This window comes from Pseudoalteromonas haloplanktis ATCC 14393 (assembly GCF_000238355.1).
Classification (GTDB): Bacteria; Pseudomonadota; Gammaproteobacteria; order Enterobacterales; family Alteromonadaceae; genus Pseudoalteromonas; species Pseudoalteromonas haloplanktis.
Genome location: NZ_AHCA01000009.1, coordinates 57,105 through 114,775, shown reverse-complemented (window position 1 = coordinate 114,775; position 57,671 = coordinate 57,105). Strand labels below are relative to the sequence as shown.

Genomic DNA, 57,671 nt, shown 5'->3' with positions numbered 1-57,671 from the left:
ATGGCGTAATAGGTAATTTTATTTTCAGTCCATGGACAAATATAACTTTTTCTTTAAGCCCAAAAATTAAATTATCGTCATGCTTAGCTATGGTAATGGCGTCATCAAGGTTATCGCTCTGTGAGAATGCAATATCGAGCCAAAAAAGTTGTTCGCTGTCTAAGAGCCTAAAATTATTATGTTTAATGCAATTAAGCAGAGCACTTGTTTGCCATTGCTTTTTTGTTATATGCGTCTCTAGCCATTGGTATTGAGGGGAGGTTAGAGCATCGATAAATTTATTAAATTCAATTTGTTGGGATCTGTTCAGTGTATTTGATGTTTGTAGTAGCCATTGTTGTTGTCTATGGCTATAGGGAGTAGGCCAAAAAGAAAAAACGAGTAAGCTTAACGTGCTGCAAAGTATAAAAAAAATAAACCAGTTTAGTAAATTATAGTGGCAGTCTAGCTCGAATAACAATTGGTGTTGCAGCGCCCCTTCTTTCCATGTGACTGTGGTAGCGCTAATTGAAGATATGGGTAATTCTTGATTCACTTTCCAGTCAATAATTTGCATTGAACAAGACTTTATAATTGGCAATACAGATTCAGTTTCAATACGTTGGTATGTGGTTTCTAGCTGATCAGTTAAATAAGAAAAGATATCGGTATCATTAAAACCAGATTCTAAAGATTGGTTGATAATAGTACTTAAGTTGTTATTAGCGAATTGCTCAAAGCTAAGTTGTGAAGATACACGAGGAAGTACCGCTGTAACGGCTAAAATAAGGCTTAGCAAACATATTATAAAAGCGGGACGTTGAGTCAATTTAACGAGTTTAGCATTCATAAGAGCTTTGTAACCTAAGGTTATTTTTTGTGGAAAAAAAAGGCTCATATACACTGAATTTTTCTATGAACTCGCAAATTAACTCTTTATTCTCGAGGCTTTTTTGTGACGCGTACCAGTCTAACCCTTTAATTCTCCATACTTTTTTGGAATGATTTATTTGAATGTCGGGCGTTGGCTTTAAATTGCTCAGTAACTGCTTATCCCACATTATTAAATCTACATCGCCATTTAAAAAGCCTTGTTGAAGTGACCCAGGAGTGGGAAAGTACTTTAATTGTGCAGGCTGCAGCGTGATATTTGCATTTGCTAAAGACCTTAATGGTGTTAAGTAGCTAAAATGACTATTCGTATTATTAGTAACCCCTACCGTTTTATTGGCAAAAAACTCCTGAGTCATTACTGGCTCTTTACCCTTATGCCACCAAACAATTCTAAACCCAGATACACTCAATATGGGCTGGTAAAAACTATCGACCTCATCAGAGAGGCCTTTTAGGTAATGATGGCGACTAAACACAAAATTATACTCTTGATTAATAAGAAGTTGTGCAGTGAGTTGCTCTGATGAAGGCCAAGAGATTTCAACTTTTTCTATACCTGCTTTATAAATTTTGTCTGATTGACAAAGTTGATCAGCAAATTGAATCGAAAAGTTCGACATGACATTTCTTATTTTTAACGTGCTCCCAGCCGCCGCGTTGTGAACATTACACGTATATGTATATAGATTTTGCGGTAAAGTGGGGGTTGTTGAGTGCCATGATAAAGCACTAAGCGCGGCACTAAATATTATAATGAGTAACGTGCCTGCAACGCGATTCCCCCAAGGAGTATAAATAAAATTCATTTTTGTCAGTTTTTTGCCTCTATGGGCAACAAATTACGTCAATCATATTACAAATGTATGACTGTTCAGGTTGGAAACTGATGCTGCAAAGGAGAGGTTTTTTTGTAAGTTATTAATAAATATATTTTTATGTTTAAATCTGGTTTTTAGCCATTAGATCAATATGCGCAAGTGAATCAAGTTATCGAACAAATCCTCAGATGGACTCGATGGTTAAGTTATAAAGCGATTTAAGCGTACCTTCGATTATAAGCAGGCAACCACTAATTACATGCAATTTAACTAAATTCGTAACAGTGATACAAATAGAATTTGACTTCAAGGTCTGCGTATGTAAAATTGTATATATTCGTTTTTTCATATATATTTAAAATTGAAAGGTTAGCGCTAATGACAGCAAAAATTGCATTACCCAATCTCGATCAAAGCCAATGCCATGTACCAACAAGTGGTGATTTTAATTTAAATTTCTCTGCGCATAAGCCAAAAATTTTATTGTTATATGGCTCTTTAAGAGAGCGTTCATACAGTAAGCTGGTTATTGAAGAAAACGCGCGATTATTAACGCATTTTGGCGCTGAAGTGAAAATTTTTGACCCGCAAGGTTTACCGCAAACCGACAGTGAAGATGAGTCACACCCTAAAGTACAAGAATTACGAGATTTAATGCTGTGGTCAGAAGGGCAAGTGTGGTGCTCGCCTGAACGCCATGGCGCTATGACCAGTATATTTAAAAATCAAATTGATTGGGTACCATTGAGTTTAGGTGGCGTGCGACCTACGCAAGGTAAAACCTTGGCTGTGATGCAAGTTTGTGGTGGCTCTCAATCTTTTAATGTCGTGAATCAGTTACGTGTTCTAGGTCGCTGGATGCGCATGGTTACAATCCCTAACCAATCATCTGTAGCAAAAGCCTACTTAGAATTTGACGAAGATGGTCGTATGAAACCGTCGGCTTTTTATAATCGTATTGTGGATGTGATGGAAGAGCTCATTAAATTTACTTTGTTATTACGCGATCAAAAAGACTACTTTGTCGATAGATACTCGGAGCGAGTTGAATCAGCTGAGCAGTTAAGTGAACGTGTAAACCAACGGTCTATTTAATCAGTAAATATATAGTCGAGGAGCTTGTTATGGTTGTAATTCATCATAATCCAGATTGTGGTACATCAAGAAATGTATTAAGGCTAATTAAGGCGTCAGGTTATGAACCTGTGGTAATTGAATATTTAAAATCAGGCTGGACTAAACCGCAACTCCTTGCTTTGTTTGCTGCGGCAGATTTAACCCCGAAAACAGCGCTTAGAGTCACTAAATCACCGGCTAAAGAATTAGGCTTATTAGATGACAACGTGTCTGATGAGCAAATTCTAGATGCAATGCTCGTGCATCCGATTTTAGTGAATCGCCCCGTCGTTTGCACTGCAAAAGGAGTGAAATTAGCACGCCCGAGCGAAGCGGTATTAAGCTTACTTGATAATTGGCCACAGGGCTCATTTTACAAAGAAGATGGTGAAATGATTATTGACCAATACGGCAAACTTATCTCTGGGTGTTAAGCAAAGCACCTTCACTTAATTATAAGTACAGGCTGATTGTTGCCAAGGCATGAAATTTACCCTAAGGCTTAGTAATTAAAATTACGAAAGTTTTTTATTTTAAATGCTGGGTAACATTTTAAGTCCGCTCTCAGCCTTGTGTTTATAAGGATCTTGAACAACACTTTAGCTATTAGTACAAACAGCGTAACAGCCATGGTGACTCAATTTAACAATGCACAAGTACGGATGCTAAGTATTTATGTGATTGCTTTTATGCTTTTACTAACCGTATTTAATCTCTTACTTGGAGAGATATTACATCAAAAAGTACATCTCGAAGGCAGCCAATTAGCCAAGCAAGTGTATAATTTAAAGCTGGAGCAAACCGCAGATAGGGAGATAATTGCAGCTCTTGCAGATGATCATGGTTTCATGCTTGAACCAGGGAGTATGCCGTTTCATTTTTCAGCTTTTATGGCGGAAGATAGTGAGATTTTTAATTATAAAACGGTTAGTTTAAAGCTTTACCATTGGCCTTTTTGGGTTGTAGAAAGCCACTTATTTATTTTACTTAACTTAGTTATGATAGGTGCGGCGATCTGGGGCTACCGCTGGTGGCGAGTGCTTTTTAGGCGCCATGATAGTGCTGATGAGGTTTCGCCACAAATCGGCAATACGCAATTTACAAGTGCCAAAAGCACTCAACAAACCACCGTTAAGGTATCACATCATGATATGGCAGTTGGTAGCACAAAAGCACTGATACCTAAACAACAAGCGACAACAGGGGAAAACCCAGCAATCACGGGCATGTATGGGATTCAAAGTAACCATCAGCATCTTTTTGCGTTACTTTACTGCGCGCAACCATTTCCTGACAACGTTGATTTAGAACGTCATTTCAAACTTATAATGGTTAAAGGTTTTAAAGAGCTATCTCGGGTATCTGTAAAGTTATTGTCTTCTGGAGGCTTGGCAATTACCCTAGAAAATATACCTCAAGCCGAAATTGATACTTACACAAAGCGATTACATCAAACTATTTACCAAGCATCTTTGCCTTATCGTGGTGATTTATCCCGTAAAGAAATAAAAATAGGCGTATGTAATTACCGTGATGGTGCTGACCAAACCATAGTGTATCAATTAACAAAATCGGCACTTACACTCGCAAAGCAAAGTGCGTGGCAACATATTCATCGTGTGCCATTTAACTACACGCGATCAACAGTATTAGCAAATAGTTTTGAAAACCTTGCTGACTACATTGGAAAAAAGAAGTTTATGTTGTTTTTTCAACCACTGTTTGAGTTTGCCAGTGGTGATATATTACAGCATGAAGCTTTAATTCGTGTACGTCATAAATCACTTGGTATGTTGTCGGCTAAGCAGTTTATCCCACAGTTGAAAAGTGATGACGCAATTACCTTGTTAGATAAAACAGTATTAGATCAGGTTATTAAGTTATTAAAGAGTGAACCAAGCCCTTTAACCGTAAGTATTAATCTGCATGCTTTAAATTGGTTTGATGATGATTACTGGCATTGGTTTGGTAAGCGAATGGGTAATATTAAGGCTGCAAACAAGTTGCAGTTTGAAATATCTGAAGTGGACTTTTATCAACACCTGCAGCTGTTGAAGTTTGCCTTTAGCAGGATCGAATTAGTTGGTAGCTCGGTGTTAATTGATAATGTTTCATCGAGCAGTAAAGTCACTTTATTAGATAAGTATAAAGTGATTAAAGGCTTAAAGTTGAGCTACGACTTAATTCATAATATTGATAAAAATATAACGCAGCAAAAGCAGGTGCGCCAAATAGTTACCAAAGCGGAACGAGTCAACTTACCTGTATACGGGGTTGGTGTTGAGACTCAACAAGAACTTAATATGCTGAAAAAGCTCGGCGTTGTTGGCGCGCAAGGATTTTATTTTACAGAGCCTTTGCAAGAGTTTACCAATGTAACGGTAAATTGATTTTTTATATAAGCTGGCGATAGCGCAGTCCATCTAATCCCTGTAATCCTCCAGTGTGAATGGCAATGATCCGGCTACCTTCAGGAAAATAATCTTGTTCTATTAATTGCCATAAAGCGTACATCATTTTACCTGAGTAAATTGGCTCTAAAGGTAATTGATGTTGGCTTTGCATCATTAAACAAAATTGCCAAAGTTCAGAGCTAAATTTACCATAGCCACCATCATGAAACTGGGTGAGTAATTGCCAGTTCTGCTGTTGTGCTGCAATTGGACTTAGCGATTTTATTTCATTAATTAAATACTCAGCTTGCTTTAATACCGCAACTCCTAAAATCTGCGTGCTGTTATCGCAGCCTTCAGTTAACCCTGCCAGCGTGCCGCCACTACCCGTTGGGCATATTACGAAGTCAGCTTGTGGTAATGACTTAGCAAGTTCACTGCATCCTTGTAGTGCAGCCTTGTTCGTCCCGCCTTCTGGCAATATATAAGCATTGGGGAAGCGTGCTTGTAATTGCGCAAAATAATCAGGGTTTTGGCGCTCACGATACTCTAGTCGAGTAACTGGATGTAATTGCATCCCGCATTGTTTGGCAAATTGTAAGGTCGGGTTTTGCCAGTCAAGTTCAGGTCCACGAATGATGCCATGGGTTTTAATATTAAAGTGTTTTCCGGCTGCTGCACAGGCATGGATATGATTTGAAAAAGCACCACCAAAAGTAACGAGCTCGGTTTTTCCTTGCGCTTGCATAGCCATGAGGTTGTATTTAAGTTTACGCCATTTATTACCACTTATAAGTGGGTGTAGTTGATCGTCTCGTTTTACTGATAATGATATTTTTTTTTCACTCAGCAATGGGCAAGTGATTTTTTGTAATGCAGACTCAGCTAGTAAATTCACAGTGGTAACTTAAAGTAAATGGGAAGATAAGATTAACAAATTAGGCAAGAACAGGAAAATGATTCAGAAAATAAGCTGTTTTCAGGCAATGAATCGGTTATTTACTGGCAAGACTAGTGTGAATAGTTGTAAACTCAGATAATTTTTGAACAAAGCTTGTGTTTTGCCTTGCAAGTACATAGCATAAGAGTTTAATTATAAAAAATAAATAATGACCAAATAATTGCCGCTTTTTGGGAATGGAATATATGCGAATTGCTCCTTTATCTCTATTAATTTCAGCTAGCTTGTTTGCATCAAGTGCATTTGCACAAGATACAGCCACGGTTACTGGAATTGAATCTGAGATTAGTATTAAACAAGCTGAATACGATAACGCTACACAGATACTTGAAAAACACTTAAAAGAAGAAAGTCAGTTACAAAGCCAACTAGATTTATTACGAACTCGTTCAACTGAGTTAGATAAAGAAAAAAATCAAGCGCTTGATGCCATGAATGAAATGTATCGTCGTTTAATTGACGATCCCACTATTGATATCAGTGCTGCACAAGCGCGTTATCAGCAGGCTGTGGTTGATCATAAGCAAAATAAAGATGATATCGCGATGCAGTTGGCGGCAATTGCATCCCACCGCAAAGACATTGAACAAATTCGCGTAGCAAAACATACCCAGTTAAATACACTCGAAAGCTTAAAAGAGCAATTAACAACGGCTCGAGTTGAGCGCTTACGCAACGAATTTACTCGTGAAGGTACATTGGAAGTTAACCATACTATCAACTGTAAACGTACCGAAACGTTAGCAGCGTGTGAGCAACGCGGCCAGCAAATGGGCCTACAAAAAGCAACCAAACGCTTTGTTGACCAAATATTTGCTAACTTAACAGAGGAGCGCTTAGTAGAGCCTAAACGCAATATGGCGGGTGCTCAGGTACAAGTGTTAAGTAGTCATGTGGTTAATAGTGCCTTTAGTGGCCAAGGTAATTACAACGTAAACTTAAGTGTTACTATGCGTGGTGATGTAAACAGCAGCCGTTTATGCAGTTTATTAAGTGTTGATAATCGTTACTGTTCAGAGTACGGCACACCACTTAGCACTGGTTATCAAACAAGTTACGATACGACTTTTACAGATAGTCAGTTAACATTCAGTGATAGCAAGGATAATGCGAATGTTTCGGTGTCGCGTATGAGTGAGCAACCGATACGCGATTATTCAGTTAAGCCTATGCCAATGCCAACGGTTAAGCCGCAGGCAGATGCCAATAAAATGATTGAATTTACACTGCGTTCAAATGTTTATGACGATGAAGTGTTTATTGATGGCGTGAGCTTTGGTTCAACACGGTTGGTAACGACTTTACCAAGTGGTATTCATGATGTTGAAGTGCGTAAACAAGGGTATCAGCCTTATCGCGTTCGAGTTGATTTACGAAAGCCGCAGACAATTCACGCTAAGCTGGTAAAAAAGCCTGAGTCGATTGCTGCACCGACATACACTAGCGAGCAACGTAATACGACACCGGTGGCCAGTACTGCATTAGGTGATAATGCCGCTGCTGCGATGGTTGTAATTCCAGCTGGTAAGTTTGAAATGGGTGATATCAACGGTAATGGGCTTGCTAATGAGCGCCCAGTTGTTGAGAAAGTAATAGCAAACTCATTCGCTATGCAAAATAAAGAAGTGACTGTGGGTGCTTATCAGCAGTTTGTTTCTAATACGAATTATAAAACCGAAGCTGAGCGTAATCGTGGTTGTGCTTATTACTTAAATGGCGAACCCGTTTGGGAAGTTAATTTAAATTGGCGTAATCCAGGTTTTGAGCAAAGCAGTGACTTTCCTGCAGTGTGCTTAACTTACAATGATGCCAAAGCGTACGCTGAGTGGTTGTCTGGTCAAACAGGTCAACAATATCGTTTACCAAATGAAGTTGAGTGGGAGTATGCAGCACGCGCTGGTACGAAAACTGAATACCCATGGGGTAACGAAATAGGTAAGAATTTAGCCAATTGTGGTTGGTGTGGTAGTGAATGGTCAAATAAAAGTGCAGCGCCAACAGGCTCGTTTGCACCTAATGCATTTGGCCTCTATGACACGGTAGGAAATGTATGGGAATGGACTCATAAGTCAGCTGAACAATCGGATGTAACTGTTCGTGGTGGGGCGTGGAATTTTGCGCCAAGTTTAGCTCGTGCCTCAACGCGTTTGATTTTGGCGCCGGACTTTCGTGCAAACTATATCGGTTTTCGTCTAGTACGCGAACGATAAAAAATAATTTAAAAAGGAAGCAATGCTTCCTTTTTTAACTAATTAACAAAGGTAGCTACGCTTTTTATTGCTGAACTGGTTCAGCATGTTAAAGTGCATTAGCTAACATAAGAACGTTTTTCAAAGGTCATCCAGCCTCATGTTTAAAAAACTCCGTGGTATTTTTTCAAACGATCTATCGATCGACTTGGGTACAGCCAACACCCTCATTTATGTCAAAGACGAAGGCATTGTCCTTAATGAACCATCTGTCGTTGCGATCCGTCAAGAACGCGCTGGTGGTCCTAAAAGTGTAGCCTCTGTAGGCACTGAAGCGAAGCAAATGCTTGGCCGAACACCTGGTAATATTAAAGCTATTCGCCCGATGAAAGATGGTGTAATTGCTGACTTTTATGTAACTGAAAAAATGTTACAACACTTTATCAAGCAAGTGCATAACAATAACTTTATGCGTCCAAGCCCACGGGTTCTTATTTGTGTACCGTGTGGTGCAACGCAAGTAGAAAAACGTGCTATTCGTGAATCAGCAATGGGCGCGGGTGCTCGCGAAGTTTACTTAATTGAAGAGCCAATGGCTGCAGCTATTGGTGCTGGCTTACCTGTATCAGAAGCAACCGGCTCAATGGTTGTTGATATCGGTGGTGGTACAACTGAAGTTGCTATTATTTCACTTAACGGCGTAGTGTATTCATCATCGGTGCGTATCGGTGGTGATAAATTCGACGAAGCAATCATCAACTATGTGCGTCGTAATTTCGGTAGCTTAATTGGTGAAGCAACGGCTGAGAATATCAAGCACCAAATTGGTTCTGCATTTAAAACAGATGAGCCGATTGAAATTGAAGTGCGTGGTCGTAACCTTGCTGAAGGTGTGCCGCGTTCATTCACGCTAAACTCGCATGAAATCCTAGAAGCCTTACAAGAGCCATTAATGGGCATTGTCAGCGCTGTGATGGTTGCACTTGAGCAATCGCCGCCAGAGCTGGCATCAGATATTTCTGCTAAAGGTATGGTATTAACCGGCGGTGGTGCATTACTTAAAGATTTAGACCGTTTATTAATGGAAGAAACTGGTATACCTGTTGTGGTTGCTGACGATCCATTAACCTGTGTTGCACGTGGTGGCGGTAAAGCACTTGAGATGATAGATATGCACGGTGGTGACGTATTTAGTTACGACTAATGAAATTAATGTTTGGGCGTGCCATTTCTTTACAACTGCGGCTTTTTGTCGCAGTGGTATTGAGTGTTATGTTGATCGTCGGCGATCGCTATACCCAAGGTGGCACTACAGTACGCACGAGTTTAAATACCTTAGTGAGCCCGTTACTGTATTTAGCTAACTTGCCTTATGAAGTATTTAGCCTTGGCGCTAAAAGCTTGCACACGCGCGATCAACTACTGACAGAAAACGAAGCACTAAAGAAAAAACAATTACTGCAAAGTGAGCAGCTTCAGCAATATCAATTTTTAAGCAAAGAAAACCAAAAGCTTCGCGCTTTATTAGGGTCTTCTGCTAAACACTCAAATCGTAAGATAATCGCGCAAGTGCTTTCAGTGCACTCTAACCCTTATAGCCATCAAGTGGTGATCAACCGTGGCACTATTGATGGAATAAGTGAAGGGCAAGCGGTTATTGATGAAATGGGTGTTGTCGGGCAGCTTACTAAAGTTGGTTCAACAACCTCTCGTGTATTACTGATGACCGATACAACCCATGCCACACCGGTGCGTATTTTGCGTAATGATGTGCGTACTGTGGTTGAAGGCATTGGTAAAATTAATGCAGTGAAGCTCTCTCATGTTCCACACAGCTTAGATGTACGCATTGGCGATGTATTGGTGACATCGGGGCTAGGTGGTACGTTTCCTGAAGGTTACCCTGTGGCTGTGGTAACTGAAATTAATCGTGATGAAGGCCAGCCATTTGCACAAGTTTACGCAGAGCCAATTGCGCAGTTAGATCGGATCCGTTTACTTGTGATCTTATGGCGTAATCAGCAGGAAACTATTAGTAATGAATAGCCGCTACTTTTTGTTAATTGCCGTGAGCATCTTTTTCGCTTTGATCATGGCATTGGTGCCATTACCCTTTTCGTTTGAGCCCTTTCGTCCTGATTGGGTGTTATTAGTATTAATGTATTGGTCGTTAGCGGTACCACATCGACTAAATATTGGTACTGCTTGGGTGGTGGGGCTATTAATTGACTTGGCTACAGGTTCACCACTTGGGGTTAACTCACTGACGTATTCAATTTGTATTTTTGTCACTGCCAGTAACTTTCAAAAAATTCGTAACTTTTCAATTTGGCAGCAAGCAATACTCGTTGGCTTGTTTTTAACCTTGTATCATTTAATGCAGTTTTGGTTGAATCATTTTTTAATGGATGTTTATTTTAACCCGCAGTATTTATGGCCTGTCGTAACTGGCATGTTAAGTTGGCCTTGGATTTTCTTATTGTTACGTAAGTATCGTCGTCATTTCAGGATCAGATAATGCAAACCGCCATTTATTTAGCGTCAGCTTCCCCAAGGCGCAAAGAGTTGCTAACTCAGCTTGGCGTCCCATTCTCACAATTTAGTGTTGATGCTGATGAAAGCCCACTAGCAAATGAAACCCCGCTCGAACTTGTTGAGCGTTTAGCGCGTTTAAAAGCGCAAGCCGGGGTTGCAATGGGATACACAGATCGCCCAGTACTCGGTAGTGATACCGTTGTTGTTATTGATAACCAATCTCTTGGCAAACCGCGTGATAAAGCTGACTTTATGGCAACTCTAAAGCGTTTGTCAGGGCGCAGCCATGAAGTATTAACGGCCATTGCGTTTGCAACTGAACAACGAGTAATGAGCTGTGTTGTAACAACTCAAGTGAGCTTTAAAACACTCTCAGAACAAGAATTAGAAGCCTACTGGCAAAGTGGTGAGCCACAAGATAAAGCCGGAGGTTATGGCATTCAAGGATTAGGTGGGCGCTTTGTTACTCATATTTCGGGTAGCTATTTTGCGGTTGTCGGCTTACCTTTATATGAGTGCGAAAAATTATTAAGCGAATTCTTAAGTAGGTAACATGAGTATAGAATTACTGATCAACGTCACACCAAGTGAAAGCCGTGTTGCCCTGATTGAAAACGGTGTATTACAAGAAATTCAACTAGAACGTATTGGCAATTTAGGTATCGTCGGTAATATTTACCTTGGCAAAATAAGCCGCGTGCTGCCGGGGATGCAAGCTGCATTTGTTGATATAGGTTTAGATAAAGCGGCTTTTTTACATGCCTCTGATATCGTTAACAGCGCCTCGATTGTTGAAGGTGTTGACGAGCAACCCATCAAAAAAGTACAAGATATTCGCGAATTAGTTCGCCAAGGTCAGTACATTATGGTGCAAGTGGTTAAAGATCCACTTGGCACTAAAGGTGCGCGTTTAACCACAGATATCACAATCCCATCTCGTTACTTAGTCTTTATGCCTGATGCCACCCATGTTGGAGTCAGTCAGCGTATTGAAAGTGAAGAAGAGCGTGCGCGCTTAAAAAGCATTGTTGGTGAATATGGCGACGAAGACGGCAGCTTTATCGTTCGTACTGCTGCTGAAGGAGCCAGCGAAGCTGAGCTGCGCCACGATGCTGAGTTTTTAAAAAAACTTTGGAAAAAAATAGTCACGAAGCGCAAAAAAACCAGTAAAGAAAGTATTCTTCATGAAGATTTAACCTTAGCATTTCGCACTTTACGTGATTACGTAGGTGAAGACATGGAACGCATTCGGGTTGACTCAAAACTTACCTATGAAGAGTTGAAAAGCTTTACAGCAGAGTTTGTGCCTATTCTTTCTGAGGCATTAGAGTACTACCCAGGCGAGCGACCTATTTTTGATTTGTTTGATGTTGAAAACGAAATTCAAAAAGCGCTACATCGCAAAGTAACCTTAAAATCTGGCGGCTATTTAATTATCGATCAAACTGAGGCGATGACCACAGTTGATGTAAATACGGGGGCATTTGTAGGTCACCGCAATCTTGAAGAAACCATTTTTAACACTAACGTAGAAGCCACCTCAGCCATTGCTCGCCAACTTAGGCTACGCAATTTAGGTGGGATTATCATTATCGACTTTATTGATATGGTAAGCGAAGAACATAAACGTCGCGTATTGCATTCATTGGAATCTGCGTTAGCCAAAGACCGCGTTAAATCGAATATCAATGGCTTATCAGCACTGGGGTTAGTGGAAATGACCCGAAAGCGTACTCGTGAAAGTCTGGAGCATATTTTGTGTGACGTGTGCCCGGCTTGTTCTGGGCGTGGTTCGCAAAAAACAGTGGAAACGGTTTGTTATGAAATACTGCGTGAGATTGTACGCGTAAACCGCGCCTATGCTGCTGATAAATTTATGGTTTACGCCGCTCCTGCGGTTAGTGAAGCGCTATTGAATGATGAGTATCATAACCTTGCTGAGCTTGAATTATTTATTGGCAAGCAAGTCAGTATCCAAACCGAAAGTCTGTATAGTCAAGAACAGTTTGATGTGGTTATGATGTAATGAAAGCAAAGACGGTCTGTTTTTTTTGTATCCGCAAGTTATGGCAAATATGTGCCATAACACTGGTATTGCTGGCCGTTGTTGTTTCAGTTCTTAAATATACTCTACCGTATGCTAATGACTACAAAGGGGACATTGAAGACTACCTATTTGATAAGTTTGCCGTTAACTTATCGATTGGGGCTATTTCTGCCAGTTGGCATGGCAAAGGGCCTGCCATAGTATTGGAAGAGATAAGCTTTGAAGATAATAAAACCTCGCCTATTGCACTCACTATTGCCAAAGCCAGCCTTGAGCTAAACATATGGGAAACCATTAAAACTCGGCAATTAAAATCGAGTTACTTTGTGATCAACGGCTTTCATGCAAATGTTGATCTGCCAACTATGTTGGATTCAAAAAGTGGTGATGTATCGTTTGAACAAAAAGAGCTGATTGAAGGGTTATTTTTGGGTGAAACAGGGCATTTTGCCGTTGAAAATAGTAGCCTTAATTTTATGTTAGGCGACGGTAAAGAACGCCGTTTAATTCTAGAAAACATCGTTTGGCAAAACCAGCCTGAGCAACACTTAGGCAGCGGCACGCTCGCTGTACCGGGGATTTCAGTCGGCACCTTCGATGCGCGCTTGGCGCTGACAGGTTCAACTCTTGAGACCATGCTAGGCGATATTTATGTGCAAGCCAGTAATGTTGATGTCTCTAAATGGTTAGCGCAATACATAAATACCGAGAAAGAGCAGTTTAATTCAGATATCAACTTAGAGTCATGGTTAAGTATTGAGAATGGCTTGATCAAAGATGTTACGGTTAAATGGTTACCGAGTTTTATTCATTGGCAGCAAGATACAAAGAGCCACCAATTTAGTTTAAGTGAAGGGGGATTTGAGCTCTACCCATGGCAACAAGGTTGGCGGTTAAAGAGCTCTGGGCTTGCTATTTCCAATGATCAACAACAGTGGCCAGATTTTCAATTTGAAGCGCAGTTAGATAACAACCAGCAGCAATTTTGGCTGCAGCAGTTGGACTTTGAGCTAGTCACAAAACTGGCGCAACTTAGTGATTTTTCAGCTTTAGAGCCGCTATTAACTCGTCAGCCTAGCGGCCAAGTTGAGCATGCATATTTGCAATTTAGCTCTGCGCAGCAGTGGCAGTTATGGTTTGAAGCACAGCAGATAGGTTGGCTTGCTAAACAAGGCGTACCCGCAGTCCAAGGGGTATTGGTTGATGGCTTGATAAATCAAGATCGGGGTCGGATAAACCTGTTTGGTGAAAATAACGAACTACTGACCGGTGACACCTTTAGTCACCCTATTAAGTATAATCAGCTTAATATGCAAATTGATTTAGCCAATAGCGAACAAGGTTGGCAGATCAGCAGTGATAATATTTGGCTTGATAACGACGAAGTTACCCTTGCTGGCGAAATGAAGCTCAGCTTAGGCGAACAGCCGCGACTTGATTTATACGCTGAAGCCTTTGCACCTGACGCTAGTATCGCCAGTCATTATTTCCCGCGGCCAGTAATGACAGCAAGCCTAGTTGATTACTTAACCGGAGCAATTAAAGGTGGCGAGCTTACTCTGGCGCAAGTGTTGTTTTCAGGACCATTAACCGGCTTTCCGTTTGCCGATAATTCAGGGCAGTTTGAGGTGTTAGCCCAAGTTGATAACGCACATTACCAGTTTACTCCTGATTGGCCTGCAGTAACTAAGGGTCGTGCAAAATTGCACTTTGAAAATCAGCGTATGGACATTTATTCTCAACAGGGGCAATTGGTCAATTTAGCTGTTGCTGATGCTGTGCATGTGAGTATTGCGGATTTGATGAATGCGGATGTGCTAAGCGTAAAAATTAACAAGCAGGCAGATGTGCAAAAGCTATTACCGTTTTTTAAAGCAACGCCAATTGCCGATCCATTAGCGAACGTATTTGAGGTGATCCAAGGTAAGGGCAATGCCAGCGCTAATATTGAGCTACTTGTTGATTTGAATGAGCTTGATGTAAAAGCCAAAGGCACCGTTAATTTAAACAATCTGCCCGTGTATTTAGCACAGCCAGGACTTCAGCTGGAAGGTGTAACCGGTAAACTCTATTTTAATGATGATCAGATCACCTTAAAAAATGCGCAAGCCAATTGGTTAGGCATGCCACTAAAAGTAAACTTTCAGGGCAAAAGTATTGCGCAAAACTACCGTGCCGATATAGATATAAAAGCGCTGCTGGATGCCGATACTTTAATTTCACATGGCCAAGGTTTATTAAAAGATTACCTGCATGGCGAAAGTGAAGTGGCGATTAATCTTGCGCTTAACTTTTTGACAGATGGTTTTAATTATCGCGCAAATGTGAGTTCGCAGCTACAAGGGTTGAGCAGTGAACTGCCTGCGCCTTATAGTAAAAAGGTTACTGAACCTTGGCCGCTAACTGCGGTTATTCAAGGCGATGAAATCTCTAATTTGATCACTGCAAATATTAATGAAAATTTATATTTCAACGGTATTTTAGTCAATAGCAGCGGCATATTTAGTAATGCGCACCTTATTTTAGGCGAACAAGATTTAGGGTTAAACCAACAAGACCTTAGTGTAGCCATTGATTTAGAGCAAACGGATTTATTACCTTGGCTTGACTTGATCCAGCAGATCATTACAGTTAGCCAAGTAGAATCGGATACACAAGGTGTATTGCCACCACTGAAAGAGGTTGTGGGCACGATACAGCAATTAACTGTAGCCGATATTGCCTTTCATGACTTTGAAATGCGTTTAGCACCTATTGCTAGTGATTTAAGCTTGCGCCTTAACGCTAAAGAGCTTCGCTCGCAAGTGCTGATACCACTAGATAAATCAAGTCGACCAATTCATATTGCTAGTGATTATTTACGGGTTAATTTTATGCCCACCACGGATGAATTACCCCTATCAGACACAGAGCAAGATTACAGCTGGCTAAGTGACTTACCCGCCATTGAGTTTGAATGTGCTGACTGTAAAGTTGCCACTTACCAACTCGATAAAGTGAGTGCATCACTTTATGGTGACGGCCATAAACTCACCGTGTCCGAATTAGTGGTTGATAAAGGTGAGCATATATTGCGAGCAAGAGGGCAATGGCAAAAAGGCACGAGCCAGTTTAATGGCAATATGCAAAGCGACGATATTGGCGAGCTGTTTGATGAATTTGATATCACCACCACTGTAAAAGATTCTACCGCTGACATTAAATTTAACCTTGCGTGGCAAGACGCGCCTTATTTATTTGATATAGCTAGCTTGTCAGGGGAGTTAGATTGGCGTTTAGGTGAAGGGCATTTAGCAGAGATAAGCGATGGCGGAGCACGGGTGTTTTCTTTACTTAGCCTTGACTCTCTAGTGCGAAAACTAAAACTCGATTTTAGGGATGTGTTTTCAAAAGGTTTTTTCTATAACAGCCTACAAGGAACAATGCAGTTAGATAAAGGGATAGCGTACACGCAAGACACCAAAATGGATGGCGTACCGGCGGATTTAACGATTAAAGGCCACACTAACCTCAATACTATGGAAATTGATTACGACTTAGCTGTGGCGCCGCAAGTGACCTCAAGTATTCCTGTGATTGTTGCTTGGATGGTTAATCCTGTGACGGGGTTAGCTGCGCTGGCGATTGATAAGGTGATTCATTCCGCGCGGGTTATTTCAGAAATAAACTTTAAAGTGACGGGCAGTATGAACGATCCTGTTGTACAAGAAGTTGATCGTAAAAGTCGCGAAGTGACTATTCCACAAGCTGCACAAAATCAACCTCAAGCATCTACATCAGATGAGTTAACACTCAAAGATGCCGCTGTTACAGCCACGCAGTAAGGAGTAAGCCATGATAGTTGCATTACAAATGTGCTCAGGGTTGTCTGCTGATGCCAATATCGAGCAGTTTACGCAGCAGCTACAACAACTGCCAGTAACCAGACCATTACTTGTTTGTTTACCTGAAAGCTTTTTAGTATTTAGTAAAAGTGGTCAACAAACGCTTGTCATTGCTAAGCAAATTGATGTGTATCTTCAGCAATTAAGTAACTTATGTCGTCAGTACGATATTTGGCTTGCTGCAGGCACTATACCTATAGCCACTGAGCACGACAAATATTTTGCTGCCTCTTTGCTTTTTAATAATCAAGGTGACGTAGTCGCCCAATACAACAAGATGCATTTATTTGATGTAGATGTAGCTGATGGAACAGGCGCGTATCGCGAGTCACACTTTACGCAAGCGGGCAATGATATCGTTGTAGTGGATTCGCCGTTTGGTAAAATAGGCTTAACAGTATGTTATGATCTACGCTTTAGTGGCTTGTTTAGCGCCTTACAACGCGCTGGAGCTGAAATCATTTTGGTGCCTAGTGCTTTTACGGCTGTAACAGGCGCAGCTCATTGGCAGCCGTTACTCACAGCGCGGGCAATAGAGACCCAAAGTTATGTGATTGCCGCTGCCCAAGCGGGGCTGCATGAAAATGGTCGTACAACGTATGGCCACAGTATTATTATTTCTCCTTGGGGCGATGTCCTCAGCGAGCTTGCAAATGGCACAGGGTTTATTGGCTGTCAGCCAGATTTAAACCGCTTGCACGCCATTCGTCGAGATATGCCAGTGCAATCTCACCAACGATTTAGAGAGCATTTATTATGAATTCGGTTGAACAGCATTTACTACACGACAGCCAGCTAAATCGAGAAGAACTCGAAAAAACGCTCGGTTTTATTCATCAACATAACGTTGATTACGCAGATCTTTATTTTCAATCAAGTCACCACGAATCATGGGTGCTTGAAGACGGTTTAGTTAAAGAAGGCTCTTACAACGTTGAGCGCGGTGTTGGAGTACGCGCCGTTAGCGGTGAAAAAACCGGTTTTTCATACTCTGACGCAATTAACCTCGAAGCCCTAAATAAGGCGGCAACCGCAGCACGTAGCATTGCCGAAGCAGGCGAAAGCAAAGCGATTCAAGTATTTAGTGATGTAGCAGCAAAACAACAATTTGCCCCGTTACAACCTATTCAAAGTATGAGCGATACCGACAAAGTAAGTTTATTACGCGAGCTTGAGAACTATATTCGCGAACTAGCCCCTGATGCAGAGCAAGTGATCAGTTCAATGTCAGCGGTCTATGAAGAAGTATTAATAGCGGCCAGTGATGGTACATTTGCCACCGATATCCGTCCGTTAATCCGCTTAAACTGCTCGGTATTACTAGAGAAAAATGGCCGTCGCGAACGCGGTGGTGCAGGTGGTGGCGCGCGTTTAGATTATGGTTATTTTAAAGAGTTAGTTGATGGCAAACCACGTTGGATGGAATACGCTGAAGAGGCGGTACGCCAAGCTAAAGTAAACCTTGAGGCGGTTGATGCACCGGCTGGGACGATGGAAGTGGTACTTGGTGCAGGCTGGCCGGGGGTATTACTGCATGAGGCCGTAGGCCACGGTCTTGAAGGTGACTTTAACCGCAAAGGTGCCTCTGCGTTTAGTGGTAAGGTGGGCGAAAAAGTGGCATCTGAGCTATGTACAGTGGTTGATGATGGCACTATTGCCGATCGTCGTGGTTCATTAAATGTTGATGATGAAGGCACGCCAGCAGCCTATAACGTTCTAATCGAAAACGGTATTTTAAAAGGCTACATGCAAGATAAAATGAATGCCCGTTTGATGGGCGTTAACCCAACAGGTAACGCACGCCGTGAATCATACGCCCATTTACCGATGCCGCGCATGACCAACACTTATATGTTAGGCGGTGAGCACAGCCAAGCCGATATTATCAGCACCGTTAAAAAAGGTATTTTTGCGCCTAACTTTGGTGGCGGCCAAGTGGATATCACTTCAGGTAAATTTGTATTCAGTGCCTCTGAAGCTTATTTAATCGAAAATGGCAAAATTACGCAGCCAATCAAAGGTGCCACCTTAATTGGTAACGGTCCTGAGGTTATGCAGCAAATCTCTATGGTAGGTAATGATTTAGCGCTTGATAAAGGCGTAGGCGTATGTGGTAAAGATGGCCAAAGCGTCCCTGTAGGCGTTGGTCAGCCAAGCCTGAAAATAGATAACCTAACAGTGGGTGGCACAGCTTAATTTTTATACCGGCCAAACGCGATAAATAAAACCTTGAAAGTGCACACTCTCAAGGTTTTTTATTGGACTCTATTTACCTTCAGAGGTTAAATTTGCTGCTGAAAAGTCTATAAATGTGACTATTTGTTGTACTTCCAGACGTTGGCCTTTAAGTTGTAAAGGTGAAGAGCGATGGTGAAACCATAAAATATCTAGTTACATTTTTATTGTTCACTTTACCTAAATGCTAATACAAAATGGGTACTCTATTAACCCCCTGATATATTAGGAAATAAAATGCCTTATCGGTTTTTACTTTTGTTGTTGTTTATTTTGCTATCAGGGTGTACTTCTTTATCTCAACAAGAGTGTGCACAAGCTAATTGGCGGGAGCTTGGTTATAGCCATGGTCAACAAGGCTACACATATGAGCGGGGAAAGGAAATTATATCCGCTTGTCGTGAATTTGGTATAACTGCACAGTTAAATGAGTATCAAGCTAGTTATCAGCAAGGCCTTGCGGTGTATTGTGAGCCTGAGAACGGCTTCACATTGGGCATACGCGGCGAATCATATAATGGTGTTTGTAACAGCTCGCAGTTTAGAAAAGCATGGCAAGAGGGGAATGATCGTTATCAACTTGAGGAAAGAAAAACTGAAATAGAGCAGCGGCTTGATGAAATAAATTGGCGTCTTAATACCATTAGGGATGAGTTAAGTGCCGAAACAGTTGGCAGTAATAAACGTAAAGAGCTGCACAGGGAGCGAGAAATGTTAGATGATGAGCGTGATGATTTAATAAGAGAAAGATCGCTGTTGCCATTACTTAACAAGCTTCCCTCAGTGCATTTTGAATATGAACTATAATTTACTAAAGTAGCTTTACAGGGGATGTTATGAAATTTTTATCCGTTTTAACGGTGTTTTTACTCTTAGCTGGGTGTGCATCACAAGAAATAAAAGATGGCCATAGCAATGAGGTGTATGCAGAGCATGAGTGCCTAGGTGGTGAAGTCGAAACAGATTATAACTACACCATTTTTAGCACCGACAAAGATGAGGCAAATAAAAGTACAGTGCAAACCCATTGTCAGCCAGTGAAAACTGAAACTGAGTTTGAACGAGATCTTAGAACAGGTGGCTAACATTAACAGCTTGGCTCACTTACTTTTAATCAAGTGAGTCAAGCTGTACCGTATAGTGGTAAGCTTAAACTATTAGCTTAAGTCGTTTTGTTATGTGAGGTGTTACTGCTTTCTTGTTTTGCAGCTTCGCTGTACCAAAGCTGCATAAAATACTCGGTTAGCTTATGTTCTATTTCAAGCGCTTTTTCAGTTGGGCAGAATAACGTAAAGCTGGCTTTAAACTCACCTAAATCAGTGGTACTAAAGTGTATCTCTGGCTCTGGACCGGAAATTTTAGCATCTAACTTTCTTTCAATAATCGAGTTATAGCGTCCTGCTACATCTTGGAACTCTTCACAGCATTGCTTTGCCTTATCACTTAAAGTGGTATAGATAGGGTAAGGATTAAAGCTTTCCTTACGCACAATACTAAAGTGGTGTGTGGTAAAACGTTTTACAAAGTTTAGGTTTTTAATTGGGCTAGTGATCAGCTTATTATTAGGGATATAAATAGTCTTACGGGAAAACTGATAGGTATGCATATCAATTTCATGCATAGTGGTTTTGATCCAATCGGTTTCTGCTATTTCACCATAATATTCACCAACCTGCACCCAATCGCCAACCCGAAATGGGCGCGTGGTAACTAAATAGATAAAGCCAATTACACACTGAATAAACTCTCGGGTTGCAAATACAATAGCCACCGCAAATGCCGCGATCGACAGCGCAAAGTTCTGAATTTCAGTAGACCAAACGAATAACAGTAAAAGCACAGTTACTAAGTTAATAAAGTGCTTAATATTGTGCGAAATATAGCGAATATCTTTTTCTTTTTTCTGTGCTTTATGTCGTGCAAACCTATCAACCAGTGCTTTAAGGCTAAAGGCAATGGTGATCACGACTAATGAAATAAGTACCGGGTGGAGCAGTAGATCTTTGTTCATAAATTCCTAATTGATGAAGCGTTAATAAAAAATAACACCACGCCATACTAGCGAAATTTTGCTGCTTTAACCATGATAGAGCTGCAATAAAGTGGCAAAACTATTTTATGTTTTATCAACTAGCTAGCATCCAAATACCTGCGGTTATCATAAATAGGTTTTCGGTTAATGAGATAAAACCTAGTGGTACATTACTGTCGCCCCCCACACAGGCACATTTAAGATCTCGCTTATCAATATACACCGCTTTAAATACTGACACTGCGCCAATACCGCCGATAAATAACGAGAACGGCGCCACAGCTAAGGCTGGTAATTTGGCTACCATACCAATGGCAACATAGGCTTCTATAAAAGGATAAACATACGCATAAGGCACCACGCGCATGGCAAGTAAGTCATAGGTAATAAATGAGTTTGAGAAGCTGTATAAGTCTTGCAGCTTTTGAATGGCTAAAACAGCCATCGATAGTGCAACAAACAACATTAGATTTTGCATTGATAATAAAGCGTCGCCGCTGGCAAAACTAAACCCGCAGCTGAGTAATAGAGTGACTGCAAAAATGGCTAACACCGGCGTGTAACTTGTGCCCTGTTGACCCGCATCAGAAAGGTTGAAAAAATCGCGCAAGTCATAGTACCCGCCAATACGTTTATCATCAATAAAGGTTTGTGGCGTAGTTTTTACATCATGCTGCTGTTTGAAGTCATCAGTTTGCTCGCGGCTGGTAAGGTGGCGATCATCAACATCGTAACCATTACGCGCTAGTAAATCTTTTGATTTTAAGCCGAACGGGCAAATATGCTCATCGGTTACCATGCGATATAAAATTGCAGACTTAGACACAGTGCCTCCTTGTAAAAATGCCTTGTTTACTGCGTAATAATTGCTTAATTACACAGCAAGCAAGGGCAAATTGTTGCGATAACTGAATACTTACAAGGTTTGTGCCAGCTGTGATTTCAGATAATAAAAAACCTCGCAACATGAACAGCAAGGTTTTTAAATATTTGCCCGAAGCCCGAAGCCCGAAGCCCGAAGCCCGAAGCCCGAAGCCCGAAGCCCGAAGCCCGAAGCCCGAAGCCCGAAGCTTTTCTTCTCTGTGTAGCGAAGCTCTCGGGATTCCCCGGTGGTGAACATAAACCTGCGCGAGGTAATACCAATCGACTTAAATATTTAACCATTCTAGCGGGCTAAATAAAGGGCTAACTGCGTTATAAATTTTTCATGTAGAACAACTACATGTCAAAATTTATGCCTTGTTATCACTCCATTTATCTGTCGCTATAAATGGTCAGTAACTTAACACGATTGGTATAAACTCCCACCTACAGGAATTAAAAAAGCCTTGCGATATTAACCGCAAGGCTTTTAAACTCGTTGCTCGTTGCTCGTTGCTCGTTGCTCGTTGCTCGTTGCTCGTTGCTCGTTGCTCGTTGCTCGTTGCTCGTTGCTCGTTGCTCGTTGCTCGTTGCTCGTTGCTCGTTGCTCGTTGCTCGTTGCTCGTTGCTCGTTGCTCGTTGCTCGTTGCTCGTTGCTCGTTGCTCGTTGCTCGTTGCTCGTTGCTCGTTGCTCGTTGCTCGTTGCTCGTTGCTCGTTGCTCGTTGCTCGTTGCTCGTTGCTCGTTGCTCGTTGCTCGTTGCTCGTTGCTCGTTGCTCGTTGCTCGTTGCTCGTTGCTCGTTGCTCGTTGCTCGTTGCTCGTTGCTCGTTGCTCGTTGCTCGTTGCTCGTTGCTCGTTGCTCGTTGCTCGTTGCTCGTTGCTCGTTGCTCGTTGCTCGTTGCTCGTTGCTCGTTGCTCGTTGCTCGTTGCTCGTTGCTCGTTGCTCGTTGCTCGTTGCTCGTTGCTCGTTGCTCGTTGCTCGTTGCTCGTTGCTCGTTGCTCGTTGCTCGTTGCTCGTTGCTCGTTGCTCCTGATACCTTTTACAAATATTCAAATACTTTAATTACACGCTCTACACCAGATACATTACGGGCAACATCTACAGCGGTGTTCGATTCAGCATCTGATACTAAGCCCATTAAAAATACTTCACCGTTCTCTGTAACTACTTTGATGTTGTTGCTACTGATATTTTCAGTGGTGAGTAATTGTGTTTTTACTTTAGAGGTAAGCCAAGAGTCGTGGGTTCGGGTGCTCATACTTATATTAGAGCCAATACGCAGCTGGTTATGTATTTTACGTATTGCAGGTAAGCCCTCAATCGCTCGCTGAGCTTCGTTTTTCATTTCTTGGTTAGCAACTTGGCCTACGAGTAATACAATGCCGTTAACGCTAATTACGTTAATATTGGCATGATCAGCAAGACGAGGCACATCGTTTATTGCAACCCCAGCTTTGATTTCAATATTGCTATCGTCTATTTGTGAGCCAAGCGTACGACGATCGTTTGCTGCAGTAACAGCTCCCGCAGTGCCAGCGACGACTGCAGCGGCACAACCTTGTAATAATAAAACCGTACTGATAACGATAAGAGATTGTTTCAACATTAATTTTCTTCCTGTGGGAATAAGGTTAAGTCGACGAGTTCGCTTAAACAATGAAGATTAACCAAGTGAGATTCAATAATGCGACTTGGACGTTTTGATGGCACACGTATTTCTACGTCATTTGCACCCAATAAACCAACTAATTCACCACCGTCATCACCAACCAACACAATGACTTTCATATCTTTAGTGAGTGCCGCTTCAACTGCGCTAATGATATTTTTTTCATTACCATTGATTGCCAACACTAACAGTAAGTCGCCTTGTTGAGCAAAAGCGCGAACTTGACGAGCAAAAGTATCTTGGTCATCACTTTGGTTGTTTTGACCAAGATTGATATGTTCTTGAGAGAGAGCAATTGCGGGTAAACACGGGCGTTCGGTTTCATAGTAATTGATCAATACACCTGCCATATGCTGCGCAAGCATATGGCAGCTAGCGGTGCCGCAACAGATCAATTTATTACCATTGATCAGGCTTTGCGCTATGGTAAATGCAGCTGCTTCTAATGCACTAGGGAGTACTTCACCTGCGGCAATTTGCACTTGAATGCTTTCTGTAAAAATTTCTTTAATGGTATCTTGCATATTAAAATACGTTTTTTATCCAATTAAGTTGTTGTGATGCTTCGCCGGTTATAGCGACAAAGTCAATTCGTATTGCTTGGTCACTCAGTTTTTTCGCCGCTAAATAATGGTAAATTGACCGTTTTAAGCGTGCTTGCTTTTGCTTCCCTAAAGCATGGAGTGCTCCGCCTTTAACATGGCTACTGCGAAATTTCACTTCCACAAACACTAACGTGTTGCCATCGCGCATTATTACATCTAGCTCCCCGTAAGGGCAGTTATAGTTACACTCAATAGGGATTAGCCCCTGCGCAACTAAATATTTTTGAGCTTCTTGCTCGTAGTATTGGCCTTTTTCCCGGCTATTTTGCCACAGCTGTTTAAACCACGACATAATGACATCCTTGTTCGATAAGTTTGTTAACAACTACTCACTGTTAGATAAGGTGGTAGCTGATTGCATAAATAAGGGCATCGGCGCTGTTGTTTGTAACTGCACTGCTTGGATCTGCCTATCTTTGTACTGTGCCCAATCAAGATGACGATTAACTTGGCCATCACTGGTAATACTTAACTGTCCGGTTAAGCCATTAAAGCGTTTACCGGGGATCATACTCAATTGTGTAATATTACTGAGCATTGCCACAGAGTCATACGCCATGGCAAATAAACGTTGGCTAATATCGGCTTGATCAGGCCACAATGAATTATATTGTTGACGCAAACTATGATCTGCAATTTGCCCACTCAACATCCAAGGTAGTTCAGTAAAATACAAGCCTTCGAGATCGCCTTTATCTGTGCTATCTATTTGTTTACTATGGCTTTTAGAGCTGGCGTACAGAGGAATACGATCTGCAAAAGTACTCACGTTGACATCTAAATAAGGTTTGATAAGTCGCGTTTCCATCGCATCACCAAGGATATAAATAACATCAATATCACGGCGAGAGCGGGTTTCACTTTCGACTTCTTGTTTAAATAGCGATTTAACCGAAGCAACACGCTCTTTTGATTTATCTACTTCAAGCAAGCTAATTATAGTGGTAGGCATGTCTTTTTTATCATTATACAGCCCGACTTCCGGAGTCGTTTCGCTGTAGCGTTGCCATTGTACGTTGAAAAAATCAACTAAGCGCTGCCCTGTACTATTATTAGGTGCTAATAACATTGGCTTTTGGTAGCCCACCGTTAAAAAGTGCTCAAGAGCTTGCTGTACTTCGTGCTCAGGGTTTAAGGCAAAATAGTAATGCTGCGGTGATTGGCGTTCGGCATCTGCTGTATTTAAGTGCAGTACAGGGTAGTCTAATAAGGTTTTGCTTGCAGCAAACTTATCGATATTTCCTTTGAGCAACGGACCAATCACAAAGCTTGGTTGGGCTTCGTGTAATTTAACCGTCAGCTCTTCAGGACTGAGCATTTCGTCAATAAAAATGGTTTCATCAATCGCGGCGTTATCTAATGCAGCTAGTACACCCGCTTTTAAGGCATCCCCCAAACGTTGATTAGCGCCAGATTGCGGCAATAATACCACTAAGCGTTCAATAGTAAGGGGGGTAATGGCAATTAACTCAGCCGCTTTTTTTGGCAATACATCAATTGCAGGGTGACCAGGGTAACGACGTTGCCAATTATTAATCGCTTGATCAAGCTCAACCGGCGCACCTAAATATACTTGATGATAAAGAGCTAAGTTTACCCAGCCTTGCTGCACTACCGAGCCGCGATTAAAGCGCTCCAACGCATACGATGATAATTGTTGTAAATTGTGCCAAAGATCATGGTTGAGTTGTGGGATCGTTAAGTTATTTTTGCTGGCGGTTTCAGACGCGCGAAAAAAATACTCCATCGCTTGTTTTGGCAAATTTTGTGACGCATACACACTGGCAGTTAAATATTGGTGCCAAGCAAAATGTTCAGGTTGAGTTAGTTGGTTGTCTAAGCTGGCTAAGATCTCAAGTGCGGCGGTATTCTTATTTTGTTGTTTTTGCGCAAACGCGATATACAGCTTATTCTGCACTTGATCTACGCTCGGTGTGCGTTCTAATTCAGTGCATATTTGCTCTAGGAGTGGCCATTGTTGCTCTGTGATCGCGGCATCTCGTGCACTATACAAGAGTTGAATTTGGTCCACACCTTGGCGATTTAAAGCTAGTTGGTACAGTGATTGTGCATCAGTTGCTTGAATTTGTGATGAGCTATTAGCTGAACTGAGATTTTCAGTGGTTTTAGTCGGTTTTTCGGTTGTACTACAGGCCGATAACCCTGACAATATGATAACTAGACTAACAAGTTTAAGTCGCACAATGATTTCCCAATACGTTAAACGCGATTTGCTTATATTACTGACTGACGCAGGAGACCTCAATGTTAAATGAGGAGAATTCACAGAAAATCGGCACTCTTTACATTGTAGCCACCCCAATTGGCAATTATGACGATTTAAGTCAGCGTGCAATCGCGACATTATCGCAAGTTGACTTAATCGCTGCTGAAGACACACGCCATACTGGTAAGTTGCTTAGTCACTTTGGTATTAAAGCTAAAACCTTTGCTTTACATGACCATAATGAAAAACAAAAAGCGCAACAAATTATCGATCAACTTAACCAAGGTTTAAATATAGCACTGGTTTCTGATGCAGGCACACCGCTGATTAGTGATCCCGGTTATGCGGTTGTAAACTTGTGCAGAGAACAAGGTGCTCATGTTACACCTATTCCAGGGGCATGTGCAGCCATCACAGCAGTATGTTGCTCTGGCTTGCCAACAGATCGCTTTCAATTTATTGGTTTTACTCCCGCAAAAAGCAAAGCGCGGCAAGATTTTTTTATTGAAGCGGTTAATTCCAACATCACCAGCATAATGTACGAAAGCACGCACCGTATTATGGCAAGTCTTGATGACTTAGAAATTGCCTTAGGGAGTGAACAACAGGTGGTATTTGCCAAAGAATTAACTAAAACCTTTGAAACATTCTTTAGTGGCACTGTTAGTGAGTTAAAGCAATTTTTAACCGATGACCCAACCAAGCAACGGGGCGAAATAGTGCTTATGTTACCTGGTAACCCTAAGCAGGTTGATGATATTCCGCCAGAAGCACGAAAAATGTTAGCGCTACTTGAGAATGAAATGCCAATGAAAAAAGCCTGCGGTATTGTGGCTGATTACTTTGGCATGAAGAAAAACGCCTTATATAAAACAATTATTGACGAAAAAGGCTAAATCTTTACTGCACACAACTACAAGCTCAGGTATACTGCGCGCCGAGTCAGCCAAGATGATCGCTGCCTGCAACGAAAATGCGCAGGGGGAGGAAAGTCCGGGCTCCACAGGGCAGGGTGCCAGCTAACGGCTGGGGGGCGTGAGCCTACGACAAGTGCAGCAGAGAGGAGACCGCCAACTTCGGTTGGTAAGGGTGAAAGGGTGCGGTAAGAGCGCACCGGGCCACTAGTAATAGTTGGTTGCAAGGTAAACTCCACCCGGAGCAAGACCAAATAGGGTTCCTTAAGGTGTGGCCCACATCGGAACCGGGTAGGTTGCTTGAGCCATAGAGCGATTTATGGCCTAGACGAATGATTATCACTTTCTTCGGAAAGGACAGAACCCGGCTTATACGGCTGACTCACTCATTCAACAAAAAAGCCCGCAGTTAACGCTGCGGGCTTTTTTGTGCTTGTGTTTAGGTTATGGGTCTCGAGTTTCGAGCAGCGCGCTACGGGAGTAGGATGTTGAGAGGTGGACTCAGATCTCAGATATAGAAATTAGAAGTTAGAAACTTAAAATTTAAATTTATTATTTCAATAAATAGACTTGGAATAGCTTACATAAGATAACGACGAGGTAAAAATAGCAATACGCTTAAGCTAGATATTCAAAAACCATTATCTCAGTATTGCATCGCTTATAGCAGCCGTAATAACCAACTAAATTGACTTAATTTAGCGACATTACTGGAAGGTCGGCGGCTATTTAGCGCTTGATAACCTGCACCGGCAGTAAATGCGCTGGCAATACCCACTTTGGTTACAGCAAAGCGTTTCAGTCGATAGTTGAAAGCTTGATGGTGCTGTTGCTTTAAAGCTTGAATGGTGTTCATCTTTTCAGTTAAATGAGCCACTTTCCGGTTTGGTTTGAGAATAAAGTAATCAATGAGCATCTATTACTCCTTGGTAATATTGAGCAACTGCTTAATGCTATGGCTGGTTTTATCGAAGCCAATTTTACTACTGATATAACCAATGTTTTTCCACAGCCAAAATAAACACAGTAACTGCAAGCTGATCAGGCAAAGGGCACTGAGCCAGATTGATTGGCTAAAGGCGAAAATAGCCAAGCCAAGAGTGACGAGTAGACCTGCCCATAAGAGTACTAAGCCACCTGCAAAGCTCACGAGTAAAATGATAGTCAACGCTAATGAGCGGGTTGATAGTCGCCACTCTGCACTGGCTAACTCTTTACAAATACCAGCTTGTTGGCGGTAATCCTGATAAAGCTGTTCACCATACTGGGTTAATTTAGCTAGGTGATCTTGCCACTGATCTGCACTTTGCTGTGCAGGATCAGCGGCTTGATTTTGCTTATCTTTAAGATCAGTATCTTGTTGCATAACAGCTTACTTGCCACGACGAAGTAATGCAGTTACTAACATACCAGCTGCAAATGCAATACCAGCTGTTGCAAGAGGATTTTCTGATGCTAGCTGACGTGTTTTACCACTGTATTCAGTTAACTTTTCACGAGCAACTTTTTGCTTTTCTGACAGTGTTTCAGCTGAACTAGCTGCGCCATGACGGATACTTTGCTCTGCTGTAGCCGCCTTTGAAGAGAGTGCGTCAACTGCAAGATGAGCCGCTGAAGTGGCTTTATCTGTAAGTGGCGCCTCTGTATGAGGTGCTAGGGTATCTGTATTTTTGTTAGCTGCTGAAGCTGAGTTAGTACTTGATGTTGAAGTAGCCATAATAATCATTCCTTAAATATTAAAATTAAATAGTGCAATACTAACTGCATCCTTTGTACCAGTTCTGCCAAATAATAATTTAACCATTAAATCAGTTGCTTATGTTTTTTAATGGAAATTGAAATACTTAAAAAAGCAGCATTTTAGGTAACTATTGCAAAGCCATCGCGTAAATTTTACAAGGCGTAGTTAATAGGCATTTGGTGTTGTTTATTTTGTAACTATTCATTGATTATTCATTAATCATTTAGCTTGGTTTATTTGTTTTTATCTCAGAATAAAATATTTTTTTCAAAGATATCCACTTTTTCCCACGTAATTCAGTAGCTTTGCGCTAGCCCTTATTTTTTCTGGCTTTAACACGCGATTATAGGATCTTGCTGACTTGACAAAACCGCTTGTCAAGCCCTAAACTGGAGCACTGTGGTAAAAAGTGGTTTTTAGTGGATCAAATTGGATCAAACTAATCAAAATGGATTGATTATCAACTTTTAGAATAGGCTTTTTATGTTCCGTGGTGCGAGTTCGCTCAGTTTGGATGACAAAGGACGGTTTGCGGTACCTACTAAGTACCGCGATGCGTTGTTGTCTGAAGATCAGGGAACTGTGATTTGTACAGTCGCACTGAACGAGCCTTGTTTGTGGTTATATCCACTGGCGCAATGGCAAGATATAGAAGATCGCCTCGCTAGAATTTCTAATATGAATCCACGTGCTCGACGCATGCAAAGGATGTTGTTAGGTAACGCAACTGAATACCAATTAGATAAAAATGGCCGAATTTTGCTGGCACCGTCGTTACGGGCTCATGCAGATTTAGGCAAAAAAATCATGTTGGTTGGTTTGATGAATAAATTTGAGATCTGGGATGAAGAGCGTTGGCATGAACAAATGCGCCAAGACACCGAAATAGAACGCCTCGGTGAGTTTGAATCAACACCAGACTTAGATAATTTTTCACTCTGATCACACAATAAAAAAGGCAAATAATAGCTAATGACAGCGCAATTTGAACACATTTCCGTACTAATGGACGAAACCATCGATGCGTTAGCAATTAAGCCAGACGGCATCTATATGGATGGTACATTTGGCCGTGGCGGACATTCTGGGCAAATCTTGGCGCGCCTTGGTGAACATGGTCGATTACAAGCGATTGATCAAGATCCACAAGCAATTAAGTCAGCTGAAAAGTTTGCCGATGATAACCGCTTTGCTATTGCTCACACGCGTTTTTCTAATTTATACGAAGTGGCGGCGCAAAACGATCTGTTAGGTAAAGTGGATGGTATTTTATTAGATATCGGTGTGTCATCTCCGCAATTAGATGATGCTGAACGTGGTTTTAGCTTTATGAAGGATGGCCCGCTTGATATGCGTATGGACCCAACCAGTGGCCGAAGCGCGGCGCAGTGGTTAGCCGAAGCCGAACTTGAAGACATTGTGCATGTGATCAAAACCTATGGCGAAGAAAAGTTTGGTCGCCGTATTGCGCACAAGGTTTTAGAAGTTCGTGAACACACTCCTATTACGACGACCAAGCAGCTAGCTGATTTGGTTGATGAAGCGGTCCCCGTAAAAGATAAGTTTAAGCATCCGGCTACGCGTACTTTCCAGGCGATCCGTATTTATATCAATAGTGAGCTTGAAGAGATTCAAACAGCGCTGCAGGCGGCAATTAGGGTATTAAAGCCGGGTGGCCGTTTAGTGGTGATTTCGTTTCATTCGCTTGAGGATCGCATTGTAAAACAGTTTATTAAAAAACAGAGTAAGGGAGCAGCATTACCCAGAGGTCTGCCTTTAACTGATGCACAAATAAATCAAAACCTGACGTTAAAGGCAGTGGGTAAAGCTATTAAGCCAAGCCAAGCTGAAATTGAGCGTAATCCACGTTCACGTAGCTCAGTACTTAGGGTGGCACAGAGATTGGGATGAAGCCAAAAGCGAATCATCGACAACCCAATTTATTTGTAGAAGTACTCAAAGGCCTAGCTGCAAATAAGCTGACGTTGGCCTTATTGGTTGTGATATTTGCATCCAGTTTGAGTGTGGTGCAGGTCACCCACTTTGCTCGCCAAGAGCTGATTGAACAAGATCAGCTGCTGCAAGAGCGAGATGAGCTGGATTTAGAATGGCGTTATTTATTAGTTGAAGAAGAATTTTATTCGCAGCATGCGCGCATTGAAGAAATTGCCACCATGCAACTTGAGATGAAACGGCCGACCAGCCAAGATGAACAGGTGATAGTACTGCCATGAGAAGCAGAGGGAAAAAACCAGTCAATAGTTTGATCACATGGCGTTTTATGCTGGTGTGCTCTGTTGTGCTGCTTGTTTTTGTCACTTTGGTTTCACGTGCGGCCTATTTACAAGTTATTGAGCCTGATAAAGCGCGTTCAGAAAGTAACAAACGTACCGTGCGAGTTGAAAAATTACACGTACAACGTGGGATGATTTTTGACCGTCATGGTAAAGAGCTCGCAGTGAGTGTGCCAGTTGTAAGCGTGTATGCAGATCCAAAAGCATTGCATAAGTCATTGCGTACTAAAGTGCTTAGGCAAGCACGAAAAAATGGCGAAGACGAAAAAGCATTGGCCGAAAATACAGCATTACTTGAGCAACGTATTAGCGAATATTACAAAAATGACTTACGTTGGCGCGAACTTGCCGATGTACTGCGTATTGAACCGAACAAAATTAATAGTCGTTTACGCGACGATGCTAGCCGCCGTTTTGTGTATTTAAAACGCCAAGTAACTCCAGCCGTTGCCAATTATATTGGTGATTTACGCCTACCAGGTATTCATTTATTAGATGAATCAAAACGTTATTATCCAGCAGGTGAAGTAACTGCACATGTGCTAGGTTTTACCAATATTGATGGTAAAGGGATTGAAGGCATAGAAAAACTGTATGAAAGTGCGCTAACCGGTGTGGAAGGACGTCGTACTATTCGTAAAGATGCACAAGGGCGTGAAGTGGAAGTACTTGATGAACGTGAACGCATTGAGCCTGAAAATATCCAACTCAGTATCGACCAACGTATTCAAGCAATTGCTTATAAAGCAGTTAAATCAGCAGTACTGACTTACAAGGCAACCTCTGGCTCGGCAATGGTTGTGGATGTAAAAACCGGTGAAGTGTTAGCGATGGTTAACAGCCCCTCTTTTAACCCCAATAATTTAAATGATGCAGCTCCTCATAAGCGTCGTAACCGCGCAATCACTGATTTGTTTGAACCTGGTTCAACCGTTAAGCCTCTAGCCATTTTAGCTGGCTTAGACTACGGCACAATTCAACCGGATGATAAAATTGATACTTATCCAGGCTGGATGCGTTTAGGCGGTAGTTTAGTGTCAGATTCGCGTAACCACGGCGAAATGACACTGCGTGAGATTTTAAAATACTCCAGTAATATGGGCGTGACGAAAATTAGTCAAACAGTGCCTAAGGATTACTTTGTTGGGTTATTCCAAAAAGTGGGTTTTGGAACAGATTCAGGCACCGGTATGGTCGGGGAAAGCAGTGGTTTGTTTTACCCTAATCGTCGTTGGTCTGATCACGAAATTGCCGCTTTGTCATTTGGTTATAACCTTGCCGTAAGTACCGCTCAAATGGCACGTTTTTATGCCATGTTAGGTGCTGGTGGTGTAAATCGTCCACTTACAATCTTAAAGCAAGACAGTATTCCTGAAGGTGAACGAATATTTCAACAACAAGATGTTGAAGCCGTTGTACATATGATGGAAAGCGTATTTGAAGACGATGGTACAGCGAGACGTATAAAGGTCGATGGTTATCGCGCAGCAGGAAAAACAGGCACCTCTAAAAAAGCCGCCGTAGGTGGTTATGGGGATGAGTATGTTGGTTATTTTGCAGGTTTAGCACCTGCCAGTAACCCACGTTTAGCTGTAGTAGTATTAATTAATGAGCCCGGTGGAGATGTTTATTACGGCGGCGCAACGGCAGGACCGGCGTTTGCTGAAATAATTTCTAATTCATTAAGAATTTTAAACGTAGCGCCTGATAAAGGCTCGGTTGCCTACGTGAAGGGCATAGATGATGATGCGTGATTTAAAAATAATTTTACAAAAAATAGAAGTATCAGCTGCAAGCTTGTTAGTTAAAGATTTGCGTTTGGATAGTCGCGATGTCACCCCCGGTGACGTATTTGTGGCTATTAAAGGCCACCAGTTAGATGGTGGGCACTTTATACAACACGCCATTGATAATGGCGCGGTGGCGATTATTGCTGACCGTTTATGTGAGTTTGAATCTGATTTTGATCCGCTGTATTTAATTACTGACTTGGATAAAAAGCTACCGGCTTTGGCGAGTCATTTTTATCAGCAACCGAGTAAGCACTTAGATGTGATAGGTGTTACTGGTACGAACGGTAAATCAACCACCACCGCTATGATAGCCCATTTAGCAAGGTTTTGTGGTACCCCGTCAGCCATTGTTGGTACATTGGGTTATGGGCAGCCAGATAACTTAACCGAATTAATTAACACCACACCGTCATGTGTTGACTTGCAAAGAATATTAGCGCAATTAGCTGAGCAAAATAATAAGTTGGTGGCGATGGAGGTTTCATCCCATGGACTGGTACAGCATCGTGTTGCCAATACCCACTTTAAAGCTGCGGTGTTTACCAATCTATCTCGCGATCATTTAGATTACCACGGTGATATGGCAAGTTATGCTGACGCTAAGCTAATGCTAATGCGAGACTTTGATGCGCAGCTGGTGGTACTTAATCAAGATGATCATCAAGTTCAGCAATGGTTAGAGCAGTATGATTTTAATAGCTTAATTTGTTATGGTCACAAAGCGCTAGTACCTAAAAATGCACGGTTTGTTTACTTTACCGATGTTAATTACCATAAAACTGGTATTTCGGCACAATTAACGACAAGTTGGGGTGATATTGCCATTGCTTGTCCGCTGTTTGGTGAATTTAATTTATATAATTTAGCCGCCGCAATAGCCACGTTATTGGGTATGGGTTATCCGCTTGAAAAATTAGCCGCAGGGTGTGAAAGTTTACAGCCTGTTGCGGGCCGAATGCAGGCCTTTAGCGCACCAAACCAACCAACTTGTATTGTTGATTATGCTCATACGCCGGATGCCTTAGCATTGGCACTGCAAGCACTCCAACAACATGTGCCTGGTGGCGTAAGTTGTGTATTTGGCTGTGGTGGCGATCGTGATAAAGGCAAGCGCCCGATGATGGCAAAAGCGGCAGAGCAATATGCTGATCAGCTTATTGTCACCAGTGATAATCCCCGCAGTGAAGATCCGTGGCAGATCATTAACGATATTGCCGCAGGTTTTAGTCAACCAGATAAAGTTCATTTAGAGGCGGATCGTGCTGCAGCTATTGCCTTTGCTATTGATAATGCAAATGCTCAAGACGTTGTTTTGATTGCAGGCAAAGGCCATGAAGATTACCAAATCATTGGTGCGCAACGGATCGATTTTTGCGATCGAAAGTTTGTTCAGCAGCACTTACAACAAGCACAAAAGCTAGATTTACAAGAACAACAACTCAGAGGATCGCAGTTATGATCCCTATGGATTTTGATTGGCTGGCAAATGTGCTAGCAAGCGATTATCAAGGTGATAATCAACCCGTAATTAATATTAATACGGACACTCGCACAGTTTGCGCGGGAGAGGTGTTTTTAGCGTTACAAGGCTCTAATTTCGACGGCCATAAATTTGTACAACAAGCGAAAGACAAAGGCGCAATAGCTGCCATCGTTAGTCATAAAGTTGCCGTTGATATTCCCCAATTTTTAGTGGCAGATACACGTATTGCACTAGGCGACATTGGTGCAGCGGTAATGGCAAGTGTTGCTCCGCAAACTATCGCGATCACTGGAAGTGTCGGTAAAACCACGGTAAAAGAAATGTGTGCCGCTATTTTAGCCGCACATGGTGAGGTGTTAGCAACGAATGGCAACTTTAATAACGACATTGGTGTGCCATTGACCTTGCTTCGCCTTGAACCTCAGCATAAGTATGCCGTTATTGAACTTGGTGCGAATCATATTGGTGAGATTGCATACACTGTTGCCATGACCAAACCTGATGTAGCTGTAGTATGTAATGTTGCAGCAGCGCATATTGAAGGCTTTGGCTCGCTTGAAGGCGTAGCCACTGCTAAAAGTGAAATTTACGACGGCTTAAAAGAGCATGGTACTGCAATTGTTAACTGTGACAGTGAATTTAGCGATGGTTGGTTGAATAAGCTTGCAGGGCGTAAAATTAAATGTTTATCAAGCACTGAACAGCTGGACATTTGGGCTGAAGATATCAGCTTAGATGCACAAGCACACGCGTCTTTTTTCTTCTGCACTGCGCAGCAACGTGTGCCAGTAACGCTTGCACTGCCTGGTCGTCATAATGTGACTAATGCATTAATTGCTGCGGCACTAACCAGTGAGTTTGGTGTGTCACTTGAGGCGATCGCTAAAGCGCTCGCAAATATGGCTGAAGTTAAAGGCCGAGTAAACATAATTCCTGTTACTGACACCCTAACCGTGATTGACGACACCTATAACGCTAATGTGCAATCAGTTAAGGCTGCAATCGACCTATTACGTGACCTAGCAGGTAAGCGTGTTTTGGTCTTAGGTGATATGGGCGAACTTGGCAAGGAAGCTGCGCTTTATCACCAACAAGTTGGTTTATATGCCAAACAACAAGGTATCGATGAGCTGTATAGTTTAGGTGTATTGAGCCAATATGCCAGTGATGAATTTGCTCAACCACAGCGGCATTTTTCGAGCCGTGAACAGCTATTGCAACAGTTGCGGGCAGAGTTGGCTGATTCAACACAAAACACCACTATCGTCGTGAAGGGATCACGTAGCTCTCGCATGGAATTATTAGTACAAGATTTAGTTAACAGCCAGCAAGTTGGCCGCAATGGAGTATCTCAATGTTAGTTTGGCTGGCAGAATACCTAACTCAATATTACAGTGCCTTTAATGTGTTTTCGTACCTTACGGTGCGCGCAGTATTTGGCATTTTAACGGCATTATTAATTTCTTTATATTTTGGTCCTAAATTGATCCGCGCGTTGCAAAGAATGCAAATAGGCCAAGTAGTTCGTAATGATGGGCCCGAATCTCATTTATCGAAAAAAGGCACTCCAACCATGGGGGGCTTATTAATCTTAGCGTCTATTTTTACAAGCTCACTACTATGGGCTGATCTGAGCAATAAATACGTGTGGGCAACACTGTTTGTGATCGGCTCGTTGGGTATTGTTGGCTTTGTTGATGATTACCGTAAAGTGATCCGCAAAGATCCTAAAGGACTTATCGCTAAGTGGAAATATTTTTGGCAATCAGTGATCGCACTCGTGGTGGCGTGTGCATTGTTTTTTAGTGCGAACCATGCAAATGAAACCTCACTCGTTGTGCCATTTTTTAAAGATGTGTTACCGCAATTAGGCTTATTTTACATAGTAATGACTTACTTTGTGGTGGTGGGTACTTCAAATGCTGTAAACCTCACTGATGGCCTTGATGGCTTAGCTATTGTACCAACTATTTTAGTGGCGGCAGCACTGGCGATTATTGCGTATTTAACCGGTAACGTAAATTTTTCGGCTTACTTACATATTCCACATTTACCGCTGGCTAGTGAGTTAGTTGTGGTATGTACTGCCATTGTCGGTGCAGGCCTAGGCTTTTTATGGTTCAACACCTATCCGGCACAAGTATTTATGGGGGATGTAGGTTCATTAGCACTTGGTGGTGCACTAGGAATTATTGCGGTATTGGTACGCCAAGAATTGATACTCATTATTATGGGGGGCGTGTTTGTGATGGAAGCGTTATCGGTGATTTTACAAGTCGGCTCGTATAAATTACGCGGCCAGCGCATTTTTCGAATGGCGCCTATTCACCATCACTACGAATTAAAGGGTTGGCCAGAACCACGTGTTATTGTTCGGTTTTGGATTATATCAATCGTGCTAGTACTGGCTGGCCTCGTGACATTAAAGATCAGGTAAATGACGTATTTAAACGAGATAAAAAACAAACAAGTAACAGTGCTCGGACTCGGTGTAACCGGTCTGGGCATTGTGCGTTTTTTATTGTCGCAAGGTTTAACACCGAATGTAGTTGATAGTCGCCAATCGCCACCGGGAAGTGACTGGCTGCAACAGCATGCGCCAAATTTAAATACTCATTTTGGTGATCTAGCAAAGGCAAAGCTTGATAGTGCAGATATGATCATCATCAGCCCAGGCCTAAGTTTGACCCTTCCTGCTGTTGCACAAGCGATACAAGCGGGTGTGGAAATATTGGGTGATATTGAATTGTTTGCGCGCTTAACAGATAAGCCTGTAGTTGCTGTCACTGGTTCTAATGGTAAATCAACGGTGGTGACACTTGCGTACGAAGTGCTAAAAAGCGCCGGTTATAAAGTTGGCCTTGGTGGCAATATTGGCACCGCAGCGTTGGACTTATTAAGCGATGATTTTGATGTGTATGTACTCGAGTTGTCGAGTTTTCAACTCGATACCACATACAGTTTAAAGCCGATTAGCGCAACGGTATTGAATGTTTCAGAAGATCACCTAGACCGCTATGCCAGTTATCAAGCATACATAGAGTCAAAACAAACAATTTATAGTAATGCGGCTCTTGCTGTGATCAACAGCAGCGATAGCGCAACCCATACGCAGGTTATGCCGCAATTGAGCTTTGGGATAGACACTGGCGATTATTGCCTGATGACTTATCAAGGTGTTCAGTACTTTAGTTATCAAAATGCGCCTTTGTTGCCTGTGAGCAGTTTAGCGGTGGTGGGTCGTCATAATCAGCTCAATGCATTAGCGGTTATGGCTTTACTCAGCCCATTTGATATTACACCACAGCAATATGCACAGGCATTTGGTGAATTTACAGGGTTAGCTCATCGTTGCCAGTTTGTTGCAGAACAAGCGGGCGTTAAATATTTTAATGACTCTAAAGCCACTAACGTTGGCGCGACTATTGCGGCAATAGAAAGCTTGGCAGATCAAGCTAAGCAACTGGTGGTTATTGCCGGTGGTGATGCTAAAGGTGCAGATCTTGATAGTTTAAAACCGTATTTACAGCAACAAGTTAAAGCGTTAATTTGTTTCGGTAAAGATGCTAAAGCCTTAGTTGCATTAACTGATAAAGGTCACCTAACAACAAATATGGAACAAGCTGTTGCGCTTGCTAAGCAGCTAGCGACAGTGGGTGATATTGTTTTGCTTGCTCCTGCTTGTGCCAGCATCGATATGTATAACAATTACATGCAACGTGGCGATCACTTTAGCCAATGTGTTTTAGCGGAGGCGCTATGATCGCGTTTGCTGATATTCGTGACTCTTTGACTCCAAAGCCATCGGCGCAGCTGTTCGATGTACCTCTGCTGTACTGTGTGATTATGCTCATAGGTTTGGGATTTGTGATGGTGACGAGTGCCTCAATGCCCACCGCAGATCGTCTGTTTGATAATCCGTATCATATTATTATCCGCCACAGCATGTTTTTAGCGATTGGTTTTGTATTGTTTTGGATCACCTGCTGTGTGCCGATGGACTGGTGGAAGCGCTCCAACCCTTATTTGTTACTGCTTGGCATGGTGTTGTTGATCATTGTGTTGATTGTTGGCCGTGAAGTGAATGGTGCAAAGCGCTGGATCCCAATAGGTCCGATAGGCTTTCAAGTTGCTGAAGCCGCAAAGTTATATTTTTTCAGTTATATCGCTGGTTATTTGGTACGTAAACGCGAAGAAGTACAAGAGAACATAAAAGGTTTTGCTAAGCCTATTGCTGTATTTGCAGTGTACGCGGCATTAATTTTACTACAACCCGATTTAGGGACTGTGGTGGTGATGTTTGTAACTACAGTCGGGTTATTGTTCTTAGCTGGCGCGAAATTGTGGCAGTTTTTTGTATTGATCTTAACCGGCATTGGCTTAGTGGTTTTACTGATCATTATTGAACCGTATCGCATGGCGCGAGTGGTAGGCTTTTTAGAACCATGGGATGATCCATTTGGAAAAGGCTACCAGTTAGTACAGTCATTAATGGCCTATAGCCAAGGTGGCTGGTTTGGTCAAGGCTTAGGTAATAGTGTACAAAAATTACAGTATTTACCAGAAGCTCATAATGATTTTATTTTTGCCGTGATCGGTGAAGAGCTAGGTTTTATCGGTATTGTCAGTATTTTGATGGTATTTGGAACCTTTGTATTTAGAGCCTTATTAATCGGTCAACAAGCATTAAAGTGCGGCAAAGAATATGAAGGCTATTTTGCATTCGCAATAGGTATTTGGTTTGCGTTTCAAACCATGGTGAATGTGGGCGCAAGTGCCGGTATTTTACCAACCAAAGGCCTAACTTTACCGTTTGTGTCTTATGGTGGCTCTAGCTTACTTATCATGACCATAGCGGCAGCTATTTTATTACGAGTGGACTTTGAAACCAAAATGGCCACAAAACAAGCAACATCTCGCGGAGGTAAGCGATGAGTAAAAAATTAGTCGTTGTTGCTGGTGGCACGGGGGGGCATATCTTTCCTGGTATTGCGGTGGCGGATCACTTAAAACAACAAGGTTGGCAGGTTAGTTGGATTGGCACGGCCGACCGAATGGAAGCCCAAGTGGTACCCAAACACGGTATTGATATTGATTTTATTAATGTCAAAGGCGTGCGAGGAAATGGCCTTGCACGTTTAATAAAAGCCCCATTTATGGTTATTAATGCCATATTGCAAGCGCGTAAAGTATTGAAAAAGCAACGCCCTGATGTTGTGCTTGCGATGGGCGGCTATGTGACAGGGCCAACCGGCATGGCTGCAAAAAGCTTAGGTATTCCATTGGTGATCCATGAACAAAATGCAGTGGCTGGTATGAGTAATAAATACCTCGCTAAGTTTGCTAATAAAGTTTTAGCTGCATTTCCGCAAGCTTTTGCTGCAGGTCACAGTGAAGTTGTTGGTAATCCAGTGCGAGCCAGTGTGGCAAGTGTAACAACGCGCACCGCATCAACGCCGGTTAATATTCTAGTTGTTGGTGGTTCATTAGGGGCACAAGTACTAAATCAAACATTACCAGTGGCATTTAAGCAACTGAATGATGACTTTCAACTAAATGTTTGGCATCAAACAGGCAAAGGGCAGCTTGGCTCGGTAACACAGGCATATCAGCAACAAGGTTTTAGTGTTGAGCAAGCAAAAGTGGCAGAGTTTATTGATGATATGGATACCGCATACAGTTGGGCTGATATAGTGGTTTGCCGCGCTGGCGCTTTAACTGTCAGTGAAATTGCCGCTGCTGGCAAAATGGCGGTATTTGTGCCGTTTCCGCATGCAGTGGACGATCATCAAACCGCCAATGCAAAATTTTTAGTCGATGGCAAAGCAGCATTATTAATGCCGCAGGGGCAGTTTAACGAACAAAACATTGTTGAACTATTGCGCCCATATTTAGCCGAACCAGAATTAATTAGTGAACTTGCTGGTAATGCAAAACAGTTGGCGACACTCGATGCTACCGCAAATGTTGCATGGCATTGTATGGATGCGGCCGGTGTTGCTCTGCCTGCACAGCACGTTACAGAAAAAAGAGATTATTAAGTGAAAGAAACGTCAACAGAAAAAAGTACTCGCCCGGCAATGCGCCGTATTAACACCATTCACTTTATTGGCATTGGTGGTGCGGGTATGGGTGGTATTGCCGAAGTACTCGCTTTTGAAGGATACCGTATTACTGGGTCTGATATTGCGCACAGTGCAATGACCGAACGTTTGATCCAAGCCGGTGCTGAAGTGTTTATTGGTCATCATCAAAGTAATGTAAAAGATGCCAGCGTTGTAGTGGTATCAAGTGCGATTGATGAATCTAACCCTGAGATTATTGCAGCAAAAGCTGCACGTATCCCTGTGGTTCGCCGCGCTGAAATGCTGGCCGAGTTAATGCGTTTTCGCCATGGTATTGCCATTGCTGGCACTCACGGTAAAACCACAACAACCAGTTTAATTGCCAGTATTTATGCTCAAGCAGGGCTTGATCCAACCTTTATTATAGGTGGTTTACTTAATAGTGCTGGTAGTAATGCTAAGGTGGGTAAAAGTGATTTTTTAATTGCTGAAGCGGATGAGAGTGATGCGTCATTTTTACATTTACAACCTATGGTATCGGTGATCACTAATATTGAAGAAGATCACATGGATACTTACGGCGGTAGTTTAGAAAAAATGAAAGACACGTATGTAGACTTCATTCATAACCTACCGTTTTATGGCCTTGCTGTGGTGTGTATTGACTCTGAAGTGGCGGCTGAGCTTATTCCACGTTTTGCACGTCCGGTGATCACTTACGGAGAGTCAAGTGACGCCGATTATCGCATGACTGACTTTAGCCAAACCGCAAATACGAGCCAGTTTAAAGTGCGTAGCAAGCAAGGTGATGAGTTAACTGTGCATTTAAATATGCCAGGTAAGCACAATGCATTGAACGCCACTGCAGCGATTGCTGTGGCCAAAGATCAAAAAATTGCTGACCATGCAATTTTAGAAGCATTGCAGAAGTTTGAAGGCATTGGTCGTCGTTTTCAGCATTATGGCGACTTTGAAAACGAGCGCGGCAAAGTGATGCTAGTGGATGATTATGGTCACCACCCTTCAGAAGTTGCGGTAACAATCGCGGCAATTCGCCAAGGCTGGCCTGATAAACGTTTAGTGATGATTTATCAACCGCATCGTTTTACGCGTACTCGTGATTTGTATGAAGACTTTGTAAAAGTACTTGCTGATGTTGACCAGTTATTATTGTTAGATGTTTACAGTGCTGGTGAAGAGCCAATTGTGGGGGCTGATAGTAAGAGCTTATGCCGCACTTTGCGTCAACGTGGTAAAGAGCCTCTGCATGTTGCCAGCAGCTCAGAGCTTGCAGGTGTTTTAGCAGATACATTACAAGATAATGATTTAGTTATAACCCAAGGCGCTGGTAATATAGGTCAATTAGTAAAAGTACTCGCAGCGACATCGCTATCGATTGAGAAACTTAAGCAGGTAAAGGTATGACGCAATTAAACACACAATTTGGCAAAGTGGCCGTGTTGCTTGGTGGTAACTCCGCTGAGCGCGAAGTCTCACTAAAATCAGGTCAAGCTGTCTTGAACGCATTACAAAATGCAGGTGTTGATGCCATTGCGTTTGATCCAAAAGAACAACCTTTATGGCAATTAAAAGAATTAGCTATCGAACGTGTGTTTATTGCTTTGCATGGCCGCGGGGGGGAAGACGGTACCATTCAAGGCGCACTTGAATTTATGGGCATCCCTTATACCGGCAGTAACGTATTAGGTTCAGCGTTAGCGATGGATAAAGTTCGTTGTAAGCATTTATTTAAATCAGCAGGGTTAAGTACCGCACCATATGCTGTTGTGGATAACAAACGTGGTTTTGATGCTAACGCTATTATGGCTGAGCTTAAAAAAGTAATGGTTAAACCGTCACATGAAGGCTCTAGCATCGGCATGGCGCAGGCAAATAATGCGCAGGAGCTTGATGCAGCACTGGCTGCTGCATTTAAATTTGATAGCCAAGTATTAGTTGAGCAATGGATAACTGGCCGTGAATTTACCGTGGCTATTTTAGGTGATGATGTACAACCTGTAATTGAAATGACCACCCCGAATGGCTTTTATGATTACCAAGCTAAATATCAATCAAATACTACGCAATACCATTGCCCTGCTGATTTATCAGCAAGTGACACGCAAAAGCTGCAAACAATGGCGTTACAGGCGTTTGATTTAGTAGGCGCCAGTGGTTGGGGACGTGTTGATGCAATGCAAGATGCTGAGGGCAACTTTTACTTACTTGAAGTGAATACTGTACCAGGCATGACTGAAAAATCGTTAGTGCCGATGGCAGCGAAAGCAAATGGCGCAAGCTTTGAGCAATTAGTTGTTCGCATTTTAGGGCAAACGCTTTAATATGCCTCCCTTTTTGGAAAAAGCGCAGCAATTAAAACAGCAACTAAATTGGTCGCTGATTTTTGGAGTGAGCTTTTTTCTGGTCGTGGTGTTTAGCTTAGTGCAAATTACCAGCGGCGTAAGGGAGTGGTTGGTAGAGAACAAAGACGCCCAAATTAAGCATTTATCGGTATTAGGTAAACCTCAATATACTGATGAAAAAGCGATTATTGGGGCAATTAAAAAAGCCGACTTATCGAGTTTTTTTGATTTAGACGTTAAACATGTGCAGCATTTGGTACAAGCGCTGCCTTGGGTTGCCACGGCATCGGTACGTAAGCAATGGCCAGACACATTACAAGTGTACGTAGTGGAGCACCACGCGGTGGCAATTTGGAACAGTGATTTATTGCTGAACCAAAGCGGTGAAGTATTTGAAGCGAGTAGCGACAAACTCGTTGAACAACTGCCGCAGCTTTATGGCCCGGAAGGGAGTGAGTTAGAAGCATGGGTTGCCTTCAAGCAATTTGATGACATGCTCAAAGTAAACGATTTAAAGTTAACCAGTCTTGCATTGTCTGAGCGGTTTTCATGGCAACTGTGGCTTGATAACGGCATTCGCCTTAAGCTAGGGCGTAAAGAAAAAGCTAAACGGGTACAACGGTTTATCGATGTGTACCCGCGGATGGAAAAACGTGCAGATGCACAAGTAGATGTAGTGGATTTACGGTATGATACCGGCCTTGCAGTGAGCTGGAAGCTCCTGGAAGAAGCGCAATTACAAAATAAGAGTAAGGCATGACTAAGTCAGCAGAAAGAAACCTCGTGATTGGATTAGACGTTGGCACCTCAAAAGTGGTGGCCACGGTTGGTGAAATCACCGCAGATAACAAGCTCAGTATTGTTGGGGTTGGCAGTCAAGTATCCCATGGTATGGATAAAGGCGGCGTAAACGACCTTAATTTAGTGTCTGAGTCTATTCGTCGTGCAATCGATGAAGCAGAGCTTATGGCAGATTGCCGTATCAGCTCTGTGTATCTGGGGATTTCCGGTAAACATATTCAATGTCAAAACGAAAGTGGTGTGGTGGCAATTAATAACACCGAAGTTACCGATGAAGACATTGAAAATGTGATTCATATTGCTCGTTCAGTGCCGGTATCTGCTGAGCGTAAAATGCTGCATGCGTTGCCGCAAGAGTACAGTATTGATATGCAAGAAGGGATTAAAAACCCACGTGGTATGAGTGGTGTACGAATGGAAGCCCGTGCTCATATCATCACTTGCTCAAATGATATGGCGAAAAACATTGAAAAATGTGTAGAGCGCTGTGGTCTTGAAGTTGACCAACTGATTTTTACAGCCCTTGCGTCGTGTTACTCGGTATTAACTGATGATGAAAAAGAGCTTGGTGTAGCGGTGCTTGATATTGGCGGTGGTACAATGGATATCACCATTTATATCAATGGTGCGCTGCGTCACTCTGCGGTTATCCCTGTTGCGGGTAATCAAGTGACGGGCGATATTGCAAAAATATTTCGCACACCGATATCACATGCTGAATCACTCAAGGTACAATACGCCTGTGCAAGTAGCCAGATGGCCAGCAGCGAAGAGACAATAGAAGTACCAAGTGTTGGTGGGCGACCTGCGCGATTAATGTCGCGACATACCTTATCAGAGGTGGTTGAGCCACGCTTTAGAGAGTTATTTGAACTGGCGATGGAAGAAATTCATCGTTCAGGGTTAGCAGACCAAATTGCAGCAGGACTCGTCATAACTGGCGGGAGTGCTAAAATGGCTGGCGCGATGGAAGTGGCAGAAGACATTTTCCAGATGCCAGTAAGAATAGGCAAACCAATCGGGATGGTTGGTTTGACTGATTATGTAGATGACCCTTCATATGCAACGGCGGTGGGCTTATTACAGTATGGCCGCACAATGCAATCGATGAATGCACAAAAATCGAAACCTGAAGGCGATAACAATTGGTGGAACCGTATTACTAAGTGGTTCCAAGGCGAGTTTTAATACTCAAGTCGGAGAGTAAACATGTTTGATATGATGGAACAACACAGCGAAGAAGCTGTCATAAAAGTAATAGGCGTGGGCGGCGGCGGCGGTAACGCAGTCGAGCACATGGTTAAGCAACAAATTGAAGGTGTGCGTTTTATTGCAGCTAATACGGATGCGCAAGCATTACGTAATTCATCTGCTGATATTACCGTGCAGCTAGGTACGCAGATCACCTCAGGCTTAGGTGCTGGGGCAAATCCTGAAGTTGGCCGAAATTCAGCAGAAGAAGATGCGGAAACTATTCGTGCCAGCCTTGAAGGTGCTGACATGGTATTTATTGCTGCAGGTATGGGCGGTGGTACTGGTACTGGGGCTGCACCGGTTGTTGCTAAAATAGCTAAAGAGCTAGGTATTTTAACCGTTGCAGTAGTAACGCGTCCGTTTGACTTTGAAGGCAAAAAGCGTGCAGCAGCTGCTGAACAAGGTATTAACGAATTGTCAGAAATTGTAGATTCACTTATTACAATTCCTAACAATAAATTGCTTAAAGTTTTAGGTAAAGGGACTACACTATTAGATGCGTTCGCGAAAGCAAATGACGTATTGTTTGGTGCGGTACAAGGTATTGCGGAATTAATTACCCGCTCAGGTTTAATCAACGTGGATTTCGCCGACGTACGTACAGTAATGTCAGCAATGGGTACTGCGATGATGGGCACAGCGTCAGCGTCGGGTCCTGATCGTGCGCAAGAAGCGGCAGAAGCTGCTATCTCTAGCCCATTACTTGAAGATGTTGATTTAACCGGTGCTAAAGGTATCTTGGTTAATATCACCGCCGGTATGGATATCGCGATTGAAGAATTTGAAATTGTTGGTAACCACGTTAAAGCACTAGCATCTGAAAACGCGACAGTTGTTGTAGGTGCTGTGATTGACCCTGAAATGACGGATGAATTACGTGTAACAGTGGTAGCAACAGGTTTGGGCGGTGATCGTCGTCCACAGTTTGGTATTGTTGATAACGGCTTTAAGAAAGCGTCAGGTTCTGATGTAAGTGGTTCAACAGGCCAAACAAGCAGTATGTATGTACCAAGCTTTGCAAGCCAAGGTAGCAGTGATGATGTAACTGCTGCCCCAAGTGTTGAAAAACACGAGTCGAGCATGACAACGCAAAGCAATAGCGGTTTATCAAAAACTAATGAAAGCAGTAAAAAGTCTGAAAAATCAGAAGGTGGTGATTACTTTGACATCCCTGCATTTTTAAGAAAACAGGCCGATTAAGCAAATAAATAAAATTATTTTGCTTGAAAAGTAATCGAATTTGGCAGCTGGTCGTATATGTGATACAATCGGTAGTCTAACTGTAACTATAAGTGAGCGAAGCTATGATTAAACAGCGTACGATTGCAGAAATAGTCAAAGCCATAGGAATTGGACTTCATAAAGGTGAGAAGGTCACAATAACTCTCCGACCTGCGAGCGCAAATACTGGGATTGTATTTCGTCGTGTCGACCTTGATCCGGTTGTTGATTTTGAAACAACGCCTGAAGCCGTTGGTGATACGCAATTGTGTACCTGTTTAACAAACAAAGATGGCGTTCGCTTATCTACGACTGAGCACCTGATTGCAGCGGTAGCAGCAATGGGGATTGATAATTTGATCGTTGAATTAGATAGCTCAGAAGTGCCAATTATGGATGGTAGTGCATTGCCATTCATCTATTTGTTACAAAAAGGCGGCATTGCAGAGCAAAATGCGGCTAAGCGCTTTATTCGTATAAAAGAAAAAGTACGTATTGAAGAAGGCGATAAATGGGCCGAGATCGAACCTTATGATGGTTTTCATATCGACTTTGAAATTGCTTTTGACCACCCGGCAATCAATGAAAGCCGCCAACGTATCGGTTTAGATATCACGGCACAAAGCTTCACTGAAGAAATTAGCCGCGCGCGTACTTTCGGTTTTATGAAAGACATTGAATATATGCATGCTAACAACCTAGCTTTAGGTGGCAGCATGGACAACGCCGTTGTATTGGATGAGTTTAAGGTACTTAATCCTAACGGTCTGCGTTACAGCGATGAGTTTGTTAAGCATAAGATTCTAGACTGTGTTGGTGACATGTTTATGACAGGTCACAACATTTTAGGCAAAATTACTGCCTATAAGTCGGGTCATGACTTAAATAACAAGTTACTTCGTAAAATTATGGCAACTGAGTCTGCATGGGAATGGGCTACATTTGATACTCCAGTTACAATGCCAGCACCGGGCCTAGAAGTAGCCACAGCGTAATTACAACCGCTTACTACAGTTATAAAAAATGACGCCATTGAGCGTCATTTTTTTGCCTTAATATTATGGCCTAGATTTTAATTGCAAGCCTAGAACCTTTCTACAATCCCAACAGCTGTTGTAATTGCACCAACTCGGTAATTTTATAAGTAGGCGTGATCCCTTGCGGTAGCTCAAACCCTGGGTGCTGTAACCAGCAGCTATCAATTCCTGCATTTTGCGCACCGAGTATATCGCTGTTTGCAGTATCGCCAACCATTAAGATCTGCGCTTTGTCAGGGTTACCCATTAAATCAAAAGTATGTTGAAAAATTTCCTTCGCAGGCTTTGCTATGCCAACTTGCTCAGAAATAACTAGCCAATCAAACATATCGTTTAAGCCGGTGCGCGCTAAGCGGCGAGCTTGTAATTGCGTAAAGCCATTGGTAATGATACCAAGCCGAGCATGTGGTTTTAGCGCAGTGAGTAACTCTACAGCACCTGGTAAGGGGTGACAGATTTCAGCCATCGCGGTTAAAAAATCATCATTGAGTGTTTGAGCGGGCACATTGAGTTTAGCGGCCCATTCACTAAACCGGGTTACCTGTAAGTGTGTTGCCGTTATTTGATTGTCTTGATAAGCAAGCCACAGTGATTTATTGGTTACTTGATAGTGTTGATAATCAGCCTCAGTAAAGTTAACTCCGTAATTGGCAAACATTCTTTTTAAGCCTGCGAAGGCATTGAAGCTGAATAGCGTTTCGTCGGCATCGAATAATACATGGGTATACTTCATTAAACTTCCTTAGCGATAAAGTGCAGGGTGTATAAACGGCGCCATAGCGAGTGTTAAGGCTTGTGTGTAAGTACTTTCACGGGTGGCATGGTGGTTAGTTAATAAACCGATAGCGCCGCCTTGCTGTTTGATATTGGTGGTTTTAAATGCATTGTCCATTACATCACCCAGTTCGTTACCTTGTAGCAACGAATCATAAAGACGTTGTGGTAAAGGTAGATTACTACTGCGGCCGATTGCTCGTTGCTGGCTGTTGGCAATCACCACAAATGCAAAGGTTGCTGGGCCATAACTAAATTGCTCTGCACCGCCTTCCATTGCCACGTAAAAGTCGGCTTGATGATGCTGTTGGCAATGTAATACACGATTTTCTGCACCAATACGGGTTTCATCTTCACCGATTGGTTGATCTGGTACTTGTGATGGAGCGTCAACACCTTGGCAGTCAATTGTCATATCAGGATAGTAGAGAGAGAAAATACTGCGTGCGGCATTTATTTTAACTGGATTGTTTGAACCGACAATAATACGTAATGATTGTGCCATGCTGACATCTCCTTTTATGATGAAGTCAGCAGTTTACATAAGCTAGGTATTTCAGCAAGCGTATTTCTTAAATAGGCAAATCAACCGGGGCTAATTCGGCAAGGGCGCGTTTTTTCAAAATAATGTCTTTAATGAGTGGGGTTAACACAAGTTCCATTGCCAAGCCCATTTTTCCACCAGGTACTACAAGGGTATTGATACGTGACATAAAGCTGCCTTCAATCATCCGTAGGTAATACGGAAAATCTACATCATCTATGCCACGAAAACGGATAACTACAAAGCTTTCATCAAGGGACGGAATATCTTTTGCGCTAAAAGGATTAGACGTATCAACCGTTGGAACCCGTTGAAAGTTTATATGCGTGCGTGAGAACTGTGGCGTAATGTGATTAATGTAATCATCCATACTGCGCACAATTGAGCCCATCACGGCTTCGCGAGAGTGACCACGTTCAGAAGTATCGCGGATCAGTTTTTGGATCCATTCAAGGTTAATAATTGGCACCATGCCAATGAGTAAGTCGACATGTTTTGCTACGTCGTGATCTTCATCAACTACGCCGCCATGCAGTCCTTCGTAGAATAAAATATCAGTGCTAGCCTCTAACTCTTGCCATGGTGTAAAGGTACCAGGTAATTGATTGTAAGGGACGGCTTCATCGAAGGTGTGCAAATAACGACGTAACTTACCAGCACCAGTATCACCATAGGTGCTAAACAAGCTTTCAAGTGCGCCAAAGTCATTTGCTTCACGACCAAAGTAACTAATGTGTTTACCTTCTTGTTGCGCTTCACGGACTTTTTTATCCATCTCAGGGCGAGTATAACGGTGAAAACTATCGCCTTCTATAAATGCAGCCTCAATATTAAGACTACGAAATATATGTTTTATCGCGCTTGTCGTAGTGGTAGTACCTGCACCAGATGAACCAGTGATTGCAATAATCGGATGTTTAGCTGACATAATTGTTCTCGTTATTATGGTCTAGTCATTTATAAAGGGCTTAGTAGAGTAGGTCAAGTGACATAGGGAGTTAATTAACGCTATTATAGGCAGAGAATAATAACGAGAGACCCACATGAAATTGATTTCACCTTGGTTAAGTTTAGTTGCCACCTTTGTCACTATCCCTCATATGGCTCTGGCTGCGATGCCAAAGAGCGAAATTTTACTTGCTAAACTTAACACGGAATATGGATTACAAGTAAGCCGTATCACCAATAATGATGTTTATAATAATCAACCGTTACTTACTCAAGCCGGTATTTATTTTACCAAAGAAGTACAAACAGATGGGCAAAGCCAAACTGATTTGGCTTTTTACGATTTTAGCAATCAACAAGTCGTTAATTTAACAAATACAGCTGTAAGTGAATACTCTCCTACTTTAACTCCTGATGGTGATGCGCTTTCAGCAATCGTGGTTGAGGCTGACGGTAAGCAAAAATTATGGCAATACCCGTTTGATCATAACGTACCACCGAGTCGCATTTTTGAGTGGATAGAGCCCGTTGGTTATCATGCTTGGGGGCCTAAAAATGATATGGTTATGTTTATTTTAGGCGAACCTCATACCTTACAATACACTCAGGTTACTGCTGCAAAGCCAACAGTTGTTGCGCACAATATAGGGCGTACTTTGACTTTTAACCATACTCTAGGAGTTTACACATTTAGCTACAATAAAGCGCAGCAGCATTGGTTAGCCAGTTATGATCCGCAACAAGCTAGTGTGACTAATTTGTTTCGTTTACCCCAAGATGTACAAGATTACGCATTTAAAGACGCAAATACGGTTATTTATGCAATCGGTAGTCGTATTTATCAACGCCAGTTGGATAGCCCTGAACACGTTTCACTGTGGTTAGATTTAACGCCTTATTGTGATAGTAGGATTACTCGTATGAGCTATTTAGATGAACAGCTCGCTTTTGTATGTAGTATATAATATAAGACTTTTCAGGCTTTTAGCTGTACTGTAGTTTACAGCTAATAGCCTAATAAGGAACAGAATAACCATGTCAGCTAGCCCAGATCAAATCAATGAGCAGTTAATTGAATTACAATGTCGTAGTAATTTTAGAATTAAAAATATTACTGAGTACATGTTGCCTAAATCAAAAGAAGCTATTTATCTGCATATAGAAGGCGGGCAAGCTAAGTTAGTACTGCGCCCGGCGCTGGAAGTGTTTAGTGATGATTTTAATAACATAGACGGTGTTAGCCGTATTGCAGGCTTTTTCCATAGTAGTGAAATGACTCGCTTCCCGACCCGCATTTTTAAAAGCACCAATCCCATTCATTACGGTATTGGTTTTAAAATGAATAGTGTTGCAGGCGCGAAAGAATTTATTACTCAGCTGGTAAAAATTATCAACGGTTAGGTTCATTTTGATTTCAGTTTGCTTGGGTATAATCGTCCCTAAAGTAAATAAATGGAATTGACTTATGCAACGCTTAATACTCGCTTCAACTGTAGCGGCGAGCTTAGCTGGTTGTGGTTTACAAGCTACTCATAGTGTACCAGCGCCTGATTATACAATTGAACATGACCAGTTCGTTAGCCAGAATGAAGTAATACCAGCAGGGTGCTTTGCACAATTGGTCACTAACCTTAATGGTGATAATACCACTGCCGCAGTGTTTATTGAGTCAGCAAATTCACGTGGCTGTAATAGTGCAAATTATCCGTATCCCGGTGGGGATGAAACACAGATAAGCTACAGTATTGAAAAAATATTACCGGATCACAATTATCAGCTAAAAGTATGTGAAACACGTGATGAAGGAAGTATAGCTGCAGTTTGTGATCAGATAGTGGTTCAGTTTACTAATTTAGACTATCAGTTGGTTGGGGAGGCTGAGCAAATTCTGTCAATTATTAAGCGCGGTGAATGGTAAGTTTAATATTGCTAAGTTCAGGATTAGTTTAGTAATAACGGCAAACCAGTGGTTTGCCGTTTTTATAAAAATTAACGCTTTAAGAAGCTATTAACAGACGCTAACTCACGTTCTTTAAGTGAGATACAATTATTCACGCTTTCTTCAAGTTTACTTAATGTACGTGCATAACCTGGCTCGTCAGCAATTTTATCCATAAAGAAACTTTGTGTTTTTGCCAAGCTACTAGCGCTACAACCTGAGGTTGTAAAATAAGGTAAGTTAGGCACAAAGAAAGGAGGTAAATTGGCCGCTACTTTATCGTAATTTTCATATACCCAATTGATAAATAAGCTTTCACGAGGCTTACTATACATTTGACCAGACATGATAGTACGCATGTCTGATGCAGTCACATCGTCAGTTAAGCTGTAATTTAACACCTTGGTTTGTAGTTCAGCACTACCAAAGTAACTCATTGCGGCAAGCATTTTAGTGCGCACTTGCGGGTCTTTAGTCGTTTTAAAGGTATTTATATAGGCATCAAGTAAGTGTTGATCGCCATGAAATGCCGCTAAGTTTAAGTAAGTTGATGCCAGATATGGGTCTACTTTCTCAGGATTGCTTAAGTAAACACGCGCTTGTGCTTTAGCGGTGTTTATTACGCTTTTGTCTTCTCCGTCAAATCCTAAACGAGCTACCACTTGCGTACGTAATTGTGAAATTGCTGCGTCTTCATCAACTTTGGCCGTTAAACCATATTGCTTAGCTGCAGGCATGATGCTTTTACGAATAAACTCAGGCCACAAGTCGTGGTTGCTTTCATCTTCAAAAGTACGTTTTTGCGCTGCTAAATAGCCAAGTGCAGTGTTTGCAACACGAGGATGTTTATCACTTACGAATACTTCCAGAGTTTGCATTAAGTGGGCTGCTGAAATTACACCAGCATCTAATAATGCATCGGCGGCTGATAGCAATGCTAAGCGCTCGCGTACGGTGAGTACTTCGGCTGCATGCTCAATTAATGAAGCGAATTGTTGGTCGTCCATTACCCAGCGATAATAACCTAAAGCTCCTTGATCTGGGTAAATCCACTCTGGTTCAAATTCAAGCTTAACACTCTGGTTGGCCTTACTCAGTAATACATTAGCGGTTTTGACTTTGTCGCCTACACCGTATTTTATTGCCACAGGTACATTCCAAAGTTGTGCCGGTGCGTCAACTCCAGCGTTGGTAAAGCGGCTTTGGTTAATGGTCAGTGTTTTACCTTGCTGAGTTACTTTAACAAGCGGAAATGAAGACTGTTCGATGAACGATTTTAATACGCTTGCTACATCTTTGTTTGATGCTTTACCAAGTGCTTGCCATAAATCAGCCGCTTCTGCATTCTTATAAGAGAACTCTTTTAAATACGCCTGAATACCTTGTTGGAATGCCTTTTCACCAATCCAATTTTCAACCATGGCTAATACAGAGCTGCCTTTGCTATACGCAAGGCCTAAGCCATCCATAATATCGGCTTCGGTTTTAATTGGTTTCCGAATTGGTTTAGTACTTAAACGTGCATCGAGTGCCATTACATTATTTTGTGGTAAATCTAAATGTGATTCAAACTCAGGGTTTAATTGAGCGGTGATTTTGGCCGCCATCCAGCTCGCAAACGCTTCATTTAGCCATAAGTCATTCCACCATTTCATGGTGACTAAGTTACCATACCATTGGTGAGCAAGTTCATGAGCAATAATCGATACATTACGCTGCTTTTTACTGCGCGTAGCCGTGGCTAAATCTAGCAGTAAAATATCTTCACGGTAGGTAACTAAACCAGCATTTTCCATTGCGCCAAATGGAAACTCTGGTACAGCGACAGAATCCAGCTTTTTATAAACGTAGGGGATCCCAAAATAATCCTCAAGGGCTGCTAGCACTTTTGGCATTGCTTGCTCGGCATATTCGCTTAAATGAATTTTACCTTGCGGCGTGATCACGCGTCCTGGAATAGGCATACCTTTGACTTCACGCTCTTCAAATGGACCCACAGCCATTGCCACCAAATAGGATGGAATTGGCGGCGTTTTATCAAAATAGTGAGTGGTCATCTCACCCGTTTTTGTGGTTTTTAGTTCAGGGGTGTTGGCATACACTTTTTGTGAACTTGGCGCTGTAATCGTTAATTGAAATGGGATTTTGTAACTTGGTTCATCAAATACCGGAAATGCACGGCGGGCATCGCTCATTTCAAACTGGGTAAATAAATATGGCACACCTTGATCTAAGGTTTTATATAAGCCCACACTTTGGCGGTTATAAGGTGCGGTAAAATCAATTTTTAGGGTATACTTTCCTGGTTGGATTTGTTCAGCGCAACTGAACTTAACCTTGCCAGTTTTAAGCATTTCAGTACTTAAATCGCAGTTTTCATCCCCCAGCAACTTTGCCATTTGTGCTGCGTAGTCAACACCGTTCAGTTCGATATAGTTAGTTGGTTTTAGCACTTCAAGAGCTATTTCGGTCATACCGGAAAATGTATCTTGGGCTGGATCTAGAGTTAAAGAGACGTGTTGAGAGCTTGGTTTGGCAAGTTTTTCGATAACAAACTCATTAGCATGGGCTGAACTAACAGCAACGGCCACACTCAGAGTCAGTAAGCTTTTAATAAACATAGAGCACCTGGATTTTTCTTGTTAGAAGTTATGTACCAAAGCTTCAAAAAAGTACTTTGGCAGCGTCTTTTCTATCCTAGCAGTTTTTTATCAATGAGTAACAAATTTGTCAGACTGCGTGACGTTGCAAAAATCGGGACCAGTGGATGTGAGGGTTGATCACTCTGAGCTGCTGGGTGATCTGATTTAGTTGCGTTATATCATTAAACTCGTGCTGGTCATATTCATTAAAGCCGAGCAAATAGTTAAAGGCATCTTTATTATTTGCTTGCATAGCATAAATACGAATTTGCTGTTCAAAGTTAAGCCGTAAGCTACTGATCGCCGTTTTCATACCGAGTTGATCAATACTGGGAATATCACACTTTTGTAAGTACCCGGCACGCTCCCCTTCACCGGAGAACCAAATACGCACTTTCTCACTGTAACGACCTGATTTTGAAGGTAAGTCAAATAGTAAACGAGTGTGATTTTGTTGTTTTACTAAGGCGATATAGTCATTTAAACCGGCATCAAACAGGGCTTGATGAATAGGCACAATACGAGCCTTAATTTTACCGTGAGTATGAAAATGAAAACAAAATACATGTTGGTGTTCAACGATGTCATCCAGTTGCAAATGACCAATTTCGTCACTGTAGGCACCGCTATAATAGGCGATTAATGGCAGCCAAAAATGCCAATGTTTTGCTTGTTCACGAGGGAGGCGTTGATCACCATAAATATAGCCATGGTAAAGCGTATGTAATTCCATAGCGGAAAAAGGGCGACGACCAAGATGGGATTTCAACGTAATACCCTGAAAGTAAATATGTGCGTTAGTTTATAGCAAATAAACCAACGCAGTAAAGCAATGTTAAATAATGCTTATTCGCTTAACGCGCGTGCTAATCCAACTGGTTCGATTTCAACACAGACTTGATCGTCATTCCAGTTTAGGCCTACAAGTGCATCATCTTCTTTAAGGTCTTCAACCCAATCATCTAAAAATTCATCTAAGGTAATTTCAAGCGGACTGTAATCAGCCCATTCTTCTTTACACTGGGCCTTTGCCGTAGCTTCACTTTCCCATAATAGCAGTACATCGGTGTTTTCAAATTGGTTAGAATCACAAACCACAAAACCGCCATCTTCAGCACCGAGTGCCCATAGTTTTTCACTTAGGCGTACTTTTTCTACAAAACTAACTAGTTCTGATTCTATTTCGATATCACTCATGTGTTTACCCTTAATATTAAATTCGAGGATTAGTTTGCTGTGCGACAGTATGTTGACTGTATGAACGGTGAAACTCAATTAAGTTACTAAATAGAGTCAGATCAACCAGCTCACGAAAGCAAATCCAATCAAGTAAGCAGTATAAACTGATGTGCATACCCAAACCACCTCAAAATGTAAGTTTCAGTTGGAATTAAAAGTGATTTAGGCAAGGCATTGATTGCAAGTAATAGTAGATCTATTGTTAAAATCAATAACGCAGTATAAATCGCTTTTAAACCAACCCGTTGGGCGTTTCACAGGCACTTACTCTCAGCGTTGTTACTTTTAAAAGGGACATTCTTGCAAAGTAACGCCTTGATATTAAGCACCTGTGAAACGCTGAATTCTGCATCTTGGGGTGGTTTGGGTATAATTATTCACAGCTTTTAAATTCATGATCAGTTCAATGACTATTTAAATAGCTTAATGTTTCAGCAATGCGTTCGTTTTGGAGATTAAAAAATAATTTATCTTGTGTGGAATCAAAGCCAGAGCGTTGGCACAATAACAGTTCAACCCGCGAATCATTGCAGCCATTAATAGTGCTAAGTAAGTGCTCCTGTTGCTAGCTAAGGCGAGGGTGAGCATGCTGCTAAAGTAAAAAACGGATAATGTTATTCGAATCAGCAAGTGTGTGCTGCTTGGTGATTAGCACCGGAATTTTACGGGCAGGGTTGTTTTTGATCATTAATTAGCGATCGTGCTCAGCGAAAATATTGAGATTGATAAACTCCAATTCGCAGTTATTTAACAATGCCCAAATACGAATGCGGCGTACAAATGGTGAGGTTGTTGAGCCTAATAATTGCATATGCTTACCTGTAACATAAAAATAAAGCCGCAGAGGCGGCTTTATTCACATTAGTTGAAAACTAACATTATTCTGAGCGGCTGGTTACTTCAAGTAAGTGGTAGCCAAATTGAGTTTGCACAGGGCCTTGTACCTGATTTATTGGTGCAGAAAAGACCACTTTATCAAATTCAGGAACCATCATACCTGGGCCAAATTCACCTAGCGCACCACCATCTTGGCCAGAAGGGCAGTTAGAATGTGCTTTTGCTAATTCAGCAAAGTCTTCACCTTGCTCAATCTTGCTTTTTAAATCTAAGCACTGCGCTTCGCTGTCTACTAATATGTGTCTTGCACTTGCCACTGTCATAAAATCTCCCGTTTAAAATGGTGTTTTTTTAATCAAACCTGTGGTTATTCTAGTCTAATACTATCGTCTTGTACCAGTATTTATTTAAATATCTGAAATTGCTTGTTCAACGGCTTTCACCATTGCCTCTGAATTTGGTTTAGCTTTGCTATTAAAACGTATGATCTGTTTACGATCTGCAGAGACAAGGTATTTGTAAAAGTTCCAATTTGGTGCACTGGTCTGGGCATTCAAATGCTTAAAAATAGGGTTGGCGTTACTCCCGCGTACTTCGCTGGTTGCAAACATTGGAAACGTAACCCCATAATTGATAAAGCACACTTTTGCAGTGTCTTTTTCATCGTCTTCTTCTTGAAAGAAATCATCTGATGGAAACCCCAAGATCACTAAACCTTGCTCTTGGTATTTTTGATACAGCGCCTCTAACCCTTCAAACTGTGGAGTAAAGCCGCAGTTGCTAGCAGTATTAACGATTAATAGTGGTTTGTTTTTAAACTGGCATAGATTAATGCTCTCTTTAGAGCGTAATTTACGCAGATTGACATTGGTAAAGTCATCACACTGTGCTGAGGCTTCTAATGTCGCTGGAGTGGTTGCGGCATTTAGGTAGATGCTACTAAATAATGCGGTACAGAATAATAATTTTTTAAACATAGTGATTCCTAGCTGGTGGTTATATACCCGAACCACCTCAAGATACACGTTTCAGTTGGAATTAAAAGCGACTTAGGCAAGGCATTGATTGCAAAGAATGGTTGTTCCCTTGTTAAAATCAATAACGCAGTATAAATCGCTTTTAAACCAACCCATTGGGCGTTTCACAGGTACTTACTCTCAGTGTTGTTACTTTTTAAAAGGGACTGCCATTATTGCAAAGTAACGCCTTGATATTAAGCCCCTGTGAAACGCTGAATTCTGCATCTTGAGGTGGTTTGGGTATAGCTGATACGTTATTATCAACATTACTGATCAATAACCATAACAAACTTAATGACAACTCGATTAGCGACTAG

57 protein-coding genes, 1 other RNA gene and 1 pseudogene (2 of these 59 cut by a window edge) are annotated in these 57,671 nt (G+C 42.0%); 36 read left to right on the top strand and 23 right to left on the bottom strand.

Going from position 1 to position 57,671, the window contains the following annotated elements; all coding sequences use genetic code 11:
• Positions 1–829, bottom strand: partial view of a hypothetical protein gene (locus PHAL_RS0116385; protein WP_016709513.1) — the 5' portion only. 341 nt of this gene lie to the left of the window's left edge; 829 of the gene's 1,170 nt are visible here — the first part of the coding sequence; the start codon lies at positions 827–829; its stop codon lies beyond the left edge, outside the window.
• On the bottom strand, positions 819–1,493 hold the full coding sequence (locus PHAL_RS0116380) for a hypothetical protein (RefSeq protein ID WP_138973965.1): 675 nt from the start codon (positions 1,491–1,493) through the stop codon (positions 819–821). Before PHAL_RS0116380 ends, PHAL_RS0116385 begins: the two co-directional genes overlap by 11 nt.
• Before the next feature lie 576 nt (positions 1,494–2,069).
• Between PHAL_RS0116380 and arsH the strand changes: the two genes are divergently transcribed.
• From arsH to PHAL_RS0116365, 3 genes are all read left to right on the top strand, one after another.
• Entirely contained in the window at positions 2,070–2,786 is a 717-nt protein-coding gene (gene arsH / locus PHAL_RS0116375) for an arsenical resistance protein ArsH (protein WP_016709511.1), read from the top strand.
• Positions 2,787–2,815: 29 nt separating this feature from the next.
• Complete coding sequence (arsC, locus tag PHAL_RS0116370; protein ID WP_016709510.1) at positions 2,816–3,241, top strand: arsenate reductase (glutaredoxin); 426 nt, start codon at positions 2,816–2,818, stop codon at positions 3,239–3,241.
• 153 nt (positions 3,242–3,394) lie between these two features.
• Positions 3,395–5,197 (top strand): EAL domain-containing protein, encoded by a 1,803-nt coding sequence (locus PHAL_RS0116365; protein ID WP_016709509.1) that lies wholly within the window; start codon positions 3,395–3,397, stop codon positions 5,195–5,197.
• 4 nt (positions 5,198–5,201) lie between these two features.
• Here the strand turns inward: PHAL_RS0116365 and PHAL_RS0116360 are convergent, their stop codons facing one another.
• A complete protein-coding gene (locus PHAL_RS0116360) occupies positions 5,202–6,098 on the bottom strand; it encodes a 1-aminocyclopropane-1-carboxylate deaminase/D-cysteine desulfhydrase (RefSeq protein ID WP_016709508.1) in 897 nt (298 codons plus the stop codon).
• 248 nt (positions 6,099–6,346) lie between these two features.
• On the opposite strand from PHAL_RS0116360, the gene PHAL_RS0116355 reads away from it, so the two are divergent.
• From PHAL_RS0116355 to PHAL_RS23155, 11 genes are all read left to right on the top strand, one after another.
• A complete protein-coding gene (locus PHAL_RS0116355; protein ID WP_016709507.1) occupies positions 6,347–8,371 on the top strand; it encodes an SUMF1/EgtB/PvdO family nonheme iron enzyme in 2,025 nt (674 codons plus the stop codon).
• 139 nt (positions 8,372–8,510) lie between these two features.
• On the top strand, positions 8,511–9,554 hold the full coding sequence (locus tag PHAL_RS0116350) for a rod shape-determining protein (protein ID WP_016709506.1): 1,044 nt from the start codon (positions 8,511–8,513) through the stop codon (positions 9,552–9,554).
• Positions 9,554–10,396 carry a rod shape-determining protein MreC gene (mreC, locus tag PHAL_RS0116345; protein ID WP_016709505.1) on the top strand — a complete coding sequence of 281 codons (843 nt, stop codon included), beginning with the start codon at positions 9,554–9,556 and terminating at the stop codon, positions 10,394–10,396. Before PHAL_RS0116350 ends, mreC begins: the two co-directional genes overlap by 1 nt.
• Positions 10,389–10,868: a rod shape-determining protein MreD gene (mreD, locus tag PHAL_RS0116340; RefSeq protein WP_016709504.1), complete on the top strand. Its 480-nt coding sequence runs from the start codon at positions 10,389–10,391 to the stop codon at positions 10,866–10,868. The genes mreC and mreD overlap by 8 nt, the downstream gene beginning before the upstream one ends.
• Positions 10,868–11,437, top strand: a complete 570-nt coding sequence (locus tag PHAL_RS0116335) for a Maf family protein (protein ID WP_016709503.1) — start codon at positions 10,868–10,870, stop codon at positions 11,435–11,437. The genes mreD and PHAL_RS0116335 overlap by 1 nt, the downstream gene beginning before the upstream one ends.
• Position 11,438: 1 nt before the next feature.
• Entirely contained in the window at positions 11,439–12,911 is a 1,473-nt protein-coding gene (rng, locus tag PHAL_RS0116330) for a ribonuclease G (protein ID WP_016709502.1), read from the top strand.
• Positions 12,911–16,756, top strand: a complete 3,846-nt coding sequence (locus PHAL_RS0116325; RefSeq protein WP_016709501.1) for a YhdP family protein — start codon at positions 12,911–12,913, stop codon at positions 16,754–16,756. Before rng ends, PHAL_RS0116325 begins: the two co-directional genes overlap by 1 nt.
• 10 nt (positions 16,757–16,766) lie before the next feature.
• The gene (locus PHAL_RS0116320) at positions 16,767–17,576 is read left to right on the top strand and encodes a carbon-nitrogen hydrolase family protein (protein WP_016709500.1); all 810 of its coding nucleotides are present in this window, start codon (positions 16,767–16,769) and stop codon (positions 17,574–17,576) included.
• The gene (tldD, locus tag PHAL_RS0116315) at positions 17,573–19,012 is read left to right on the top strand and encodes a metalloprotease TldD (protein ID WP_016709499.1); all 1,440 of its coding nucleotides are present in this window, start codon (positions 17,573–17,575) and stop codon (positions 19,010–19,012) included. The genes PHAL_RS0116320 and tldD overlap by 4 nt, the downstream gene beginning before the upstream one ends.
• A 276-nt stretch (positions 19,013–19,288) precedes the next feature.
• Positions 19,289–19,858, top strand: a complete 570-nt coding sequence (locus PHAL_RS0116310) for a DUF2799 domain-containing protein (RefSeq protein WP_016709498.1) — start codon at positions 19,289–19,291, stop codon at positions 19,856–19,858.
• A 29-nt stretch (positions 19,859–19,887) separates the two neighbouring features.
• Positions 19,888–20,136 carry a hypothetical protein gene (locus PHAL_RS23155; protein WP_016709497.1) on the top strand — a complete coding sequence of 83 codons (249 nt, stop codon included), beginning with the start codon at positions 19,888–19,890 and terminating at the stop codon, positions 20,134–20,136.
• A 77-nt stretch (positions 20,137–20,213) separates the two neighbouring features.
• Here PHAL_RS23155 and PHAL_RS0116300 read toward each other — a convergent pair whose 3' ends face one another.
• The 7 genes from PHAL_RS0116300 to PHAL_RS0116270 form a co-directional block, all read right to left on the bottom strand.
• On the bottom strand, positions 20,214–21,062 hold the full coding sequence (locus tag PHAL_RS0116300; protein WP_016709496.1) for a mechanosensitive ion channel domain-containing protein: 849 nt from the start codon (positions 21,060–21,062) through the stop codon (positions 20,214–20,216).
• Between the two features lie 115 nt (positions 21,063–21,177).
• Positions 21,178–21,909 carry a glutaredoxin family protein gene (locus PHAL_RS0116295; RefSeq protein WP_016709495.1) on the bottom strand — a complete coding sequence of 244 codons (732 nt, stop codon included), beginning with the start codon at positions 21,907–21,909 and terminating at the stop codon, positions 21,178–21,180.
• Between the two features lie 525 nt (positions 21,910–22,434).
• Positions 22,435–22,998: a hypothetical protein gene (locus tag PHAL_RS24390; protein ID WP_016709494.1), complete on the bottom strand. Its 564-nt coding sequence runs from the start codon at positions 22,996–22,998 to the stop codon at positions 22,435–22,437.
• Positions 22,985–23,551, bottom strand: a complete 567-nt coding sequence (gene dolP / locus PHAL_RS0116285; RefSeq protein WP_016709493.1) for a division/outer membrane stress-associated lipid-binding lipoprotein — start codon at positions 23,549–23,551, stop codon at positions 22,985–22,987. Before dolP ends, PHAL_RS24390 begins: the two co-directional genes overlap by 14 nt.
• Positions 23,551–24,138, bottom strand: coding sequence for an SIS domain-containing protein (locus PHAL_RS0116280; protein WP_016709492.1), 588 nt, complete (start codon positions 24,136–24,138; stop codon positions 23,551–23,553). Before PHAL_RS0116280 ends, dolP begins: the two co-directional genes overlap by 1 nt.
• Position 24,139: 1 nt before the next feature.
• Complete coding sequence (locus PHAL_RS0116275; protein WP_016709491.1) at positions 24,140–24,511, bottom strand: YraN family protein; 372 nt, start codon at positions 24,509–24,511, stop codon at positions 24,140–24,142.
• 33 nt (positions 24,512–24,544) lie between these two features.
• Entirely contained in the window at positions 24,545–26,422 is a 1,878-nt protein-coding gene (locus tag PHAL_RS0116270; protein WP_016709490.1) for a penicillin-binding protein activator, read from the bottom strand.
• Positions 26,423–26,484: 62 nt separating this feature from the next.
• Between PHAL_RS0116270 and rsmI the strand changes: the two genes are divergently transcribed.
• Together rsmI and rnpB are read left to right on the top strand one after the other, a co-directional pair.
• A complete protein-coding gene (gene rsmI / locus PHAL_RS0116265; protein ID WP_016709489.1) occupies positions 26,485–27,342 on the top strand; it encodes a 16S rRNA (cytidine(1402)-2'-O)-methyltransferase in 858 nt (285 codons plus the stop codon).
• A 43-nt stretch (positions 27,343–27,385) separates the two neighbouring features.
• An RNA gene (rnpB, locus tag PHAL_RS23635) (RNase P RNA component class A) lies at positions 27,386–27,748 on the top strand.
• A 273-nt stretch (positions 27,749–28,021) separates the two neighbouring features.
• Here rnpB and PHAL_RS0116260 read toward each other — a convergent pair.
• From PHAL_RS0116260 to PHAL_RS0116250, 3 genes are read right to left on the bottom strand one after another with little or no spacing between them, the layout of a single operon-like run.
• Positions 28,022–28,276 (bottom strand): hypothetical protein, encoded by a 255-nt coding sequence (locus PHAL_RS0116260; protein WP_016709488.1) that lies wholly within the window; start codon positions 28,274–28,276, stop codon positions 28,022–28,024.
• 3 nt (positions 28,277–28,279) lie between these two features.
• Positions 28,280–28,726, bottom strand: a complete 447-nt coding sequence (locus PHAL_RS0116255; protein ID WP_016709487.1) for a hypothetical protein — start codon at positions 28,724–28,726, stop codon at positions 28,280–28,282.
• Positions 28,727–28,732: 6 nt separating this feature from the next.
• On the bottom strand, positions 28,733–29,077 hold the full coding sequence (locus PHAL_RS0116250) for a hypothetical protein (RefSeq protein WP_016709486.1): 345 nt from the start codon (positions 29,075–29,077) through the stop codon (positions 28,733–28,735).
• Between the two features lie 507 nt (positions 29,078–29,584).
• Between PHAL_RS0116250 and mraZ the strand changes: the two genes are divergently transcribed.
• The 16 genes from mraZ to lpxC all read left to right on the top strand — a co-directional run bounded on the left by mraZ (position 29,585) and on the right by lpxC (position 47,370).
• Positions 29,585–30,043, top strand: a complete 459-nt coding sequence (mraZ, locus tag PHAL_RS0116245) for a division/cell wall cluster transcriptional repressor MraZ (RefSeq protein ID WP_016709485.1) — start codon at positions 29,585–29,587, stop codon at positions 30,041–30,043.
• A 30-nt stretch (positions 30,044–30,073) separates the two neighbouring features.
• Complete coding sequence (gene rsmH, locus PHAL_RS0116240; protein ID WP_016709484.1) at positions 30,074–31,012, top strand: 16S rRNA (cytosine(1402)-N(4))-methyltransferase RsmH; 939 nt, start codon at positions 30,074–30,076, stop codon at positions 31,010–31,012.
• Complete coding sequence (gene ftsL / locus PHAL_RS0116235) at positions 31,009–31,335, top strand: cell division protein FtsL (protein WP_016709483.1); 327 nt, start codon at positions 31,009–31,011, stop codon at positions 31,333–31,335. Before rsmH ends, ftsL begins: the two co-directional genes overlap by 4 nt.
• A complete protein-coding gene (locus PHAL_RS0116230; protein WP_016709482.1) occupies positions 31,332–33,149 on the top strand; it encodes a peptidoglycan glycosyltransferase FtsI in 1,818 nt (605 codons plus the stop codon). The genes ftsL and PHAL_RS0116230 overlap by 4 nt, the downstream gene beginning before the upstream one ends.
• A complete protein-coding gene (gene murE, locus PHAL_RS23150) occupies positions 33,142–34,647 on the top strand; it encodes a UDP-N-acetylmuramoyl-L-alanyl-D-glutamate--2,6-diaminopimelate ligase (protein ID WP_050901595.1) in 1,506 nt (501 codons plus the stop codon). Before PHAL_RS0116230 ends, murE begins: the two co-directional genes overlap by 8 nt.
• Complete coding sequence (locus PHAL_RS0116220; RefSeq protein ID WP_016709480.1) at positions 34,644–36,032, top strand: UDP-N-acetylmuramoyl-tripeptide--D-alanyl-D-alanine ligase; 1,389 nt, start codon at positions 34,644–34,646, stop codon at positions 36,030–36,032. Before murE ends, PHAL_RS0116220 begins: the two co-directional genes overlap by 4 nt.
• A complete protein-coding gene (mraY, locus tag PHAL_RS0116215) occupies positions 36,026–37,108 on the top strand; it encodes a phospho-N-acetylmuramoyl-pentapeptide-transferase (protein ID WP_016709479.1) in 1,083 nt (360 codons plus the stop codon). Before PHAL_RS0116220 ends, mraY begins: the two co-directional genes overlap by 7 nt.
• Positions 37,109–38,434, top strand: coding sequence for a UDP-N-acetylmuramoyl-L-alanine--D-glutamate ligase (gene murD, locus PHAL_RS0116210; protein ID WP_016709478.1), 1,326 nt, complete (start codon positions 37,109–37,111; stop codon positions 38,432–38,434).
• Positions 38,431–39,606 (top strand): cell division protein FtsW, encoded by a 1,176-nt coding sequence (gene ftsW / locus PHAL_RS0116205; RefSeq protein ID WP_029216204.1) that lies wholly within the window; start codon positions 38,431–38,433, stop codon positions 39,604–39,606. The genes murD and ftsW overlap by 4 nt, the downstream gene beginning before the upstream one ends.
• Positions 39,603–40,712 (top strand): undecaprenyldiphospho-muramoylpentapeptide beta-N-acetylglucosaminyltransferase, encoded by a 1,110-nt coding sequence (gene murG, locus PHAL_RS0116200; RefSeq protein ID WP_016709476.1) that lies wholly within the window; start codon positions 39,603–39,605, stop codon positions 40,710–40,712. The genes ftsW and murG overlap by 4 nt, the downstream gene beginning before the upstream one ends.
• Positions 40,713–42,161 carry a UDP-N-acetylmuramate--L-alanine ligase gene (gene murC, locus PHAL_RS0116195; protein ID WP_016709475.1) on the top strand — a complete coding sequence of 483 codons (1,449 nt, stop codon included), beginning with the start codon at positions 40,713–40,715 and terminating at the stop codon, positions 42,159–42,161. It begins immediately after the preceding gene.
• Positions 42,158–43,078: a D-alanine--D-alanine ligase gene (locus PHAL_RS0116190; protein WP_016709474.1), complete on the top strand. Its 921-nt coding sequence runs from the start codon at positions 42,158–42,160 to the stop codon at positions 43,076–43,078. Before murC ends, PHAL_RS0116190 begins: the two co-directional genes overlap by 4 nt.
• A gap of 1 nt (position 43,079) precedes the next feature.
• Positions 43,080–43,859 (top strand): cell division protein FtsQ/DivIB, encoded by a 780-nt coding sequence (locus PHAL_RS0116185; protein ID WP_016709473.1) that lies wholly within the window; start codon positions 43,080–43,082, stop codon positions 43,857–43,859.
• Complete coding sequence (gene ftsA, locus PHAL_RS0116180) at positions 43,856–45,088, top strand: cell division protein FtsA (RefSeq protein ID WP_016709472.1); 1,233 nt, start codon at positions 43,856–43,858, stop codon at positions 45,086–45,088. Before PHAL_RS0116185 ends, ftsA begins: the two co-directional genes overlap by 4 nt.
• Before the next feature lie 21 nt (positions 45,089–45,109).
• Entirely contained in the window at positions 45,110–46,354 is a 1,245-nt protein-coding gene (ftsZ, locus tag PHAL_RS0116175) for a cell division protein FtsZ (protein WP_016709471.1), read from the top strand.
• Between the two features lie 104 nt (positions 46,355–46,458).
• The gene (gene lpxC / locus PHAL_RS0116170) at positions 46,459–47,370 is read left to right on the top strand and encodes a UDP-3-O-acyl-N-acetylglucosamine deacetylase (RefSeq protein WP_016709470.1); all 912 of its coding nucleotides are present in this window, start codon (positions 46,459–46,461) and stop codon (positions 47,368–47,370) included.
• 100 nt (positions 47,371–47,470) lie between these two features.
• Here the strand turns inward: lpxC and yjjG are convergent, their stop codons facing one another.
• From yjjG to PHAL_RS0116155, 3 genes are all read right to left on the bottom strand, one after another.
• Positions 47,471–48,145: a pyrimidine 5'-nucleotidase gene (yjjG, locus tag PHAL_RS0116165; protein ID WP_016709469.1), complete on the bottom strand. Its 675-nt coding sequence runs from the start codon at positions 48,143–48,145 to the stop codon at positions 47,471–47,473.
• A gap of 9 nt (positions 48,146–48,154) precedes the next feature.
• Positions 48,155–48,691, bottom strand: coding sequence for an inosine/xanthosine triphosphatase (gene yjjX / locus PHAL_RS0116160; protein ID WP_016709468.1), 537 nt, complete (start codon positions 48,689–48,691; stop codon positions 48,155–48,157).
• Between the two features lie 67 nt (positions 48,692–48,758).
• Complete coding sequence (locus PHAL_RS0116155) at positions 48,759–49,658, bottom strand: phosphoribulokinase (protein ID WP_016709467.1); 900 nt, start codon at positions 49,656–49,658, stop codon at positions 48,759–48,761.
• Positions 49,659–49,773: 115 nt separating this feature from the next.
• On the opposite strand from PHAL_RS0116155, the gene PHAL_RS0116150 reads away from it, so the two are divergent.
• From PHAL_RS0116150 to PHAL_RS23145, 3 genes are all read left to right on the top strand, one after another.
• Positions 49,774–50,643 (top strand): hypothetical protein, encoded by an 870-nt coding sequence (locus PHAL_RS0116150; RefSeq protein WP_016709466.1) that lies wholly within the window; start codon positions 49,774–49,776, stop codon positions 50,641–50,643.
• Between the two features lie 70 nt (positions 50,644–50,713).
• Positions 50,714–51,079 (top strand): hypothetical protein, encoded by a 366-nt coding sequence (locus PHAL_RS0116145; protein WP_016709465.1) that lies wholly within the window; start codon positions 50,714–50,716, stop codon positions 51,077–51,079.
• Positions 51,080–51,143: 64 nt separating this feature from the next.
• Positions 51,144–51,596 carry a hypothetical protein gene (locus PHAL_RS23145; RefSeq protein WP_016709464.1) on the top strand — a complete coding sequence of 151 codons (453 nt, stop codon included), beginning with the start codon at positions 51,144–51,146 and terminating at the stop codon, positions 51,594–51,596.
• A 71-nt stretch (positions 51,597–51,667) separates the two neighbouring features.
• Here the strand turns inward: PHAL_RS23145 and PHAL_RS0116135 are convergent, their stop codons facing one another.
• From PHAL_RS0116135 to PHAL_RS0116105, 7 genes and pseudogenes are all read right to left on the bottom strand, one after another.
• Positions 51,668–54,238 (bottom strand): M1 family metallopeptidase, encoded by a 2,571-nt coding sequence (locus PHAL_RS0116135; protein ID WP_016709463.1) that lies wholly within the window; start codon positions 54,236–54,238, stop codon positions 51,668–51,670.
• 109 nt (positions 54,239–54,347) lie between these two features.
• Positions 54,348–55,028: a hypothetical protein gene (locus PHAL_RS0116130; protein ID WP_016709462.1), complete on the bottom strand. Its 681-nt coding sequence runs from the start codon at positions 55,026–55,028 to the stop codon at positions 54,348–54,350.
• A 77-nt stretch (positions 55,029–55,105) separates the two neighbouring features.
• The gene (locus PHAL_RS0116125; RefSeq protein ID WP_016709461.1) at positions 55,106–55,456 is read right to left on the bottom strand and encodes a DUF2750 domain-containing protein; all 351 of its coding nucleotides are present in this window, start codon (positions 55,454–55,456) and stop codon (positions 55,106–55,108) included.
• Between the two features lie 16 nt (positions 55,457–55,472).
• Positions 55,473–55,613: a hypothetical protein gene (locus PHAL_RS24270; protein ID WP_016709460.1), complete on the bottom strand. Its 141-nt coding sequence runs from the start codon at positions 55,611–55,613 to the stop codon at positions 55,473–55,475.
• Positions 55,614–55,904: 291 nt separating this feature from the next.
• Positions 55,905–56,309, bottom strand: a pseudogene (locus PHAL_RS24830) (glutathione S-transferase family protein); the annotation flags it as partial.
• A gap of 67 nt (positions 56,310–56,376) precedes the next feature.
• On the bottom strand, positions 56,377–56,658 hold the full coding sequence (locus tag PHAL_RS0116110) for a peptidylprolyl isomerase (RefSeq protein WP_016709458.1): 282 nt from the start codon (positions 56,656–56,658) through the stop codon (positions 56,377–56,379).
• A gap of 84 nt (positions 56,659–56,742) precedes the next feature.
• Positions 56,743–57,312: a glutathione peroxidase gene (locus PHAL_RS0116105; RefSeq protein WP_016709457.1), complete on the bottom strand. Its 570-nt coding sequence runs from the start codon at positions 57,310–57,312 to the stop codon at positions 56,743–56,745.
• A 336-nt stretch (positions 57,313–57,648) separates the two neighbouring features.
• Here PHAL_RS0116105 and PHAL_RS0116100 point away from each other — a divergent pair, with 336 nt between their 5' ends.
• Positions 57,649–57,671, top strand: partial view of a GNAT family N-acetyltransferase gene (locus PHAL_RS0116100; protein ID WP_016709456.1) — the beginning only. It continues 463 nt past the right edge of the window; 23 of the gene's 486 nt are visible here — the first part of the coding sequence; the start codon lies at positions 57,649–57,651; its stop codon lies off the right edge, out of view.

Coding starts and splice junctions, on each gene's coding strand:
- PHAL_RS0116110 (WP_016709458.1), bottom strand. CDS start 56,658: ATGACAGTGGCAAGTGCAAGACACATATTAGTAGACAGCGAAGCGCAG.
- PHAL_RS0116125 (WP_016709461.1), bottom strand. CDS start 55,456: ATGAGTGATATCGAAATAGAATCAGAACTAGTTAGTTTTGTAGAAAAA.
- PHAL_RS0116260 (WP_016709488.1), bottom strand. CDS start 28,276: ATGCTCATTGATTACTTTATTCTCAAACCAAACCGGAAAGTGGCTCAT.
- PHAL_RS0116145 (WP_016709465.1), top strand. CDS start 50,714: ATGTCAGCTAGCCCAGATCAAATCAATGAGCAGTTAATTGAATTACAA.
- PHAL_RS0116280 (WP_016709492.1), bottom strand. CDS start 24,138: ATGCAAGATACCATTAAAGAAATTTTTACAGAAAGCATTCAAGTGCAA.
- tldD (WP_016709499.1), top strand. CDS start 17,573: ATGAATTCGGTTGAACAGCATTTACTACACGACAGCCAGCTAAATCGA.
- murE (WP_050901595.1), top strand. CDS start 33,142: ATGCGTGATTTAAAAATAATTTTACAAAAAATAGAAGTATCAGCTGCA.
- PHAL_RS0116135 (WP_016709463.1), bottom strand. CDS start 54,238: ATGTTTATTAAAAGCTTACTGACTCTGAGTGTGGCCGTTGCTGTTAGT.
- PHAL_RS0116185 (WP_016709473.1), top strand. CDS start 43,080: ATGCCTCCCTTTTTGGAAAAAGCGCAGCAATTAAAACAGCAACTAAAT.
- arsC (WP_016709510.1), top strand. CDS start 2,816: ATGGTTGTAATTCATCATAATCCAGATTGTGGTACATCAAGAAATGTA.
- PHAL_RS0116320 (WP_016709500.1), top strand. CDS start 16,767: ATGATAGTTGCATTACAAATGTGCTCAGGGTTGTCTGCTGATGCCAAT.
- PHAL_RS0116325 (WP_016709501.1), top strand. CDS start 12,911: ATGAAAGCAAAGACGGTCTGTTTTTTTTGTATCCGCAAGTTATGGCAA.
- PHAL_RS23145 (WP_016709464.1), top strand. CDS start 51,144: ATGCAACGCTTAATACTCGCTTCAACTGTAGCGGCGAGCTTAGCTGGT.
- PHAL_RS0116255 (WP_016709487.1), bottom strand. CDS start 28,726: ATGCAACAAGATACTGATCTTAAAGATAAGCAAAATCAAGCCGCTGAT.
- arsH (WP_016709511.1), top strand. CDS start 2,070: ATGACAGCAAAAATTGCATTACCCAATCTCGATCAAAGCCAATGCCAT.
- PHAL_RS0116380 (WP_138973965.1), bottom strand. CDS start 1,493: ATGTCGAACTTTTCGATTCAATTTGCTGATCAACTTTGTCAATCAGAC.
- rsmI (WP_016709489.1), top strand. CDS start 26,485: ATGTTAAATGAGGAGAATTCACAGAAAATCGGCACTCTTTACATTGTA.
- PHAL_RS0116355 (WP_016709507.1), top strand. CDS start 6,347: ATGCGAATTGCTCCTTTATCTCTATTAATTTCAGCTAGCTTGTTTGCA.
- mraZ (WP_016709485.1), top strand. CDS start 29,585: ATGTTCCGTGGTGCGAGTTCGCTCAGTTTGGATGACAAAGGACGGTTT.
- PHAL_RS0116150 (WP_016709466.1), top strand. CDS start 49,774: ATGAAATTGATTTCACCTTGGTTAAGTTTAGTTGCCACCTTTGTCACT.
- ftsA (WP_016709472.1), top strand. CDS start 43,856: ATGACTAAGTCAGCAGAAAGAAACCTCGTGATTGGATTAGACGTTGGC.
- PHAL_RS0116220 (WP_016709480.1), top strand. CDS start 34,644: ATGATCCCTATGGATTTTGATTGGCTGGCAAATGTGCTAGCAAGCGAT.
- rsmH (WP_016709484.1), top strand. CDS start 30,074: ATGACAGCGCAATTTGAACACATTTCCGTACTAATGGACGAAACCATC.
- PHAL_RS0116335 (WP_016709503.1), top strand. CDS start 10,868: ATGCAAACCGCCATTTATTTAGCGTCAGCTTCCCCAAGGCGCAAAGAG.
- rng (WP_016709502.1), top strand. CDS start 11,439: ATGAGTATAGAATTACTGATCAACGTCACACCAAGTGAAAGCCGTGTT.
- murD (WP_016709478.1), top strand. CDS start 37,109: ATGACGTATTTAAACGAGATAAAAAACAAACAAGTAACAGTGCTCGGA.
- mreC (WP_016709505.1), top strand. CDS start 9,554: ATGAAATTAATGTTTGGGCGTGCCATTTCTTTACAACTGCGGCTTTTT.
- PHAL_RS0116250 (WP_016709486.1), bottom strand. CDS start 29,077: ATGGCTACTTCAACATCAAGTACTAACTCAGCTTCAGCAGCTAACAAA.
- ftsW (WP_029216204.1), top strand. CDS start 38,431: ATGATCGCGTTTGCTGATATTCGTGACTCTTTGACTCCAAAGCCATCG.
- PHAL_RS0116105 (WP_016709457.1), bottom strand. CDS start 57,312: ATGTTTAAAAAATTATTATTCTGTACCGCATTATTTAGTAGCATCTAC.
- PHAL_RS23155 (WP_016709497.1), top strand. CDS start 19,888: ATGAAATTTTTATCCGTTTTAACGGTGTTTTTACTCTTAGCTGGGTGT.
- dolP (WP_016709493.1), bottom strand. CDS start 23,551: ATGTTGAAACAATCTCTTATCGTTATCAGTACGGTTTTATTATTACAA.
- mreD (WP_016709504.1), top strand. CDS start 10,389: ATGAATAGCCGCTACTTTTTGTTAATTGCCGTGAGCATCTTTTTCGCT.
- ftsL (WP_016709483.1), top strand. CDS start 31,009: ATGAAGCCAAAAGCGAATCATCGACAACCCAATTTATTTGTAGAAGTA.
- ftsZ (WP_016709471.1), top strand. CDS start 45,110: ATGTTTGATATGATGGAACAACACAGCGAAGAAGCTGTCATAAAAGTA.
- mraY (WP_016709479.1), top strand. CDS start 36,026: ATGTTAGTTTGGCTGGCAGAATACCTAACTCAATATTACAGTGCCTTT.
- PHAL_RS0116300 (WP_016709496.1), bottom strand. CDS start 21,062: ATGAACAAAGATCTACTGCTCCACCCGGTACTTATTTCATTAGTCGTG.
- PHAL_RS24270 (WP_016709460.1), bottom strand. CDS start 55,613: ATGCACATCAGTTTATACTGCTTACTTGATTGGATTTGCTTTCGTGAG.
- murG (WP_016709476.1), top strand. CDS start 39,603: ATGAGTAAAAAATTAGTCGTTGTTGCTGGTGGCACGGGGGGGCATATC.
- PHAL_RS0116155 (WP_016709467.1), bottom strand. CDS start 49,658: ATGTCAGCTAAACATCCGATTATTGCAATCACTGGTTCATCTGGTGCA.
- PHAL_RS0116230 (WP_016709482.1), top strand. CDS start 31,332: ATGAGAAGCAGAGGGAAAAAACCAGTCAATAGTTTGATCACATGGCGT.
- yjjG (WP_016709469.1), bottom strand. CDS start 48,145: ATGAAGTATACCCATGTATTATTCGATGCCGACGAAACGCTATTCAGC.
- PHAL_RS0116190 (WP_016709474.1), top strand. CDS start 42,158: ATGACGCAATTAAACACACAATTTGGCAAAGTGGCCGTGTTGCTTGGT.
- yjjX (WP_016709468.1), bottom strand. CDS start 48,691: ATGGCACAATCATTACGTATTATTGTCGGTTCAAACAATCCAGTTAAA.
- lpxC (WP_016709470.1), top strand. CDS start 46,459: ATGATTAAACAGCGTACGATTGCAGAAATAGTCAAAGCCATAGGAATT.
- PHAL_RS0116275 (WP_016709491.1), bottom strand. CDS start 24,511: ATGTCGTGGTTTAAACAGCTGTGGCAAAATAGCCGGGAAAAAGGCCAA.
- PHAL_RS0116350 (WP_016709506.1), top strand. CDS start 8,511: ATGTTTAAAAAACTCCGTGGTATTTTTTCAAACGATCTATCGATCGAC.
- PHAL_RS0116310 (WP_016709498.1), top strand. CDS start 19,289: ATGCCTTATCGGTTTTTACTTTTGTTGTTGTTTATTTTGCTATCAGGG.